Origin of the sequence: Okeania sp. SIO2B3 (genome assembly GCF_010672525.1) — a bacterium.
Classification (GTDB): Bacteria; Cyanobacteriota; Cyanobacteriia; order Cyanobacteriales; family Microcoleaceae; genus Okeania.
Map to the genome: position 1 here is coordinate 19,632 of NZ_JAAHGH010000004.1, position 57,671 is coordinate 77,302.

45 protein-coding genes and 1 pseudogene (1 of these 46 only partly in view) are annotated in these 57,671 nt (G+C 36.0%); 28 read left to right on the top strand and 18 right to left on the bottom strand.

The window, feature by feature from the left end:
- Positions 1-791 precede the first annotated feature (791 nt).
- The 3 genes and pseudogenes from F6K15_RS04410 (at position 792) to F6K15_RS04420 (ending at position 6,820) form a co-directional block, all read left to right on the top strand.
- On the top strand, positions 792-4,997 hold the full coding sequence (locus F6K15_RS04410; RefSeq protein ID WP_293057556.1) for an NACHT domain-containing protein: 4,206 nt from the start codon (positions 792-794) through the stop codon (positions 4,995-4,997).
- A 964-nt stretch (positions 4,998-5,961) separates the two neighbouring features.
- Positions 5,962-6,396, top strand: a pseudogene (locus F6K15_RS04415) (Uma2 family endonuclease); the annotation flags it as partial.
- 283 nt (positions 6,397-6,679) lie between these two features.
- Positions 6,680-6,820: a hypothetical protein gene (locus F6K15_RS04420; protein WP_293057558.1), complete on the top strand. Its 141-nt coding sequence runs from the start codon at positions 6,680-6,682 to the stop codon at positions 6,818-6,820.
- A gap of 192 nt (positions 6,821-7,012) precedes the next feature.
- On the opposite strand, the gene F6K15_RS04425 is transcribed toward F6K15_RS04420, so the two are convergent.
- On the bottom strand, positions 7,013-7,561 hold the full coding sequence (locus tag F6K15_RS04425) for a flavodoxin (protein ID WP_293057560.1): 549 nt from the start codon (positions 7,559-7,561) through the stop codon (positions 7,013-7,015).
- 922 nt (positions 7,562-8,483) lie between these two features.
- A complete protein-coding gene (locus F6K15_RS04430) occupies positions 8,484-9,488 on the bottom strand; it encodes a saccharopine dehydrogenase-like oxidoreductase (RefSeq protein ID WP_293057563.1) in 1,005 nt (334 codons plus the stop codon).
- A gap of 1,010 nt (positions 9,489-10,498) precedes the next feature.
- Between F6K15_RS04430 and F6K15_RS04435 the strand changes: the two genes are divergently transcribed.
- The 7 genes from F6K15_RS04435 to F6K15_RS04465 all read left to right on the top strand — a co-directional run bounded on the left by F6K15_RS04435 (position 10,499) and on the right by F6K15_RS04465 (position 16,643).
- A complete protein-coding gene (locus F6K15_RS04435; protein WP_293058200.1) occupies positions 10,499-10,711 on the top strand; it encodes a DUF2997 domain-containing protein in 213 nt (70 codons plus the stop codon).
- 45 nt (positions 10,712-10,756) lie between these two features.
- Positions 10,757-11,143: a DUF1257 domain-containing protein gene (locus F6K15_RS04440; RefSeq protein WP_293057566.1), complete on the top strand. Its 387-nt coding sequence runs from the start codon at positions 10,757-10,759 to the stop codon at positions 11,141-11,143.
- A gap of 231 nt (positions 11,144-11,374) precedes the next feature.
- Entirely contained in the window at positions 11,375-11,830 is a 456-nt protein-coding gene (locus tag F6K15_RS04445; protein ID WP_293057569.1) for a ferredoxin, read from the top strand.
- Positions 11,831-12,540: 710 nt separating this feature from the next.
- Positions 12,541-13,890: an ABC transporter substrate-binding protein gene (locus tag F6K15_RS04450; protein ID WP_293057571.1), complete on the top strand. Its 1,350-nt coding sequence runs from the start codon at positions 12,541-12,543 to the stop codon at positions 13,888-13,890.
- A 376-nt stretch (positions 13,891-14,266) separates the two neighbouring features.
- Positions 14,267-15,196: a carbohydrate ABC transporter permease gene (locus F6K15_RS04455; RefSeq protein WP_293057573.1), complete on the top strand. Its 930-nt coding sequence runs from the start codon at positions 14,267-14,269 to the stop codon at positions 15,194-15,196.
- Positions 15,197-15,330: 134 nt separating this feature from the next.
- Positions 15,331-15,657: a hypothetical protein gene (locus F6K15_RS04460; protein ID WP_293057576.1), complete on the top strand. Its 327-nt coding sequence runs from the start codon at positions 15,331-15,333 to the stop codon at positions 15,655-15,657.
- Between the two features lie 116 nt (positions 15,658-15,773).
- The gene (locus F6K15_RS04465; RefSeq protein ID WP_293057579.1) at positions 15,774-16,643 is read left to right on the top strand and encodes a carbohydrate ABC transporter permease; all 870 of its coding nucleotides are present in this window, start codon (positions 15,774-15,776) and stop codon (positions 16,641-16,643) included.
- Positions 16,644-17,337: 694 nt separating this feature from the next.
- Here F6K15_RS04465 and F6K15_RS04470 read toward each other — a convergent pair.
- A complete protein-coding gene (locus tag F6K15_RS04470) occupies positions 17,338-19,323 on the bottom strand; it encodes an ABC transporter ATP-binding protein/permease (protein WP_293057582.1) in 1,986 nt (661 codons plus the stop codon).
- 664 nt (positions 19,324-19,987) lie between these two features.
- Entirely contained in the window at positions 19,988-20,815 is an 828-nt protein-coding gene (locus F6K15_RS04475) for a DUF1361 domain-containing protein (protein ID WP_293057584.1), read from the bottom strand.
- A 448-nt stretch (positions 20,816-21,263) separates the two neighbouring features.
- Between F6K15_RS04475 and F6K15_RS04480 the strand changes: the two genes are divergently transcribed.
- Positions 21,264-22,661 (top strand): TldD/PmbA family protein, encoded by a 1,398-nt coding sequence (locus tag F6K15_RS04480; RefSeq protein ID WP_293057586.1) that lies wholly within the window; start codon positions 21,264-21,266, stop codon positions 22,659-22,661.
- Positions 22,662-23,240: 579 nt separating this feature from the next.
- Here F6K15_RS04480 and F6K15_RS04485 read toward each other — a convergent pair.
- Positions 23,241-23,669, bottom strand: a complete 429-nt coding sequence (locus F6K15_RS04485; RefSeq protein ID WP_293057588.1) for a hypothetical protein — start codon at positions 23,667-23,669, stop codon at positions 23,241-23,243.
- A gap of 1,268 nt (positions 23,670-24,937) precedes the next feature.
- Here F6K15_RS04485 and F6K15_RS04490 point away from each other — a divergent pair.
- From F6K15_RS04490 to F6K15_RS04500, 3 genes are all read left to right on the top strand, one after another.
- Positions 24,938-25,438 (top strand): AP2 domain-containing protein, encoded by a 501-nt coding sequence (locus tag F6K15_RS04490; RefSeq protein ID WP_293057590.1) that lies wholly within the window; start codon positions 24,938-24,940, stop codon positions 25,436-25,438.
- A gap of 23 nt (positions 25,439-25,461) precedes the next feature.
- Positions 25,462-26,643, top strand: coding sequence for an aldo/keto reductase (locus F6K15_RS04495; protein ID WP_293058203.1), 1,182 nt, complete (start codon positions 25,462-25,464; stop codon positions 26,641-26,643).
- A gap of 182 nt (positions 26,644-26,825) precedes the next feature.
- The gene (locus F6K15_RS04500; RefSeq protein WP_293057593.1) at positions 26,826-27,473 is read left to right on the top strand and encodes a tellurite resistance TerB family protein; all 648 of its coding nucleotides are present in this window, start codon (positions 26,826-26,828) and stop codon (positions 27,471-27,473) included.
- 566 nt (positions 27,474-28,039) lie between these two features.
- Here the strand turns inward: F6K15_RS04500 and rph are convergent.
- Both rph and F6K15_RS04510 read right to left on the bottom strand, forming a co-directional pair.
- Positions 28,040-28,777: a ribonuclease PH gene (rph, locus tag F6K15_RS04505; RefSeq protein WP_293057596.1), complete on the bottom strand. Its 738-nt coding sequence runs from the start codon at positions 28,775-28,777 to the stop codon at positions 28,040-28,042.
- Positions 28,778-28,927: 150 nt separating this feature from the next.
- Positions 28,928-29,488, bottom strand: coding sequence for an adenylate kinase (locus F6K15_RS04510; RefSeq protein ID WP_293057597.1), 561 nt, complete (start codon positions 29,486-29,488; stop codon positions 28,928-28,930).
- 789 nt (positions 29,489-30,277) lie between these two features.
- Here F6K15_RS04510 and F6K15_RS04515 point away from each other — a divergent pair.
- From F6K15_RS04515 to hpsP, 3 genes are all read left to right on the top strand, one after another.
- A complete protein-coding gene (locus tag F6K15_RS04515) occupies positions 30,278-30,814 on the top strand; it encodes a P-loop NTPase family protein (protein WP_293057598.1) in 537 nt (178 codons plus the stop codon).
- A gap of 741 nt (positions 30,815-31,555) precedes the next feature.
- Entirely contained in the window at positions 31,556-31,831 is a 276-nt protein-coding gene (locus tag F6K15_RS04520) for a hypothetical protein (RefSeq protein ID WP_293057600.1), read from the top strand.
- Between the two features lie 397 nt (positions 31,832-32,228).
- Positions 32,229-33,407 carry a hormogonium polysaccharide biosynthesis glycosyltransferase HpsP gene (gene hpsP, locus F6K15_RS04525; protein WP_293057603.1) on the top strand — a complete coding sequence of 393 codons (1,179 nt, stop codon included), beginning with the start codon at positions 32,229-32,231 and terminating at the stop codon, positions 33,405-33,407.
- A 552-nt stretch (positions 33,408-33,959) separates the two neighbouring features.
- On the opposite strand, the gene F6K15_RS04530 is transcribed toward hpsP, so the two are convergent.
- From F6K15_RS04530 to gatA, 5 genes are all read right to left on the bottom strand, one after another.
- Positions 33,960-34,415: a tellurite resistance TerB family protein gene (locus F6K15_RS04530; protein WP_293057605.1), complete on the bottom strand. Its 456-nt coding sequence runs from the start codon at positions 34,413-34,415 to the stop codon at positions 33,960-33,962.
- A gap of 719 nt (positions 34,416-35,134) precedes the next feature.
- Positions 35,135-35,314, bottom strand: coding sequence for a hypothetical protein (locus F6K15_RS04535; RefSeq protein ID WP_293057608.1), 180 nt, complete (start codon positions 35,312-35,314; stop codon positions 35,135-35,137).
- Positions 35,307-36,497, bottom strand: coding sequence for a retropepsin-like aspartic protease (locus F6K15_RS04540; RefSeq protein ID WP_293057611.1), 1,191 nt, complete (start codon positions 36,495-36,497; stop codon positions 35,307-35,309). Before F6K15_RS04540 ends, F6K15_RS04535 begins: the two co-directional genes overlap by 8 nt.
- Before the next feature lie 139 nt (positions 36,498-36,636).
- Positions 36,637-37,494, bottom strand: coding sequence for an alpha/beta hydrolase (locus F6K15_RS04545; protein ID WP_293057614.1), 858 nt, complete (start codon positions 37,492-37,494; stop codon positions 36,637-36,639).
- A gap of 270 nt (positions 37,495-37,764) precedes the next feature.
- Positions 37,765-39,237: an Asp-tRNA(Asn)/Glu-tRNA(Gln) amidotransferase subunit GatA gene (gene gatA / locus F6K15_RS04550; protein WP_293057616.1), complete on the bottom strand. Its 1,473-nt coding sequence runs from the start codon at positions 39,235-39,237 to the stop codon at positions 37,765-37,767.
- Between the two features lie 288 nt (positions 39,238-39,525).
- On the opposite strand from gatA, the gene F6K15_RS04555 reads away from it, so the two are divergent.
- The 5 genes from F6K15_RS04555 (at position 39,526) to F6K15_RS04575 (ending at position 45,142) form a co-directional block, all read left to right on the top strand.
- On the top strand, positions 39,526-39,984 hold the full coding sequence (locus F6K15_RS04555; protein ID WP_293057619.1) for a helix-turn-helix domain-containing protein: 459 nt from the start codon (positions 39,526-39,528) through the stop codon (positions 39,982-39,984).
- Positions 39,985-40,029: 45 nt separating this feature from the next.
- Positions 40,030-40,998, top strand: coding sequence for a histone deacetylase (locus F6K15_RS04560; RefSeq protein ID WP_293057622.1), 969 nt, complete (start codon positions 40,030-40,032; stop codon positions 40,996-40,998).
- 739 nt (positions 40,999-41,737) lie between these two features.
- Entirely contained in the window at positions 41,738-42,379 is a 642-nt protein-coding gene (locus F6K15_RS04565) for a COP23 domain-containing protein (RefSeq protein ID WP_293057625.1), read from the top strand.
- A gap of 258 nt (positions 42,380-42,637) precedes the next feature.
- Positions 42,638-43,543: a serine protease gene (locus tag F6K15_RS04570; RefSeq protein ID WP_293057628.1), complete on the top strand. Its 906-nt coding sequence runs from the start codon at positions 42,638-42,640 to the stop codon at positions 43,541-43,543.
- Positions 43,544-44,443: 900 nt separating this feature from the next.
- A complete protein-coding gene (locus F6K15_RS04575; protein ID WP_293057631.1) occupies positions 44,444-45,142 on the top strand; it encodes a sugar transferase in 699 nt (232 codons plus the stop codon).
- Between the two features lie 735 nt (positions 45,143-45,877).
- Here the strand turns inward: F6K15_RS04575 and F6K15_RS04580 are convergent.
- The 3 genes from F6K15_RS04580 to ribE all read right to left on the bottom strand — a co-directional run bounded on the left by F6K15_RS04580 (position 45,878) and on the right by ribE (position 48,483).
- Entirely contained in the window at positions 45,878-46,546 is a 669-nt protein-coding gene (locus F6K15_RS04580) for an ester cyclase (protein ID WP_293057634.1), read from the bottom strand.
- A 258-nt stretch (positions 46,547-46,804) separates the two neighbouring features.
- On the bottom strand, positions 46,805-47,383 hold the full coding sequence (locus F6K15_RS04585; RefSeq protein ID WP_293057637.1) for a GNAT family N-acetyltransferase: 579 nt from the start codon (positions 47,381-47,383) through the stop codon (positions 46,805-46,807).
- Between the two features lie 386 nt (positions 47,384-47,769).
- Positions 47,770-48,483 (bottom strand): riboflavin synthase, encoded by a 714-nt coding sequence (gene ribE, locus F6K15_RS04590; protein WP_293057640.1) that lies wholly within the window; start codon positions 48,481-48,483, stop codon positions 47,770-47,772.
- 290 nt (positions 48,484-48,773) lie between these two features.
- On the opposite strand from ribE, the gene F6K15_RS04595 reads away from it, so the two are divergent.
- From F6K15_RS04595 to F6K15_RS04605, 3 genes are all read left to right on the top strand, one after another.
- Complete coding sequence (locus F6K15_RS04595) at positions 48,774-49,280, top strand: bifunctional nuclease family protein (protein WP_293057643.1); 507 nt, start codon at positions 48,774-48,776, stop codon at positions 49,278-49,280.
- Between the two features lie 473 nt (positions 49,281-49,753).
- On the top strand, positions 49,754-50,869 hold the full coding sequence (locus F6K15_RS04600) for an aldo/keto reductase (protein ID WP_293057645.1): 1,116 nt from the start codon (positions 49,754-49,756) through the stop codon (positions 50,867-50,869).
- A 1,359-nt stretch (positions 50,870-52,228) separates the two neighbouring features.
- Positions 52,229-52,780 (top strand): gamma-glutamylcyclotransferase, encoded by a 552-nt coding sequence (locus F6K15_RS04605; protein WP_293057648.1) that lies wholly within the window; start codon positions 52,229-52,231, stop codon positions 52,778-52,780.
- Between the two features lie 403 nt (positions 52,781-53,183).
- Here the strand turns inward: F6K15_RS04605 and F6K15_RS04610 are convergent, their stop codons facing one another.
- From F6K15_RS04610 to F6K15_RS04620, 3 genes are read right to left on the bottom strand one after another with little or no spacing between them, the layout of a single operon-like run.
- Positions 53,184-53,363 (bottom strand): hypothetical protein, encoded by a 180-nt coding sequence (locus F6K15_RS04610; protein ID WP_293057651.1) that lies wholly within the window; start codon positions 53,361-53,363, stop codon positions 53,184-53,186.
- Positions 53,360-54,205, bottom strand: coding sequence for a M56 family metallopeptidase (locus F6K15_RS04615; RefSeq protein WP_293057654.1), 846 nt, complete (start codon positions 54,203-54,205; stop codon positions 53,360-53,362). Before F6K15_RS04615 ends, F6K15_RS04610 begins: the two co-directional genes overlap by 4 nt.
- On the bottom strand, positions 54,205-54,627 hold the full coding sequence (locus F6K15_RS04620) for a BlaI/MecI/CopY family transcriptional regulator (RefSeq protein WP_293057657.1): 423 nt from the start codon (positions 54,625-54,627) through the stop codon (positions 54,205-54,207). Before F6K15_RS04620 ends, F6K15_RS04615 begins: the two co-directional genes overlap by 1 nt.
- 215 nt (positions 54,628-54,842) lie before the next feature.
- Between F6K15_RS04620 and petE the strand changes: the two genes are divergently transcribed.
- The 3 genes from petE to F6K15_RS04635 all read left to right on the top strand — a co-directional run.
- Complete coding sequence (gene petE / locus F6K15_RS04625; protein WP_293057660.1) at positions 54,843-55,244, top strand: plastocyanin; 402 nt, start codon at positions 54,843-54,845, stop codon at positions 55,242-55,244.
- Between the two features lie 688 nt (positions 55,245-55,932).
- Positions 55,933-56,265 carry a cytochrome c6 PetJ gene (gene petJ / locus F6K15_RS04630; protein WP_293057663.1) on the top strand — a complete coding sequence of 111 codons (333 nt, stop codon included), beginning with the start codon at positions 55,933-55,935 and terminating at the stop codon, positions 56,263-56,265.
- 916 nt (positions 56,266-57,181) lie between these two features.
- Positions 57,182-57,671 carry the 5' portion of a tetratricopeptide repeat protein gene (locus tag F6K15_RS04635; RefSeq protein WP_293057666.1) on the top strand. The gene runs 440 nt beyond the window's last position, so the window shows 490 of its 930 coding nt (coding positions 1-490); the start codon lies at positions 57,182-57,184; its stop codon lies beyond the right edge, outside the window.

Consider the following 57,671-nt stretch of genomic DNA (forward strand, 5'->3'; position numbering starts at 1 on the left):
CGACGAATTTGATATTCTTCCTTTGATATTTATAATGTAGCTTTTTCCTACTATTAAATGGTGAGAAAATGTTCTGAACTGTAGGGGGGAATGGCATTTGCTAGCGCAAAGCTCCGCTAACGCCCTTACCCATTGTATGACCCCCGACGAATTTGATATTCTTCCTTTGATATTTATAATGTAGCTTTTTCCTACTATTAAATGGTGAGAAAATGTTCTGAACTGTAGGGGGGAATGGCATTCGCCCTTACCCATTGTATGACTTTTTCCTACTATTAAATGGTTAGAAAATGTGATGAAATGTAGGGGCGAATGGCATTCGCCCTTACCCATTGTATGACCCCCGACGAATTTGATATTCTTCCTTTGATATTTATAATGTAGCTTTTTCCTACTATTAAATGGTGAGAAAATGTTCTGAACTGTAGGGGGGAATGGCATTTGCTAGCGCAAAGCTCCGCTAACGCCCTTACCCATTGTATGACCCTCGACGAATTTGATATTCTTCCTTTGATATTTATAATGTAGCTTTTTCCTGCTCTTCAATGGTTAGAAAATGTTATGAACTGTAGGGGGGAATGGCATTTGCTAGCGCAAAGCTCCGCTAACGCCCTTACCCATTGTATGACCCTCGACAAATTTGATATTCTTCTTCCTTCTTCCTTCTTCCTTCAATTATTTGAAAAAAAGTTAGAAAAAGTTAGGAGTTTGAGAGTAAGGCGACATTTGATTTTTTCCATAATTTATAATGAACAATAGTTGCAAAATTAAGAAACTATTTTCAAAATATTATGAATCCAGAAACAGCTTTTGATTTTGTCAATAATCAATATTTTAATCAGAAAGGAAAAACTTTAAGCGATTTACAAAAGAATATTTTTTGTCTAGCTTGGGAGAATGAAAAATATGGAGAAATTGCGATAAAAACTAATTTTGCTGAGGGATATATTCGACAGGAAGCAGCTAATTTATGGAAAATATTGGGAGATTTATTCGGGCAAAAAATTACCTGCAAAAATTTTCGTGGAGTTGTAGAAACAGAACTCCAAAAACAGAGCGATCGCGACAAATTTCCCCTACTTCAACAGATGAAGGAATGGTTTAAAATTCTGGGTTATCGATTTGCAGAAAACTATAACGTTGTAGATAAAATTCACGGCAAAAGATTTTTTGAGTGGATAGTTAAGGTTAAGACGCGTCGGGGGTATGACCGCATTCTGGTCAGAGGTGTGGAAGGGGAGGCGGCAACTTGCGACCTCAATGCTTTGCGTCAGTCGGTGGCAAAGGAAAAAACTGATGAGGGTTGGTTGGTGGCAGTGCGTCGTATTAGTAAGGCGGCTCGCCATGGGGTTGAAAAGGAGGAAAATCAAAATCTGTTCTGCTACACTTTTGACGAACTTTTAGACCAGGAAGCTGACTTTGAGCGTTATTTTCAATGGCTGGAAAAACAAGTGAAACAGCGGGGTATTGATAAAAAATATGTACCTCTTGCTTGTCGGAAGGAGGAAGTTGACCCCGATACGAAACAAAAAATAGGGGTGAGTGACTACGAGGAAGCGGACGGTTGGATAGATGGTTACATTGATAAATGGCTCGATGACCCCGTGAAAAAGCATCTCTCGGTTTTGGGGGAGTTTGGTACTGGCAAGACTTGGTTTGTTTTTCATTATGCTTGGCAGCAGTTACAAAAATATTTGGATGCTAAAAAACGAGGTGTGGAACGCCCGCGTTTGCCGATAATTATTTTGCTGCGGGACTATGCTAAAGCTGTTAATATGGAATCTCTATTTTCCGAGTTCTTTTTCCGACAACATGAAATTCCTCTACCCGGTTATTCTGCTTTTGAATTACTCAACCGTATGGGTAAATTGTTGGTAATTTTTGATGGTTTTGACGAGATGGCAGCGAGGGTTGACCGACAAAAGATGATTAATAATTTTTGGGAGTTAGCTCAAACAGTTGTACCGGGGGCGAAGGTTATTCTCACTTGTCGCACCGAACATTTTCCTGAAGCACAGGAAGGTCGCGCTCTGTTGAATGCTGAGTTACAAGCTTCCGTTGCTAACCTGACTGGGGAACCGCCACAATTTGAAGTTTTGGATTTGAAAAAATTTAATGATGAGCAAATTCGTCAGGTACTTTCTTTCAATACTGAACCTTCTACGGTAGAAAAGGTGATGAATAATTCCCAACTTTTAGACTTAGCGCGACGCCCGGTGATGAGTGAGTTAATTTTGGCAGCGTTGCCAGAGATAGAGAAAGGGAAAGCGATCGACTTGGCGCGGATATATTTGTATGCGGTTACACATAAAATGCAAGGGGATATTAAGGAAGAGCGGACTTTTACTTCTCTTGCAGATAAGCTTTATTTTCTCTGCGAACTTTCCTGGGAAATGTTATCTAATGACAAGATGAGTCTGAATTATCGGGAATTTCCTGACCGCATTCGGCGTTTATTTGAGTCAAGGGTGCAGGAACAAAGAGATTTGGATCATTGGCATTATGACATGATGGGTCAGACAATATTGATTAGAAATGAGGATGGCGACTATTCTCCTGCTCATCGTTCCATGTTGGAATTTTTTGTTGCTTATAAGTTTGCTGCGGAGTTGGGAGTATTGGTTGATGATTTTGTGGAGGTGGCGCGGATGCAGTCTCATGTTAATTTGGAGGCAATGGGTGAAAATTGTACTTGGTCTGAATATTTCCGTCGGGAGGTGGATGCTAAGGGAGGGGTTATTTCTATTCCTCCTCTGAAGACTTTTTCTCGCGAATGTCTGGAAAATTTACGTTCGACTTTGGGAAAAATGCCATTGACAAAGGCGGTTTTGGATTTGTTATTGCCGATGTTGCGTCTAGGGGAAGGGAAGGAGGAAAAGCAGAATGTTTGTGGTAGGTTGCGGGAAGTTGTGGAGGGGACCAGGGGAAAAACTGAGGCAGAGGTTGGTTATGTTGGGGGGAATGCGGCGACTTTGTTGGTGATGACTGATAAGTTTGGTTTGGAGGGTTGTCATCTCAGTCGGTCTATTATTTGGGGTGCTGACTTTTCTGGTGCTAGTTTGCAGGGTGTTAATTTTGCTGAGGCAAATTTGGCTGATTCTATTTTTATGGAGTCTATGAGTACAGCCAGATCTTTAGCGTTTACTCCCGATAGTAAACTCTTGGCAACAGGGGATGAATCTGGCAAAATTCATTTGTGGCAAGTTGCGGATGGTAAAAAACTTTTGACTTGGGAAGGTCATACCCATATAGTAAGAACCATGAAATTTACTGCGGACGGTCAAACTCTAGTTAGTGCTAGTTCTGATAGAACAGTAAAGTTTTGGCATTTGGCGAGCAGTAAATGTTTGAGAAGTTTACTCATAGATTCTCAACTCCTAGAAGCTACTGCCTTGAATCAAAATATGCAACTCTTAGCTACTTGTGGTATAGATGGCACAATCCAATTATGGAATCTCAACAATGGCAAATATCTAGCCACCTTACAAGGGCACACAAGTTGGATACACAAAATCGTGTTTAGTCCAAGTGGGGAAATTTTAGCAACTGCTAGCAAAGATAGAAATATCAAGCTATGGAGTGTAAATAATGGTGAATGTTTAGCAACTTTATCAGGACACCAAGAAGCAGTCCGCACTGTTGCTTTTAGACCAGATGGTAAAGTCTTAGCAAGTGGTGGTGGTTTTGACTTTACCATTAAACTTTGGGATATTAGAGATATCAAAAATATTTCCCTGACTGCTACTATTCCTGCACATGATAATGACATTAGAGGGCTAGCTTTTTCCGTAGATGGAAAAATGCTTGCCAGTGGAAGTGGCGATTTAACTGTAAAATTGTGGGATGTTAGCTATAGCGATCGCCCACAACTACTGAAGACTTTGCAAGGACATACCTCTTGGTTGTATCAGGTAGCTTTTAGTCCTGATCAAAAGATTTTAGCCAGTAGTGCTAGCGATAAAAAAGTAAATTTGTGGAATATTGATAATAGACATCTCCAAAATACCTTAGGAGGTTGGGGAAATTGGATTCGCTCGATTGCTTTTAGTCCTGATGGTAAAACTTTAGCTAGTGGTAGCGATGACTATGCTGTGAGACTTTGGAATATAAAAGAGGGGAAAGTAGTGGCAACTTTCCAACAACATAAGGAACGTGTGCAATCAGTTGCTTTTAGCCCTGATGGTAAAACTGTAGCTAGTGGAAGTTTCGATTTTACAGTTAGGTTATGGAATGTGATTACCAGCGAATATTTAGCAACTTTGAGCGGACATACAGACCTAGTACATTCTATTGCTTTTACTCCTGACAGTAGCTTATTGATTAGTGGTGGAGAGGCTTGCTTTGTAAGATTGTGGAATGTCGAGACGAAGCAGCACCTGAAAACTTTACCCAGCAACTACAAATCAAAAGTTCTTGCAATTACCCTCAGTCCCGATGGTAAGAAAATAGCTGTCGGTGGAGTTGAGCCTATTGTTGAATCGTGGGATGTCGATACCAATGAAAATTTAACCAGTTTTCGAGGACATAAAGGAGAGATACAGTTAGTTATCTTCAGTCCTGATGGTAAGCTATTAGCAACTAGCAGCCTTGACAGAACAGTCCGCTTGTGGGATTTTAGCACCCAGGAATGCATAGCTATTTTTGAAGGTCAACAAGCATGGACTTATTCAATTGCTTTCAGTCCAGACGGTCAACTATTAGCAAATGGAGGAGAAAACAACACCGTGCGTTTGTGGGATGTCAACACCCACGAACCCTATGCCACCTTTAGCGGACATCAGAGTTGGGTATTGGGAGTAGCATTCCACCCCAACGGCGAAATTCTTGCCAGTAGTAGCGCCGACGAAACAATTAAACTCTGGAATGTCAAAACAGGAGAGTGCATCAAAACCCTGAGAGTACCCAGACTTTATGAAAACGCAAACATTAGGGGAGTCAAAGGATTAAGCGATATCCAAAAAGCAAGCCTCACAGCATTAGGAGCAGTAGAACATTAAGTGTGGGAAGTGTGGTATGTAGGGGCGAATGGCATTCGCCCTCACTATTCATAAATAGTATTAAATGTGAGAAACTCACAGAGCGATCGCTTATGCTAAACTAGCTAAAATACAAGCTTATTGTTGAGTTCCCTTTGTCAACCCAACCTACAAAATATTAAATTTTGACCTTCGACATTTAAGCTAATGTAATAGAACCTAAGTTCAAGCATCAACAGGACTTACGCAAATTCTTAGACAATACGCTATCCTTCATTAATTGATAATTGATAATTACCTCTGGTTAAAACCGTTCTTGATTTAATATAAGGAAATATTATTTCTTCTCTTGGTCTCATGGATATGGCGAGGAGACCGTTCCCTCCGGGACGCTACGCGAACGCCATCCGGAGACCGCTTTTTTCCCCTTAAAAGGAGAGGCTTCAAGGCGCGAATTATTTAATTATTAATTATTAATTATTCGGTAAGAGGGCGAATGGCATTCGCCCCTACTATGACCGTTATGCGTAAGTCCTTATCCATTAATGAAAACAGACAAACAATACAATGCTAACATCAGATTCTCAAACCCAAAGGCGTCTTCCCACCATGGAAGAATTACCATATCAAGACGTTGACATCCTCTCCGGCCTAAAGGCACGGAGATTCCTACTGAGCCGTAGCTCTTCGGCGGGTTGACGCTTCTTAGGCTGCTGCTACTTTGACAGTAGTCTTATGCTTGCCTCCACGTCCGTTTAGAGTTTCCGTTAGCGTAGCTCCTCCGGAGGAGGCGTGCCCCCCGGCAACTGTTAGTACTGTAGCATATATTCAATTTACTTGCAAATAAAAAGTCGCCCGCTTATGGGCGAGGCTTTAAACCCAATTTTTCGGTAAACCAGTGGATAGCGAAGTACAAGACTTAATTGCTCACTTATTAAAATCAATTCTGGCGTACATTTGAGCAAACCGTAACGATTGGTTTTTTGGTATCGATATGGAGTGGTATTATTCTCCAGACGAAAAAGCTATTGCACCAGATGGTTTTTTATGTCTGGGAGTGGAGCGCGTTAAACATGAAAACTTGCGCTTGAGTTATGTCACCTGGGAAGAAAATGGGGTAATTCCTTTATTTGCATTAGAAGTAGTATCGAAAACTCCAGGAGGTGAATATAAAGAGAAAAAAAGAAAATATGCTCAGTACGGAGTGTTGTACTATGTAATTTACGCTCCCCTACGGGTACGAAAACCTAAATTGACTCTTTACTGTCTCAATGCAAAAGGGAAATATGAGTTGCAAAAAGAAAACCCACTGTGGATGCCAGAAATAGGTCTGGGTATTGGTACAGAAGTAGGAACATTTCAAAGAATTACCAGAGAATGGTTGTATTGGTATGACGAACAAGGCAACCGATATTTATAGCAATGAGCGCTGGTATATTTACAAATTACAGGAAAGGCCAAATAGCTAAAAGTCTTGTATGATAGGCAATTTATTCCCCCAGATGAGCTGTTGCCAGATGAGCTGTTGCCTGTTGCCTATTTACTATACAAGACCGATGCTACCGGACATGATATAAGTTGTTTTTGATGATGTGCATTTAACCAGACACGAATATTCACAAAAAAAGTTGGGGAATACTCCCCAACTCCAAAAGGAGATGAACTTAGATGCAAACAAAACAATTTTTCACAGGATGCGATAGATGTTACTATTTCCAGCTAAACAGTTGCCATTACTGAAGTCGAAAAATACCTCAAATTTAGGAATTGATCAGGACTTACGCAAATTGACTGTCAAACCAACATCTGTAGGGGCGAATGGCATTCGCCCTCTCTATATATAGAGTTTCTGCGTAAGCCCTGTTTATTCAAACAACTCGTAATGACTTTAGCGTAAAAGGTTAGCCAGATTTAATATAATACAGGACTTACGTAAACTTGTAGATAATACGCTATCTGTAGAGGACGAATGCCATTCGCCCCTACCAGATATAGTGTTTATGCGTAAGTCCTGATAATACTCAAACTTTCAATATCTAAGCAGGTATCAACACAGCACTTTCCGTGCCTACAAAAATGGGGCGTAATGCTTCTACCCACTGTGTAATTCTCTCTTCAGTTAACTCACTTTGGTTAACCTCATCAATAGGCAAACCCACAAATTTACCATTACGCACTGCTGAAGAATGTTCAAAACTGTAACCCTCAATAGGAAAATCTCCCACTATAGTTGCACCAAGTTTCTCGAATTGGTCACACATAAGTTGCAATGCGCCAGCAAAGTGCTTTCCATGACCAACTTGATCTGCTGCACCAAACAAAGCAATAGTTTTTCCTGTAAAATCAGGCTTTTCGATATCCATGTCAAAAAGTGGTTCGCGCCAGTCATTCTGTACTTCCCCAGCTCCCCAGGTCGAACAACCCAATAACAAATAATCATAATCAAGAAGTTGACTATATTCGTCGTAATCTTCTTCCATACTATAGATATCACAAATTTCTTCGCCGAATTTTTCGCGCACTGCTTCAGCGATTTCTTCAGTTACACCTGATGTGCTACCATAAAAGATGCCAATTTTTGCCATAATCAACACTCCTGATTAGTTTTGATAAAATTCATTAAATCTGGTGAGTCAAACAATTTCACTAGCTCGACCCAGATTTTTGAGAGTTTTCGGTGATTTTTACCAGTTATTTGCAGAATTTTCTTGCTTCAAATTCTTCTTAATAGATTAGTCTCTTTTTTTTACTAAATAAGAAGTAATTGCAATAAAATTAGAAATTATTTCTTTAACTGTAGGGTCGAATGGTATTCGCCCTATTCAGTCAAATAATAAAGGCCAATTAGAGACTACTCTTCAAATAACCTAGGAACAGACAGGAATTTTTGCATCAACCCTATCTACTTCTGAATATATCGGGTAAATTAATTGACATCTGTATAAATTGTAGTTGAGAATTCTTTTGAGTAAGTTTATAATTGATCGAAAATTTATTGATTGATTTGGGCTTAGGTTTACCTTTGCCCATGGGCTTCTTTTTGTCAGAGCCACAATTAATAAAACATCTCATTAAGCCTCACATACACCTTTTTGAAAGCGCTTGTAGGAACGTTCCATGGAACGTCCCTACATTTTTTTGGGGAATTTTTCCTCAGCCCCCTTAACAAAGTCAGAAGTCAGAAGTCAACCCACCCCTAACCCCCAGGGTCTATTTATTGTCACGCGAGCGAAAAATTGATGGGGGGATGGGAACCCACCCCTAGCCCCTCCCAGGAGGGGAATTTGGGGGGATGGGAGATGGAGATATTTGTATATTTGCACAATTAAATGTACTTCATATTAATATTCTCCCCAGGCAATGAATTAGCACTGCCCCTAACCCCTCCGGTGGAGGGGAGGGGAAGTAGGGGATTTAAGCCTCGCTCCAAAAATATTTCGCCTTAAAAGGCGAGGTTGCGCGACCCTTATGATTTTGATAATTTTTTGATTTTTGAATTATCTAAAACTACCGGACAAACTGTGGCATAACTTCCGCAGCAGTAAATAAACCATAAATACCTCTTTGATGTAGAGCAACTCCAGCTTTCAAATAGCCAAACGCCGGGCCACAAACATTAGCCGCCATGCTTGTCTCATCTCCCAATGTAAAAGTATGTGTAGAAGTTTTGCCCTCAAAAGTACGACCTGTAACTTGAACATTAGTACTCAAAGGCTTTTTCGGGTTGCGAGTATCAACAATACCTCCCACACTTACCCGGTCGCGATCGCAAATTCCGGCCAACTCCAACATAATATCGTCAGCGTGTTCCATATTCTCCAATTTCAACAGACCATTGGTCTCTTCTAACAAAGCCTCAACTTCAGCATCAGTCATCGTCTTAGCTTTTTCCACATCATATCCAGGCAAATGGCCAATATCCTCGCGAATTGTCGCACGGTAAGCTTCCCAATTCGCAATTCCCACTCCAAAAGTAATATTCACACTATGAATTTCAGCATAACTCTGAGCTGCAATGGCCGCTGCTGCAGTTAATAAACCAGGAGTTGCCCCACAACCAGTCATATAAGTAATACCCGCAGCTTGTAACTCATCTTTGAGGGCTAATAATTGTTCGACGGCACTGGTACGCTTAATGGCATCCACTAATACACCCCGCCAACCAGCAGCAATAAATTGTTTTGCCACATTTGCCATAAAAGTATTAGGCAAGTTTGGTAAGGCCAGAAAATAACCATCTACAGTATCCGCAACTTTGATTAGTTCTTCAATACTGTGACTACTTAAAACGCCACCAGATTCTAAATGGCCTAAAGAACCCTGAGTATTGTACATGGTCATACATTGGTCGGGATTTAATCCTTGAGTGCTGTAGGCATAACCTTTTTGGTCAGCAGCAGCAACCAAGAGCATTTCTTGTTTGGGAGTGAGTACCCTAGCTGCAGCTTGACCCAGGCCACCGAAACCTAAAACACCTATATGAATTGGATTATTGGAAGTTGTGATTTGCATAGCACTTATAGCACTTAATTTAAGTGGACAGACTTTTATTATCTGCTAAGGTGCATCACTGCGGAAGTCATATCATTTGACGGAAGTTAAAAGTCAAAAGTTTAAACAATTGGTATCAAAAGTTAAAAAAGTCATTGAAGAAGGCAGAAGGCAGAGGGGAAAATTACTTATGGATGGTCTTCGACACGCTACTCTGTGCCTACAAACCCCAAGCGATTTTAAGCACCGCAAGTGACGGTGGGGTATTAAACTCACAACAGAAAAGATACAGACGAGGTAATTTAACCTAAAGTTCCTAGTTCGTTAGCGACTTAATTAATTGTCTAAAAAATCTCTTTGCAATTATTAGAAATTAACGAAAATGAAATAATTTAAAACCTAATCTTCACTAAGAAAACATAAAAATTATTTCAGATCATATAATGAACCTTTATTCTAAATGAAGAGAGAAGAACAAAGAAGGCTTTAGTTATCTAGGAGATAAGATTAATTACTAATCTTATGTTAGTTCTCCTAGGTTCTGCTACACAAACAGCTATTCGATCAGTTCTAACGGTTATGAAAACTGATATATATCAGCTTAACCTAGAAAATCATTTGTATTTTCAAGAGATACTTGACCGACAAATTCCAAAATACTTATTGGACAAGAAATATCAAAGAAGAATATTTTCTTTAACAGTATGAGTGATATTTGTCAAGCACTTTTAGCTTGAAGTTTTATTATATTACTCACCTGCCTATTTTCTTGATCCCTTATTTCCTCGTGCCTGAGTCCATTGTCTTGACGGTTTCCAAAATATACGCCAAACTTAACAAATAACTGATGTAATGCTTCAGATTATAATAACTTTTGTTAAGAAATGATTCTTTATCTATCAATTAGTAAAAATTGATTTAGATTAAAAGCAAGTCATTGAAATAATCAAGAAGCAATTTCAGCAGATATCAGTTTCAAAAAATTGGTATCTGTACATAGTCCTACAACTGTTCATCATTCATCTATGAACATGGAAACTTTAGAGTTCATCATTCATCCGGATGGTCGCGTACAGGAAAAAGTTACTGGCATTGTTGGTGCATCCTGTACAGAAGTAACTGCTGCAATTGAATCTGAGTTAGGTATTGTCTTAACTCAAGAGTCAACTTCTGAATACTTTGCTCAACAGCAGCATCAGTCTGATACTGCTAGGACGCAAGTTTCTTCTTTTAGCAGTTACTAAAATTTTTTTTCTTGTTGAGTTCAGTTTATTTCTCTTAGAATTACTATGTCACACTTTAGTCAAATCAAAACTCAAATTCGTAATCTGAAGTCTTTGCAGTCTGCTCTCACAGATTTAGGTATTGACTGGAAATCTGGTCCAACCCAAGTTCGTGGTTATCGCGGACAAACTAGCACTGCTGAAGTAGTTGTAGAACAAAATAATGGGTATGACTTAGGGTTTACCTGGAATGGTAATCAATATGAACTGGTCGCCGATCTACAATTTTGGCAACAAGCATGGTCTGTAGATCGGTTTCTGAATATGGTGACTCAGCGCTATGCTTTCCATACTGTAGTTAATGAAACTGCTAAACAAGGATTTCAGGTTACTGAACAGCAAAAAAATCAGGATGGATCTGTACGTCTAGTTGTTCAACGTTGGAGTGCTTAAATAGCAGTCAGCAGTTAGCGATCAGCACTCAGCTTTCCAAATTATGGAAAAGTGATTTCAAACTTAAGTTGGGTTTTGCTGTGCAAGCGGAGCATTTCGTAAGAAAAAGCATTAGCAAAACCCAATAACTCTAATACAACTACAACATTAGTAGCGTATTTTGGGTCTATTAACGAAGGCCAACTTACTAAATTTTATATACATTTAAGATAATATTATTACTTTTACAAAATGTTAGATTTTTCTTCATCCTCCCTAGAAGGTGAGACAGAACGCTCCGGTTTTGAACCCGAACTTGGTGGAATATTACGGGATGCTCCCGGACGTTCAGGTTTTGAACCCGAACTTGGTGGAATGTTGCGACAAAAGGGAGTTTACGTTGATGAAATTACCTGTATCGGTTGTAGACACTGCGCTCATGTTGCCCATAATACATTTTATATTGAACCAGATCATGGGCGAGCGCGAGTTTTTGAGCAAGATGGCGACTCTGAAGAATTAATCCAAGAAGCGATCGACACTTGTCCTGTAAATTGTATTCACTGGGTTGATTATACTAAACTAAAAAATTTAGAAGAAGAGCGCAAGTATCAGGTGATTCCTATTGCTGGTGGTCCTGTGGATAGTGGAGCAGCTCGTATTGCTAGTCACAGAAATAAGCAAAATGCGGATAAAAAGAAGATTTGATTCTTGTAATTAGGGTTTGCCCTCAAAAGTCTTATGGGTGAGGGTAGGAGATAACCCACCCGCGGGGCCCGACCGTGGAGGGGAAAGACCGAGACAGGAGAAATGGCTCGGGAGCGAGGAGGTAGGAGTAACAATTGTCAATTTGGGATTTTTCTGCCCAACTATGCGCCTAAAATATTAACACGCATGAGCATCAATAGCTGAAAACCAGGCACTTTTTAAAGGTCTCAAAAAGGCACTTACCTTTATCTGTAAAGACTTTTAGATTTAATCAGCAAATCCTAATTAGTTCGCGTAGTAGTGGACTGATACATCTAAAATGGTGTATTAGCTTTTTTCGTCACCCCATCCCCCCATTACCCCATTTTCTATTGCAAAATTTTAGTTGAAACAGTCCAGTAGACTGACACATCTAAAACTGTGCAATAGATTTTTGTTTCTAGGTGTCTTGATCTACCAATCCCCCCAAATTCCCCTCTTGGGAGGGGGAGGGGCTAGGGGTGGTTCCCCATCTCCCCATCTAATACAGCATTTAAGGTGTATCAGTCCACTAACTACATCTTAATTATTGGGCGATCGCCTCAACCACAGTAAGTTGTTCCTGCTCTACAAGCATATTCCCATTGTGCTTCACTAGGCAAAGAATAAAATTTGCCTGTGTGTTGAGATATTAGATGAAGTCATTGTTCATTCTTGAATCTACCAAAGTAATGAAATATATTAAATTTTTCAACCCTACTCTAGAAAAACTAAAACCAAAAATTCATGGCTGGTTAAAATCACTAAGAATTAGACTGAAAAAACAATTCCAAATAAGCATCTTAATTGTAGCAATTTTTCTGGGTATTTTATATAGCTCAATTTCACCTGCACTGACCCAGGAAAAACCTGTAACTATCCAAGTATTAATGTCAGCTGTCACAGCTACTCAGTTAGAACCAATTCAAACAGACTTTAACAAAACTCACCCCAATATTAACTTAGAAATTGTCAAAGCTCCTAATGATACTAACTTAGTAGAAGACCTTTATACTTCCTCTTTTTTACTAGGAGATTCACCATACGACCTAGCTTATATGGATACAGTTTGGGTGCCAAAATTTGCTGCTGCTAACTGGTTACAAGACCTTTCAGAAAAAATCGATAAACAACAATTAAAAGAAACTTATGTGTCAGGAGATATAGAAGGAGGAACTTACAAAAATAAACTTTATTGGATGCCATTAGTCTCCAATGGAGGTATGCTTTATTATCGCACGGACTTATTAAAAAAAGGTGGATTTGAACCTCCCAATACCTTTGAGGAGCTAATCAAAATATCACAAGAATTACAACAGCAAGGATTAGTTGAATGGGGATATATTTGGCAAGGTAAACAATATGAAGGTTTATCCGCAATGTTTATGGAAATTCTCAAAGGTTATGGAGGTTTTTGGATTAACCCAGAAACAAATGAAGTAGGTTTAGATCGACCAGAAGCTATAGAAGCAGTAGACTTTTTACGCACAACTATTACTGCAGGAATTTCTCCTCCTGGAGTAACTACTTATGGAGAAGAAGAAGCTCGTCGTTTATTCCAAAGTGGTAAGACAGTTTTTCTGCGCAATTGGCCTTATGTATATCCATTAGCATCAAAATCAGAAATAGCTGGAAATTTTGCTATTAAACCAATGGTTCATGCTTCAGGAAAAGAAAGTGGAGCTTGCTCAGGTGGATGGGGGTTCGGAATAGTTAAAAGTACAAAACATCCAGAGGAAGCATGGGAAATTATTCAATACTTCAACAAACTAGAAGTTCAACGTAAGTTTATTTTAGAAACAGGTCTTGTTCCGGCGAGAAAATCACTTTTTAATGACAAAATTCTAGTAGCAGAATTTCCTTACTTACCAAACTTATTTCCAGTAGTTGAAAATTCTGTATTACGTCCTCCCATTGCTCAATATGCTCAAGCTTCAGATATTTTACAACGTTATCTTAGCGCTGCTTTAACTGGTTCCCGTACTCCAGAATTAGCAATGAAAGCTGCTGCTGCAGAAACTCGTGCTTTATTGGGAACTTGAAAAAGGAGATGGGCAGTGTGGGAAGGTGGGGACCCACCCCTAACCCCTCCCAGGAGGGGAATATTGAGAAAGATTTGGCAATGGCGCTCGTGAAGTGAACATTTTTTTATACCGAATTAAGCAGATTTGATATTAAACCCATAACGGCAAAGATAATTATAATTTTGGAGCTATTTTTAGAATTAAAGATACTCCTATTTTGAACCTATATAACTAAAATGATACTTGAAGTTTGCTCTTTGTAGTGGGGAGGTAGGGAGTGGTAAGATGGTAATCAAATATAGCATTATTATTCAGAAATGGTATTAGCTGTGTAATGTAGTGACAAAAAGCTATTAGTTATTCCCAACTTATTGCTCAAAAACAGTAGAAATCAATGACAATAAACACAATTGAAAAAAGAGAAAAATTAACAGGATGGCTCTTGATTTTACCAGCTATTCTAGTATTACTATTTGTATTTGTTTATCCTATTGGCCGAGCTTTTTGGTTAAGTCTATTTACAGAAAATTTAGGTACTGAATTAAAACCTATTTTTTCCGGCTTAACAAACTACAGTCGAATGTTAAGTGATGGTCGTTTTTGGCAAAGTTTATGGAACACTACAATATTTACAACCATCTCTATTTTTCTAGAATTAATATTAGGAATGAGTATCGCTCTTATCTTAGATAAATCATTCCGAGGACGAGGTTTTGTTCGTACTGTTAGTCTCATTCCTTGGTCATTACCAACTGCAGTTATGGGATTAGCTTGGGCATGGATTTTTAATGACCAATTTGGCATAGTTAATGACCTACTTTTGCGTTTAGGATTAATTCAAACTAATATTACTTGGTTAGGCGACCCATTCAGAGCAATGTTAGCATTAATTATTGCTGATGTTTGGAAAACAACGCCGTTTATAGCCATCATTTTATTAGCAGGATTACAATCTATTTCTTCTGATTTATACGAAGCTCATGCTATTGATGGTGCTAATTCTATCCAAAGTTTTCGACAAATTACAATCCCATTATTAATCCCACAAATAGTAATTGCTTTGTTATTCAGATTTGCTCAAGCATTTGGTACTTTTGACCTGGTACAAGTAATGACTGGAGGTGGACCTGCTGGAAAAACAGAAACTGTTTCTATCTATATATATGCCACTATTAGACGTTATTTAGACTTTGGTTATGGAGCTTCTTTAGTAGTAGTAACATTTCTATTATTAATTCTTGCCGTGGCGATCGCTAGTACCGCTATGCGGAAGTTAAAAGTCGTAGGGGCGAATGGCATTCGCCCGTACAAAAGTCAATTGTAGTGGTGCGAGGGTTTCTTGGTGGGTAAGTGAACCACTGATTCATCAGCCCATACCTCGAAATTAATAGTAGTAAAAACCGTCATCTAACCCGGTACAAAAATGCTAAAGTTAGAAAAAATAACCAATTTAAAATTATGCTACCACCACAAGTATTTGACGGCGGAGATTTCCCGGGCTGGCATGAAAACGACAAAACAATTACAGAAGAAGAAAGAATCGCACAGGAAAACAAAGCCACTGTTGAAACAGTTTTCTTTTTAGTTGGACTCGGATTAGCTTTAACTCCAGGGGTCGGTACAAAAGCGATTGAATATAAACTTATGGAGTTTTGTGTTAAGCAAAGTGCAAAGACGATTTGCTCATCACCTGTCTTAGGCTGGATAATTGGTTGGGGCTTTGATAGCTTTTCGCCTACCCCACAGCATTCTGGTAGTTCGGGCACTCTCTCCAGTCCCGATTAGTTTGTTGTTGGCGATCGCCTATAAGACTATTTATTCCTTTCCTGTTCTCTGTTCCCTAGAGCAATAAAACTTTGTACCTCATCAACTTAATAACTGCTGTAAATAAGGAATAAAAAATGTCTATAGCTGAAAAATCATCATCAAAAAATCAATCATCATTAAAAGTTAGCAGAATAATTCTGTGGATAAGTGTAGTTTTAACTGTCATATTTTTCCTAGCTCCTGTTTTATGGCAATTACTAACTTCTTTCAAAACAAATGAGGCAATATCAGCAGTTCCTAATATTTATTTCCCCACTCCCAACCAATTAACTTTTGACCACTATCTTAGTTTGGGTTTGGGTTTTCTCCGCTATGTTTTTAATAGTGCTTTTGTGTCTATTATTTCAACAGTTATTTGTTTAGGAATAGGAGCGCCTGCTGCTTATACTTTGGCACGGTTAAAACTTCCTGGAGAAAATATCATTATTGCCTGTATTTTAATAGTCAGTCTATTTCCCTATGTATTATTATTTTTGGGTTTGTTAGAAATTATTAAGTCTCTTGGTTTAGGTAATAACTACATCTCCCTAATTATTCCTTACACGGGAATAAATTTACCTCTGACAATTCTGGTCTTAAGAAGCTTTTTTCAACAGTTACCAAAAGATTTAGAAGATTCAGCAAAAATAGATGGTTACAGCACAATTTCTATGTTGTGGAATATCATCTTACCTCTAACAATTCCAGCATTAGTAACCACAGGAATTTTAACCTTTATTTTTTCCTGGAATGAGTTTATTTTTGCTCTGACTTTTATTACTCGTTCCGAAATGTATACTATTCCCGTTGCAGTTGCTCAGATAGGGGGGATTTCTGTATTTGAAATTCCCTACGGACCAATTGCTGCTGCAACAGTAATAGGCACATTTCCTTTGTTAATTTTGGTATTGATAGCTCAACGTCGAATTGTTCAAGGTATTACTGCAGGAGCTGTTAAAGGATAAGTATTCAGCTATTAGTAGTAAGCACTTCAGCAATTAGTAGTGAATAATTATTTCTCAGGTTTGGGAAGGGTACTTTGGCAGTAACTTTTTATTCAAACTCAATTTCAAAGGTTGCTTTTACCTTCCCCAAAATTAATTGCTGTTTGCGTAGCATCCCGCAGGAAAGCCCTAATAGCTGACGGTTTTTTTCACAGTATTCCGCAGGAAATACTGATGCCAAAGGATAAGTATTTATGCAAAATTAATTTAACCTTTGAAGAAGGAAGAGAAAATAAAGAAGAAAGTTTGAAATAAGGAAAAAGTAGATATTTCCTAATACCATTTCTCCATTAAGTTGCACTTAATAGGTAAGCATTCAGCGGTCAGCTATCAACTATTAAGTCGTTATCTTGGAAGAAGGAATTAGTATTCAAGAAGTGAAATATGTTTGCGCAGCATTCCGCAGAAAATGAAATAGTCTTTTCAGCTAACCTTGGTCATTGTTTGATTCTTTCTTCCATGCATCTGATAGCTGTTTGCGGAGCATTCCGTAGGAAATGCTAATAGCTATTTGCGCAGCATTCCTTAGGAAATACTTACTTAACAAGAGCTTATCCAATTCCTTTTAGAAAGTTATCTCTATCATTTTGCCCTTTTTTTATTCAATCTTTATTCTTTCTTTCTTCTTCCTTCTTCCTTCTTCCTTTTTCCTTTATTAATTAAATGAACTAGCTTCTGTTTGATAATCTTCTGCTGATAATACTCGCCAATTAGCACCACCTGTTAATTCTAAAACTTGTTGATGATATTTTAACAAACTTAAACGATGTCCTACACTTACAAATGTTGTTTGAGTTGCTTGTAATTTTTGATAAAGTTCCGCTTCATTTTGTAAGTCTAAAGCGCTGGTAGCTTCATCTAAAATTGCATAGTTAGGCTTAATTAATAATAGTCTTGCAAAGGCTAAACGTTGTTGCTCTCCCAAAGATAAAACATTTTCCCATGGTAACTCTACATCAAAACCATCTAATCTATCTGGTAAATCTTCTAAGTTAACCAGTTTCAAAATTTTTCTTAATTCATACTCATCAAAATCTTGATTAATTTGAGGGTATAATAACTGCTCTCGTAAACTTCCTAAAATCATATAAGGGCGCTGAGGTAGAAATAACATTTTTTCTAAATTAGGGCGTACTAAACGACCAGTACCCGATTTCCATAGACCTGCTATTGCTCTTAATAAAGAACTTTTACCTGCTCCACTTTTTCCAACAATTAATAATCCTTGACCTGAATTTACTGCTACTGATAAATTTTTCACCAGAGTCTTTTGACTTTCATTAATTTCTTCGTGGTTTAAAGGAGTATTTAAAGTAATCTTTTCTAACGCTAATTTAGAACTTTCTGTGATGTCAATTTCCCTATTTCCTTCTTCTGATACTTTTGTAGTCTCTTCTAATGTTTCTCTAAATTTATCCAAACGGTTAATACCAGCTGCAAAATTACTTAAGTTGTCGATTTGACTAACTACTAAAGAAAAAGCTCCTAAAACCTGACTAAAAGCAAAACCTGCCTGACTAATATCTCCAAATTTAATGTCACCTGCAAAATAAATAGGAGCCATAATTAAGGAAGGCAAAATAATTACTGCATATCGATAACCTGTAGTAAAGTAATCTACATTTCTTTGCCACCCAATCAACAAATTAAAATTATTAAATACCTGAGAAAATCTTTGTCTAATTTGAGATAATTCTTGCTCTTCTCCTCGGTAAAAAGCAATTGATTCGGCATGGTCGCGGATATGAACTAATCCATAACGAAAGTCTGCTTCTCGTTTGAGTTGGTAGAAATTTAAAGGAATTAATTTTCTGCCAAAAATTACTGCTACTAATGTTCCCGCCACAGCATAAATTATCAGAAAAATTGAGAGTGGTATTGATATTGACCACAGAATTCCTGTGAAGGAAATAACGTCAATTACTGAGTTGAGAATTGTGAGAAGAAAAAATAAACTTTGGTTTGTGAAAGATTTAATATCCTCCGCAATTCTTTGGTCTGGATTATCAATTGTGCCTTTTGAATCTATTTCATAATATGACCTATTTTCTAAGTAATTATCTAGAAATTTATTTGTCATCCACTCTCGCCAGTACAGTCCTAGTTTTTGCCTTGTATATGTGTAAATAACAACTATCGGAGTACCAATAATAAAAACCCCGGCATAAACAAATAAGAACCGCCAAAATGTAGGCTGGTCTTTTTCAGATAATGCAGTTGTAAAAAAGTTACCTACATAGCTAATAATTACATTTAAACCACTAACTGATAGAGATAATAATAATAACAAACTTAATAATGCCCAAGGTTGCCAACGTGGAATAAGTTGTCTTTTGTAGTACCAAAAACCAATGGCAGGAACTACAATCATTAAAGCAATAACAAATATCCAGTGTGAATTAATAATATTTTGAATAGTATCGACTAAACCAGGAGCAATATTATTAAATGACTCACCAAATATAGCTTCACTAACTATGCAAACTAAACTCACAACTAAAAAAACAGCAGCAAATAAAAACATCAAAAGCAGAAATAATAATCCCAAAAATACTTTGTTTCCTCCCGGTTCTAATGGATAAAAATATGGTTGAGCAATCTGCAAAAAACTATTCCAAAGTTTACTGTTAAATTTATTCATTCTTGGTTGTATACGAACTAACTAATATCAATCATAACCTATGATTTTTCATCTGTAAATATACGGAATTATGCATATAAAAAAAACATAGCAATCGATAATTTCAACTATGTCCATCTATAGCTAATTCAAGCTACCGATATTTACTAAATAAGTAATGAAGTTTCCTAAAAGCCTATCGATATTTTTAAGTAGGGCAAGCTCAAAAAAAGGGTGCATCTCAATGCGTGAATAAAGCCAAAAATTTATCGCTTTTAGGCAACGGGCAACAGGCAACAGGGAATAGGAAATAGGGAATATATAGGAAAAAAAGTATTTTTACTTGCTATGAGATGCACCCAAAAAAAAGACGTTGTATTTTTAATCAAAAAAAACCTAAAAACAATAAATATAAACTTCTGAGCTAATTTACAATCTGATACATATAGTGTTTTCAAATGAGATGTAAATCTAGATTGAGCTTTTTTCTAATCAAAAAATCCTGTCTTGAGTATCCATTAATTATTGTGCAAAGCTACTATTTAATGCTGTTTTTTCTTCTTTACTTTTCCCAGAACCGGTGTTCCCTGTTCCCTTTTGAGTAAGACTCTGTTTCCGCATTTCAAATGAAAAGGGTATAGTTCCCAAAATTGACTAATTAATTATTAATTGTTTAAATACCTGACTAAAATTTTGGTGAAGCTCTAGAAATTTTTTCTGACTCTTCTTGATTTATTTGATATTGTTGCAGTAGAACTAAAGTTACTAATTTCATTAGCCAATATAAACCAAAAATAACTATAAAAGTAATAAATATTACTAAAATAGGACCTAGATCAAACATATCATTGTAAACACTTTTTACCAAAGCATCAGGGTTAGTAACTACATCCCAACTATTAAAACGTTTGAACCTTCCCAGATAAATACCAATAGCAGAAAGACAATGAATAATTAACTCTATTCCCAGAATAAAATTACTCCAACCTTGTCGATGTAAATAGTAGCCCAAATTAATTAAAGAAAGAACATAAGCTTCAAACCCAATAAACATAAATAACAAATATTGGGGAACTACTGCTAAAGTCAAAACCCATACAGAATTACTTTGACGAATATCTTGATAGAGATGAATAATATCAGTTAATACATAAGGAGCATTAGGTAAAAAAGCGATAAAAATTAATAAACCAAACCACCACAGTAAAGAAAAATATTGGGGACGACGTAATAAACATATACCTAAAATTATTAATACTAAAGTAATAGCGATCGCCACCTCAATATTCAATTTATTGCCATAGGCCACAACTCTGTTTATATTTGGTAATAAAGTAGCGCCCAATAGTAATAAAACTCCCCATCGTATAAAAATGGAGTGAGGTTTGGAAAACAACCAAAAACTCATGGCCAAAGGAAATAAAGCTAAAAATAGATTCCAAGACATGAATCTGCTATTACCTTCTAGAAATTGCCAAGCTGTGTTTATTGCATTGATTATTTCAGCTTTCATTCATAACTCAAAAATGTATGTACAAGTATTCTACAATCCTAACTAAGATGAAATTAAGATTTTCAGGTATTCTCTAATTAGCTTCCACTGGTGTTCTATACAAATATTTATTATTATAAATAATAACCGAACGAGCGACTATAAGCCAGAAGTAACATTTTCGAGTAAGAAAGTAAATAAGAACTACAAATTTTCATAAAAATTATTTGATTCTAGAACAACTAATATGTAAGCATTTCCTGCGGACTGCTGCGCAAACAGCTACTAGCAGTCAGCTCTAAGTTTTTTAATGAATGAAGCAAGCACTTGCTTAACTTCTACTACATTTTTAAACAAAGAATTGAAGCACAAGAATAACGCAGCTCTAATTGTCCACTAAAAGTAATAAAGCTGACTGCTGAATGCTGACTGCTGAACGCTTACATTAATATCAGCATAAAAATAGATAATGGCTACAAAACTAACAAAAAATAATTCTCTTCTAGAGCAATTACAAAATAAAATTTATAATTACCGTAATCATGTCGATTATCTAGAAATTCGCCTAGAACAAAGTGAATCAACTACTATTTCATTTTATGGTCTACAATTAAATACAATTAACTCTCATTTTTCCCTTGCCGGAAGTATTCGCGCTTGCCACAAAGGAGGTTGGAGTTTCGTTACTTTCAACAATATTTCAGAACTATCAAATAGAATCGAAGAAGCAATTTCTCACGCTTATTTAGTAGGAAAAAAAACTACTCAATTAGCTCCCATTCAAGCTATTCAAGACTATGTAGCAGTCAAATTTGGTCGCGACCCCCGTGGCATATCTTTAGAAGAAAAACGACAATTAATTGAAGGTTATAATCAGTTATTACTAAATTTTGACCCTCGAATTCAGAGCACAAATGTGAGTTATAGCGATCGCTTTGCCATTACTTATTTTGTCAATTCCATCGGCAGTTGCATAGCACAGGAACGCCTAGATGTCAATGGCAAGTTTAGAGCCATGACTTGTGGAGAAGGCAGTTTAGTTAAACAGGGCATCAAGTCTATCAGTTCTCGTACTGATTATAACACTCTCTGCAACATTGACAAACAAGTTATCGGAGCAGCAGAACAGGCCATCCGTCAACTAGAGGCAAAACCCATTAAAGGTGGACAATATACTGTATTGTTAGATCCTTATCTGGCAGGTGTATTTATTCACGAAGCTTTTGGTCATCTTTCTGAAGCAGACTCTATTTCTGAGAACCCCCAGATGGAAGAGTTACTAAAATTAGGTAAACCAATAGGTACAGAAAAGTTGAATGTAATAGATGATGCCACTATTGATGGTTTAAATGGTTCTATAAAATATGATGATGAAGGTGTTCCTGGACAGCGTAAATATTTAGTTAAAAATGGAGTATTAACAACTCATCTGCATAATCGAGAAACTTCTGGAAAAATGAGAGAAGCACCTACAGGAAATGCTAGAGCTATAAATGCAATGTATCCACCTATTGTCAGAATGACTAATACAGCTATTGAAACAGGCGATCGCCCTGTTGAGGAAATGATTAAAGATATCGATCTAGGGGTTTATGCCATCGGCAGTCTAGGTGGCCAAACCAACGGAGAAATGTTTACATTTGCTGCGGCAGAAGGTTATATGATTCGTAATGGAAAAATTGCGGAAGCTGTCAGTAATGTTACTTTAACAGGGAATGTATTTCAAACTCTCAAAGATATTGAAGCGATCGGTAATGATTCTACTTACAATAGTGGTAGTTGTGGTAAAGCAGGTCAAGCACCTTTGCCTGTCAGTATTGGCAGTCCCCACTTGATGATTAAAAATGTAGTAGTTGGAGGACATTAAGTAGCTCGACAGTTTTGATTAGATATCTCCGGAAATTATATGTGGATAGCATTTTAGCGTTGCATAAATGCAGGATGATTTTAATAGTTTTGTGGAATAGGCATTTTGCCCATTGCTTATATTTTCGGCCAGGCCGGATGTCCACCTACTTATATTCACCCCATCCCTCAGCAATGCCTCATTTTTCGTGTTTTTATCTCATAAAGTTTCTTTCCCTTTGCCTTCTGGAGCAGATGAGCTGTTGCCTACTTCTACAAAAAGTCTATTTTTTTTCGCCAGATGTTTATTGAGAGTAGAGTACAGATAGTTCATAAAAGTATAGTCAAATATAACATATCCTTCTTGGAAAAGACTTGTAATTTCTAAGTTCCAGACCTATTCTCTAGAGAGCGATCATGTCAGCGGAACGTAGTTTTATCGCTACTTTATTTCCTAATAGAAAATATAAAATATGTCCAAATTTCTCAAATGCCTACCCTGTAACAGATGTAAATATCGCCCTCTCCGAAAGTGACAAAACAGAGATCAAAGCAAAAAGCGGAAGTTATGTACTTCACTGAATCAAAAAACTTTTGAGCTTTATATAGCTGGAGTAAATTCACCTTGAATGTACTGCAATACAAAATCAATTGTTTCTTGCTTCAGCCATCCTTTTTGCACTGCGACCTCTCCAAAACGTAAATTTGTTTGACTCTGTTCTACCAAGATAGAATATATTTGTTTCTCATTCAATAATTTTGCTAATTTCAGATACTCACCAACTGTTTTTTTGGGATTATCCGTAATTAGTTTAGGAAATAAGTATACAAAGAAATCTACAGTTTCCTGATTAGTTATTCTCCACATTACAGCGATTTCTCCAAATCTTAGGTGGTAGTTACTACGTTGATATTGTAAAATTTCTTCTACTTGGTTTCCCGTAATTAAACCAGCTTGTTGTAATAACTTTCCTATGGGTTTTGAAAGTTCTTTTTTTTGAAAATCTTTATTGACATTCTGCTCTTCCATATAACTTTATGAAATGAATTTTTCAATTGTAATAATTGCTAAATTTGCATATTTTTAACTATTTTATTTTCTCATCAATATGAAAGAAATTATGACATATAGCAATTTCCAAGAGGCATGAGGTACGCGCATTCGTTGGTTTTAGGGAACAGGGAACACCGGCTCTAGGATCTGAAGACAAATTAATTTAAAGATAGGTGTACCTCATTAGGCTGAGAAACGCTATATCAAACAATAATAAAATATAATTATGAGATTATTTATTACTCAACCCACCACACCATATATATTTAACTAAATAATTTTCAGGATATCAAGTATCAAGTTCACGTTTATTCTTCACAAAAGCTCTTAATCTAAGACTTTTCAAAATCCATCATAACTTTCCATTCTTTTTTAAAAAAAGATTTAAAGAAAAAACTTTAGGAAAAAGGGGTTATATAGCAATACTAAATCATTTGTGAAATTATTGGACTTGTTAAAAACTTCCTGCTTCTCTCTTCCCTTCTAGCATCTGCTTTCTGCCTCCTGCCTTAAAGTCGCCCATTTTTTCACGAATCATTTCATATTGCTATAGATGCTTTAATTGACCATAAAGTAATATCCTTAACTATTCTTCACCCTCCTTATCTGTGCTATATTATCTGAAGAATAATTTCTGTAACCAGATGGACAGTAGCTAACTGTAAACTCCTTTTGATTAAACATCAATCTAGAAAAGCTATAGAGACTATCAATAAAAGTTAAGATATTTCTATTTTTGTGAAATATCATTCTATAGACTCCGCTAATTTACTGAATTTATTTCTAGAAAGTGGCAAAAAAATTAAGGTGGGATTATCATTAATTTATAGATGAAGTCTTGATTAGTAGCACAAACTTATAGGCGGGTTAAAAATAGCTATAATTCGGGGGGTGATTAACAAAAAAAATCAAACTATACCTACTAAAAGATAAATACAACAAAAGTTCAGTAGACCAAAAATTGACCATAAGAGTCATAACTTAAACTTATCAATTTCTAGACATAGACAATAAAAAAAATAAATCAACACAAATTGATTTATTAATGACAAATGGGGTGCAGCTCAGACAAAATAATCTAGCCGTAGCTAGAGAGATAAAAAGTCAAATAAAATGTTCTAAAAAAACATACATACTGGGTACTGGCCTCAAATGTTTTGCATTCCACTCTCTTCTCTAGATAAACAAGGGAGAATAATAACTTTATTGAATAATGTGAATAATGTAGAAAGAAGGCCGAAAAAATGTCAAAAGAAATCTTGATTACCAGAGGGCAGGTAGTAATAGTTGATGAACAAGACTATGAGGAATTATCAAAATATAAATGGTACTTGATAGACGGGTTTGCGGCCAGAACAATCAAGAAAGATGGCAAAAGAACCACAGTTTATATGCACAGAGTGATTATGGATGCTCCTATAGGCGTATCCGTGTATCATATTAACCACAACAAACTAGATAATCGACGAGAGAACTTACGTCTAGTCAAAGGAAGTGCGCGAATGCACAGGAGACCTAGCGTCAAACATTCATCTAAATATCGGGGAGTGTACTGGTGTAAAGATAAACGAAAATGGATTGCTGAAATCAAAGTGTACAAAAAACAAATACGTTTAGGCCGTTTTGATGTAGAAAAAGATGCTGCAGTAGCTTATGACGAAGCAGCAAGAAAATATTACGGTTCCTTAGCCAGAACTAATTTTACTATGAATAATATAGAAGTAGTAGAAGATCCCTTGATGTAAGTTCAGAAAGATTATTCATAATGATGCAGTATCGACGCTTTGGGCGAACAGAATTACCAATGCCAATATTTTCCTGCGGTGGAATGAGGTATCAATATAAATGGCAAGATGTTCCAAAAAATCAAATCCCACCAAATAATCAACAAAACTTAGAAAATACAATTCGTCGCTCCCTAGAATGCGGAATTAACCACATAGAAACCGCTCGTGGTTATGGTACATCCGAGATGCAGCTTGGAGAAATTTTACCCAAGCTACCAAGGGAAAAACTTATTGTCCAGACAAAAGTAAGCCCAAGCGCCGATCCTCAAGAATTCCAAAGTAAGTTTCAGCAGTCCCTCGAATTTTTACAACTAGAATATGTTGATTTGCTAGGCATACATGGGATTAACACATTAGAAATACTCCATCAGTCAATTAGGCCAGGAGGTTGTCTAGATGTGGCGAGAAAATTACAAAGGAAAGGCCAAGTAAGATTTGTTGGTTTTTCCACTCACGGGCCCACTGATGTCATAGTTAAAACTATAGAAACAAATGAATTTGACTATGTTAACTTACACTGGTACTACATTAATCAAAATAATTGGCCAGCAATAGAAGCTGCTAATCGCTTTGATATGGGAGTATTTATTATTAGTCCCTCTGATAAAGGAGGTAAACTGTATCAACCACCACAGAAATTAGTCGATTTATGCTATCCACTCAGCCCGATGGTATTTAACGATCTATTTTGTTTGAGTCATCCTCAAGTGCATACATTGAGTTTGGGCGTATCACAACCAACAGATTTTGATGAACATCTCAAAACAATTGAATTGTTAGATCAAGCTGATGAGATATTACCATCAATATTGGCAAAACTAGAGCAAGAAGCGATCGCTCAACTAGGAGAAAATTGGTTCAAAACCTGGGACATTGGTTTGCCCTCTGTAGAAGATACTCCTGGAAATATCAATATCCCTGTGATTTTATGGTTAAGAAATCTAGCGATCGCCTACGATATGGTCGAATACAGTAAAATGCGCTATAACCTATTAGGTAATGGCAGCCACTGGTTTCCTGGTGCAAATGCGGAACAATTAGAAAAATATGACCTGAGTAAATGTCTTGCGAATAGTCCCCATGCCGAAAAAATTCCAGATATTCTTCAAGATGCTCATAAACTATTAGGAGGAAAGCCAGTGGAACGTTTGTCCAAAAGCTAAAAGTTAGTTTATTTATAGCAGTCTATTTAGGCTGTGGGTGAAAATATATTGGAATTAACACCGGAGTAGGAAAAAGTGCTAATAGTTTTAAACTTTATTAGTTATCTATAATTTTAATTTTTTGACAAATCCTGTACTGATTGCTATATATATAATTAAAATTTGATAGTCTCAAAAAATCTATGTCATATGAACATATTTTTAACAGTCAAGTAAAATGTTCAGAAGAATTAACCTCTAATGAAGCCATCTTTGCTATTGGTTTAATGGTCATGGCAGTTGATGGTGATATTGATATGAATGAAGTAGAAACTTTAGAGGGTTTTTTACTAAAAAAAGGATTTAACGCTAAAGAAGTTGATGCAGCTAGAGAAAAAGTTTTAAGAATTATTCGTACAGAAAAAAACGAAGCATTATTTTCTGCCGCGAAACAGGCACTTCAAGATGAAAAAGAAATAGAAAATGCTTTTGATTTAGCAGTAAAAATTGCAATAGCAGATGATAAAGTAACAGAAGAAGAAAATAGTTTTGTATTAGAGTTAGCCAGGACTCTAAAAATTAGTCAAGAAAAGGTCAATAAAATAGTTGCAGATGCAACAAAGTATTATCGTAATTCTGAAAAATTAATTGAAAAAATTGAGGAAATTTTATCAGAATTACCTATAGGATCTAAATACGAAGGCTATATTAATTCAACTACAGGTTTAAGATCGCTAAATATAAAAATTCGCACCCCAGATAATGAGTTAGTCATACTTAATATTGATGAAACTCGAGATGAAGCTCAAGTAGAAATGGAATTGGAAGAAGCTCCACCTTGGATGCTCTAAATATAGCTTTCCAGAAATTACTTTAAAATTTTCTCATCAGTTACGATTAGATTTAGGAATCATGTAAAAATTAAGTTGTACAAATTTTATCTGGGATAAATTGTGAAATATAGCTTCCATCAAAAAAAACTGTAGGTTGGGTTAAGCGGTAGCGCAACCCAACACATACAATTGAATTTGCACCTAAAACCTAAAACCTACCACCTAAGAACTTTATGATCGCGCTACCCGAGCGGACATGATATTATTCCCTATTCATTAATTGCGAACAAGATGCTGGCACTATTTATCATACCGATCTACCGAACTTGAAATAATATCATGTCCGCTGGTATCGTTTGTGTAAACCCAAGGGTGAATATCTACAGGAAATTTAGGTTTTTTCAAGCTTTTAAGCCTTCTTCCTTCTTCTCTCTTCCTCTATTGGTAAGCATTCCCTCTGTTGGTCGGCATTCCCATGGCGAGGAAACCAGCTCTTGACAGAGCCGCTCCGAATGGCGCCGGGTTCCGACCGCTTGCGTCTGTCGCCAACGCGGGTTCGCACCGCTTCTTCCTTACCTCCGCGCTTACAATACCGATACTACCGAACTTGAAATAACTTGACGTTGAGCTACAAATAACTCTTGAATTCCTGCTTCTGCTAAATCTAAAATTTGATTAAGTTGAGTACGACTAAAGCTACCTGCTTCTGCCGTTCCCTGAACTTCAATTAAAGCAGGTCGAGCATTCATCACCACATTAAAATCAATTTCTGCAGCTACATCTTCAGTGTAATTCAAATCCAAAAATTCTTTCCCCTCCAATAACCCCACTGACACAGCAGCAACCTGATGCACAATAGGCGATCGCTCCAACTCTCCTTGCTGCATCAACTTGTTAATAGCATTCGCCACTGCCACAAACCCCCCAGTAATAGAAGTAGTACGAGTACCCGCATCTGCTTGCAAAACATCAGCATCTACTATAATAGTGCGTTCCCCTAATAAATTCATATCCAGAGAAGCTCTCAAACTACGTCCGATCAACCTTTGAATTTCTTGAGTGCGTCCAGAAAGTTTCATAAATTCTCGTTGTTGGCGTTGGGGAGTTGCACCAGGTAACATTCTATATTCTGCAGTTAACCAACCTTGTCCCGTATCTGCCAAAAACTTAGGTACTCCTGGTTGAATAGTGACAGTGCAAAGTACTTTTGTCTCACCACACTTAGTTAAAACAGAACTGGTAGCAAATTTAGTATAATCTAATTCAAAACTGACAGGACGTAATTGCTCTGGTTGTCTGCCATCAGGACGTTGCCAAGACATAGATATCTATAAATTGATTAATTAATAAACTACTGAGAATTACCTAAAAATTCAGGTATAAAGCCTCTCCATTCATAGAGAAAAAAGAAAAAAAATCCTTTGATCCAATCCTCTTATTTATAAGAAGAGGTAATTCTAAATTCGCGCATTCTAAATTATAAATTCTCGAAATTGCTGTAATATTTGTTGTTGGACTTGGGTAACTTGTTGTTCCCCATCAATAGTAAGTAATCTTTGACGATATTCATAATATTCCAAAATAGGAATAGTACGCTCATAGAATAACTCTACCCGACGTCGCACAATTTCTGGGTCATCATCAGCACGCGATCGCTGTAGACATCGATTCATAAGTATCTCTTCAGATACCTGTAAATAAATTGCCCAATTTAGCTTTTGCCCTAAATCATCTAATAAAAAATTTAGTTCTTCCGCCTGAAAAGCAGTTCTCGGATAACCATCAATTAACCAACCCTGGCTAACATCAGACTCTAAAAGTCGTTGACGAACAAACTGGATCATTGTTTGGTCTGGTACTAACTCCCCCTTTTCTACATAAAGCTGCGCCATCTGGCCTAATGTTGTTTGAGTAGCGATCGCTTCTCTGAGTAAATCGCCAATAGAAATTAAAGGAATCTGTAAATGATTACATAACCATTGTGCTTGAGTTCCTTTCCCAGCACCTGGACCACCTAAAATTATTAGCCTCACAGTCCCTCAACCTGATTAGTCATAACACAATATTCGATTATTTTATAAGAGAATTTCTGACTTCAATACCAGTTTTGAAGCCATTCATTTTGGCTCCTGAGTTCTGAGTCCTGACTTCTAAGAAATACCCTAGCTATTTGTAGCAAACATTTATCAATTTTATATTACCAAGAAATTTTGGTCTAAAGCTTCCCCTTTTAAGGCCGGGCTAATTCATTGCCTGGGGAGAATATTAATATGAATAGGACTTACGCAGATACGCTATATATAGTACTCATAACTATTGGATAATAGTTATGAGTACTATACACAGTGTCTTTGCGTAAGTCCTGATGAAGTACATTTAATTGTGCAAATATACAAATATCTCCATCTCCCATCTGGCCATCCCCCCAAATTCCCCTCCTGGGAGGGGCTAGGGGTGGGTTCCCATCCCCCCATCAATTTTTCGCTCGCGTGACAATAAATAGACCCTCCCCTTTTAAGGGGATAAAAAGCGGTCGAGGGATGGCGAGGAGACCTCGCCATATCCATGAGACCAAGAGAAAAGAGAATTCCGTATTTTCTTGCCTCCTGATTGCAGAGGTACTGATAACTGATAACTGATTACTGAAATGACCTATTTCTTTAAATTGGACATATATATAGTGTAAAATTTGTAGTAGAATCACAAAAAGCACTATATATTGTAAAACAAGTATTGTCCTTGGGCAATGTTTTAGTCCAGCTTACAAACTGGAAAAATTCAGTATATTACCAAAAATAGATTTCTCAATTTTAATTTTCATAATGGTTGCACAACTACAAACCCCTTCTCTAAATATTCCTAGCGATTTACCATACACTGTTCCTGGTCTGGTGCAAGTATTCACCAGTGGTCAGCGCAATTTCTTTACTGATGTTATGGCTCAAGCTTTGAGGATAGCTGGCCAAGGAACTCCTGTGTTGATTGTACAGTTTCTCAAAGGAGGAATTCACCAGGGACATGAGCATCCAATGCAACTAGGACAAAATCTGGATTGGGTTCGTTGTGGTCTTCGTGGTTGTATTGATACGCCGGATATAGATGAAAGTCAGAAAAATTCACTACTGGATTTGTGGGACTATACTCAAAGGGTTGTAGATGAAGGAAAGTATGAGTTAGTAGTTCTTGATGAATTAAGCGTAGCAATTAATTTTGGCTTAATTCCAGATATTGAAGTAATAGAGTTTCTCGAAAAACGTCCTGGTCATGTAGATGTAATTTTGACAGGCCCAGATATGCCAGAAGCAATTTTGGATATGGCAGACCAAATTACTAAAATTCGTCGCAGTCACAGGCCATAAGAAAGAAAGTTTTAATTAGGGTCTGCTGAAAAAATTGGTTAGTGGGGGTAGGACACGGGGACGTGGAGACACGGAGACGCGGAGACGGGGGAACAGGTAATGGTTTGGGTCATTCATTTTATGTTAAGAAATTTTCTTGAATTTCAGCAGAAAATTTCAGTAAATTGATGCCCATAAGAGCCAATAACTAGGAGATAAATTAAATATAAAAAGCTCCATTACCGTAAGCTATCCTGACTTTTAGCAATATTGCAGCAAGCTCTAATTATCTAGGAGATAGGGAAAAAGGAAGAGGTTTTGCTTTCCCAATTCTCTCTTTACCAAGATTAAAATATTAGAATTACTGCCTAATCCTTTATTAAACCATTTATCGTACATTTTTCCTACATTTTCTTGAGAGTAGGCAGTAGGGAGTAGGGTTTCTCGGAATAATATATCTTCACGGTTGTGCCTAGAATTGTTAAAAATATTATTGAAGTTTACTTATTAGTTAATCACTGAAATTTTGAGGGATTACAGCATTAATGTTTATGAATTAGTATAAGTTGATGCTTGTAGAGAAATAATTTTTGTTGTTGTAGAAAATTATCTTTGTGAAAAAATCTTGCAGCTATGATTTTCTTCTAAATTCTGTCTCCTGATTCCTGACTTCTTCTTCAGAGAAGATAAATCCATACTTCGCTTAGAATAATATTTCTGTTACTATCGTTACAGTAAATTCAGAATGTTTAGTTATTGAGCATGAAACAGATATTTTTGGCAGTGCTAAATGTCGCTACGGTCTTATCCATACCATCACCTGCAAGGTCAAATCAACTTAACAATCTTTACGAAAGTTGCTACAAAGATGGAAATAGTCAGAGTTGTGGAAGATTAGGTAGCCTGTGCGGACAAGGAAATGCGCGAGCTTGTAACTTAGTTAATACTGCCAGTAGAGCTGGTATTGGTCAGATTAACTATTATTGCCGACAGCTAAATAATAACCGAGCCTGCAATTTTTTACGACAGGTTAATTAAGCTGGCGGTCCTAGCAACTTAGCTCGTTTGTGCAGTCAGGGTAGTGGCGGAGCTTGCAATGCTCTGAGTGTTATTGCTTGCTATGCGGCAGAGAATTCCAGAGCTGGCAGACCTCCAAAGTGTCGCCTCCTCAATTAGCGGGGACTTTCTATTTGTTTGTTTGGCCTGGTTAATTTTCATGCAACGAGCAAAATGTTAGGCGATCGCTAATTTTTGATTTTTTAAGGCTTGAGAAGGGGTTGCACAGCGATGAATGATTTGAGATTTTTGATTGAATTGGATTGTGGATTAATAAATTGCTAGAATCATTAATATTAGGTTTTTTTAGTCAAAGTCTAAACTAATTTTTGGCAATATCATTCGGCTTTGTGCAACCCCAATATAATTAAATTAAATTATGCGAATATTACAGATAGTACCATCTATTTCTCTTGTTTATGGCGGTCCTAGTCAAATGGTATTAGGACTTTCTACTGCTCTTGCTACTCAAAATATAGATGTTACTATTCTTACTACAGATTCTAATGGGGATATAGGTCAACCACCTTTGGATGTTCCCCTTGATAAACCTGTTAGACAAAATGGATATCAAATTCGTTATTTTCGTTGTTCTCCATTCCGTCGTTATAAATTTTCTCTGAAGTTATTACAATGGTTAAATCAACACGCTTCTGAATTTGATTTGGCTCATATTCATGCTCTTTTTTCACCAGTAACTACTATGGCTGCAACTGTGGCTAGAGCTAACAATTTACCTTATATTTTAAGACCTTTAGGTACTTTAGACCCGGCTGATTTACGGAAAAAGAAATTACTCAAAAAAGTTTATGTTTCTGTGTTAGAAAAGCGGAATATTGCTCGTGCAGCAGCACTTCATTTTACCAGTTTAGAAGAGGCAAAAGTTTCTGAAAGATTTGGTTTATTGACACGAGATTTGGTAATTCCTTTGGGTGTTAACCCCCCAGATAATATTCAGGATGAAAAGTTAGTTAATTATCTTCAATCTCAAGCTATAGAAATTAAACATCCCGTAATTTTATTTATGTCTCGAATTGAACCTAAAAAAGGGCTAGATTTATTATTACCAGCTTTAGAAAAGTTATTAGCAGAAGGGATAGATTTTCAATTTATTTTAGCAGGTGCTAATCCTCAAGACCCTAATTATGAAGCAAAAATCAGGTCACAAATAGAAACTTCACCTCTTGCTAAATGTACGAAAATAACGGGGTTTGTTACAGGGGAAATTAAGGCAAGTTTATTACAGGTTGCTGATATATTTGTTTTGCCTTCTTATTATGAGAATTTTGGTATCGCAGTAGCAGAGGCAATGGTGGCAGGTACACCAGTAGTTATTTCCGATGGAGTTCATATTTGTCAAGATGTGGCAGATGCAAAAGCAGGTTGGGTTGGCAGTTGCAAAATAGAGGATATGGCTACTTTAATTAAGTCAGCTTTGCAAAATGAAGCTGAAAGAAAACAACGAGGTTTGAATGCTAAAGAGTTAGCTAAAAAAAATTATAGTTGGGAAGCGATCGCTACACAAACTATTCAGGCTTATCAAAAAATTATTACCTAATTTACCCCATTATTTAATTAACAGTTATCAGTTCACTTTTTCCAACTCCAATAGACGATTTTTTTTGCTAATTAAATGGATTCGATATTAAGTTTTTGGGTAGGATTAGTATAGGTACTATCGGCTAAAGGGGATGACTTCTTTTAGCCCAATTTTGGAAGATATAGAAGTCGAAGAAAAGGGCGTGGACATATCAAAAGCTTAAAATTTAGACTACACAAGATTTTTGCTTCTTGCTTGTTACTTCTGCTATACAGTTTCAATACTGAAACACTTGTTTAGTGCTAATAAATAACTGTTTAAACCCTCGGTAATACACCTGATATAGCAGTCGAAGCAAAGATTAGGACAGGTAAAAGCTTAAAACTCAGACAACGCAAGATTTCTCCTTCTTCCTTTTTCCTTCTTCCTTCTTCCTTCTTCCTTCTGCTATAACTGATAACTGTTCGCTATTAATTGATTTAAGTCTAAATCGTGATCATCAAAAATTTTTATCTATTAACAAACTTTTGATTTTTTACAAATAGTAAATAACCAGATTTTATTTACTTTTCATAATTTTGATTCATAATTTTGATTATTTCTATACTTTCTAGACTTTTTTTTATTCTCCTGATAGTTTTCTGACTGAGCTTGAAAAATTGCTGAAGCGGTCTCTACAGGCACTTCCAATATCTGACACAAACGAGTTAAAAATGTTTGTTCTTTACCAGAAAAAACTCCATCTATTAAGATTAGATCGATAGCTAATGTAAATGCTGTTTCTTTATATTCTGGATGTAGCACATCGTTGGCTATAGCAACTAAATTACTTATACCTTTTTCACTGAGTAAATTGAGCAATCTATCTAGCATATTTGTAATCTGTTTTTCTGAATAACCTTTAAACATTTCCATTTGCGCCAAAAGTACTATAACTCTTTCTGTTTCTTGATCTAAAAGATAACCATCTGAGGCTATTGCAGATACTGCAATAGCTGCTATTGCTTCTTGTTGTGAGAATGCCATTCGATTTGGATTGTAAACTCCAAGAACCTTATTTAATAAACTCATGTTAGGCTTTGCCTCCCAATTTATTGTTTGTTTATTTCTTTACTATTTTATCTTGTATAACAGCTTTTAATAGTTTATTGGTTCTATCACAAGATTTTTTTTTTGTCAACTAGACTATTGTGAAAAATTGATAATTAATTAAAAGTATTAAATTTGTGCAGAAAGTCTGAATAAAAAACCAAGTTAATTGATATATTAAGAACAATCTTTTGAATCAAGTTAGCTTTTTTTATGATGTTCAACACTGCTCTAACTCCTTGTTGCTATCTTGAATTTTGAGGTAGGATTAATATCATGTCCTGATAATTAGTGTGCGAAAATTTTCTCCTATTTATCTATTTTTATTCTGCCTTCTTTCTTCTTATTTAATTCAACTATTGTGACAAATTGATCATTAATTAAGAATATTTAAAGTTGTGCGGAAATTCTGAAGAAAAAAACAAGTTGATTGATATATTAAGAATAATATTTTGGGTGCATCTCATATTTGCAAAAATACTTTTTTTCCTATATATTCCCTATTCCCTAAAAGGGATAATTTTTTGGCTTTATTCAAAATTGAGATGCTCCAAATATTTTGAATCAAGTTAGCTTTTTTTATGATGTTCAACACTGCTCTAACTCCTTGTTGCTATCTTGAATTTTGAGGTAGTATTAATATCATATCCGGATAATTAGTCTGGGAAAACTTTCTCCTCTTTTTCCATCTTCCATCTTCCATCTTCCATCTTCCATCTTCCATCTTCCATCTTCCATCTTCCATCTTTCTTCCTTCTTCCTTTTTCCCTCCTAACTCCTGACTCCCTCATAAGATTGACATTCTTACTTCTTAATTTATTCCTACATTTAATCATTTCCTAATGGAGTTAAAAGCAAGCTTCCCGTTTCTGGAAATCCCAACTTATTAGACTTATCAAATCGCCAATGTTGCTGATAACGACTAAGAAAATTCTGACCAACAATCCCATCAATACCTATTAAATCAAGAATTTGATTATCAATAATAATTCCATCTAATTGAGATACTTCATGCTGTTGTAAACTCACAGTATCTAACTTTGTTTTCCGAGCAATTTCAGTACCACAAAATCCTAAGACATCTATTTTTTCTGCATTAGCAATATCAATTCCTAATTCATTTGCTAAATTCTGAGATAAAACCATCAAATCTGCTCCTGTATCTAATAGAAACAGAAAAGGTCCTTTACCATTAATTTTTACCTCAGCTAACATAACTCCCATTCTACCTATCAAAGGAATAGCATTATTAACAGAAGAAGAAGGAGATAGTAACTCCAACTGAGAAGTTTGAGGATTAATAATTACATCAAAACCTTTGAGAAAATCTAAACCTAAAACACCTGATAAATTACCAGGAATAGCTGTTTTAGATAAACCCATTCCTTGCAAACCATTTACTGTAGCTGCATCAACTTTTATCGTAGGTAAAGCATGGATATTAGCATTAACATTTGAACAATCATCACCCACAACAAAATAAGATAATAAATCATTGGGAATAGGAGTACTTGCTAAACCCAAATTTTGAGCTATTTTGCTTTCTATAATTGTATTAGAAGCACCTGTATCTAATAAAAAATTTTTAGTTTCCCCTGCCACTATTACTGGAAGAGTAAATACCTGACTATTAGTAAGTTTTTGAAGTTTTACAGTAGCTTTTCCTTGACTTAGAATTTCTGGTAAACTAGCTCCACTTATTTCTAATAACGCCTCCATTCTTTGATTAGCATCTGGGCGAAATTTACCATCTGGAGCTAACATTATTACTCTCATTGTGCATTGCATAGAAGCTACTTGTAACGTTTCTAAAGATGCTTCTGTAGGTTTAACTATTTCTCTTACACATTGAGTTAGTTCTTGTAGAACTTCTTGGGATAGTTCACTAGGTTTTAATGATGGTATTTGAGCAAGGGTAGTAGAAGAATTTTGTTCGCTAAAGTTGGGCTGAGGTGCAAAAATAAAACCAATAATTCCTATAGCTGAAATAATTAATTTAATTGAGGTAGTTTTTGGCATAATACTAAATCTGCTTTAGCTAGTACCTTGATTATGAGGATAAGTTTAACAATTAACCATTAACTATTAACTATTAACTATTAATAATTACCTTCTAGCAACTACCAACTAATTCTATGCCACCTGACATAAAATTGGTCTAAAACCTGCTACCTACCACCTTTAATTGATTAATAAACTTATTAACTCGATCTAAATACTCATCACCAGCAATAGCAGCAACATTATTATGATTTGCACCTGGAACCATATATAAATCTTTAATCTTAGCAGGAGTAACTGCAAATAATTTTTCGCTCATAGAGGCAGGAACTGACAAATCTTCCATACCATGAATTAACATAATAGGTATATCTAATTTCCGTAATTTTGTAATAGAGTCAAATTTTTGATGTAGAAGTAATTTGATCGGAAAAAATCTATAAAATCCTCCTTGATAATCCACCATATCGTGAATAGAAGTAAAAGAACTTTGAATAATTAATCCCGCCATTTTCGGATGCCTTGTAGCCAACTCAATAGCAATAGCACCTCCCAAAGAATGACCATAAACCAGTATATTTTGCGGAGTAATTTCTCTTTGATTAACTAAATAATTCCAGACAATTTCTACATCTTGATAAATTTGTGCTTCACTAGGGAAATTCCCGGTACTAAGTCCATAGCCTCGGTAATCTATTAATAATACATCAAAACCTAACTTATGAAACCGATAAACTTGTTCAACATTTGCTCCTATATTGATACCATTACCATGGAAATATAACAGCACGCCTCGATTTAGTGTGTCAGAATTAGCAGGTATCCACCATCCATGTATTTTTTCTAACTTCCCTTTTTCACTTGAGACAGATAACCAAACATCTTCATAAGAGAGATTTACATTTTCTGGTGTTATTTCTATAACTGAACTAGGGAAAAATATAAATAGCTGCTGTAAAAATACCAAAAATATACAGACAGCAATATAAGCGATCGCCAAAACTATCCCAATCATTAATACCCACTCCAAAACTCAAAAAAAATAATGAGGCCACATAACAAAAACCTATAATTATATCATCAGGATTTACGCGGGCTAATCCAGAAACCCGATTTTTTTGTAGATGTCTACTAAAAACAACGATTTATCCTAAAAACTGGGTTTCTTTGCGTAAGTCCTAATCATGTCCACTTAATTACGGCTACCTGGTTAACTCTCAGTGTCTGGAAGGTGAGGAGTGTGGGAAGTGTAGAAGTTCTACTCTACTTCCCAGAAAATCTTCTCTTAAAAACTAGCTTTCCCCATTTGAGGTTGGCGTTTATACCAATCATTTGATTGTTCATAAACATGAGCAACTTCAAATAATAAAGCCTCCTTCAAAACATTACCAATTAATTGCATACCAATAGGTAAACCTTTTTCATCAAAACCACAAGGTAAACTCAAAGCAGGTAAACCAGCCAAATTAACTGGGATAGTCATTAAATCAGACAAATACATACTCAGTGGATCATCAGTCTTTTCACCCGCCTTAAAAGCAGTAGTCGGAGCAGTGGGACAAGCCAAAATATCCACCTGAGCAAAAGCCTTATCAAAATCTTCCTTAATCAAAGTCCGGACTTTTTGAGCCTTAAGATAATAAGCATCATAATATCCAGCCGACAAAGCATAAGTACCAATCATAATTCGGCGCTTAACTTCCGTACCAAAACCCTCAGCACGAGTCTGAGCATACATCTCCAAAAGATTTTCCGACTTAGGAGCGCGAAAACCATATTTCACCCCATCGTAACGAGCTAAATTGGCTGAAGCTTCCGATGGAGCAATAATATAATAAGTAGGCAAACCGTAGCGGAACCGGGGACAAGAAACAACCTGAATTTCCGCTCCCAACTCCTGTAACTGTTCCACTGCCTTAGTAAAAGCTTGATTAACAACTGGGTCTAAACCCTCACCAAAAGTTTCTTGAATTAGACCAATTCTGATTTGCCCCTTTGGTCTTAAATTCGGTCTCAGGTTCCTCGTATAATTTGGGATAGACACATTAAGACTCGTAGAATCTTTAGGGTCATAACCAGCGATCGCCTGCAACAAAATCGCAGCATCCTCAACAGTCCTAGCAAAAGGCCCTATTTGGTCTAAAGAAGAAGCAAAAGCCACCAACCCATAGCGAGAAACCAGGCCATAAGTAGGTTTCATACCCACTACACCACAAAAAGATGCTGGTTGACGAATAGAACCACCAGTATCTGAACCCAATGCCACCACAGACTCTTCAGATGCCACTGCTGCGGCCGATCCCCCAGAAGAACCACCAGGCACTCGTTCCACATCCCATGGGTTAGCCGTAACTTGATAAGCAGAATTTTCCGTCGAACTACCCATGGCAAATTCATCTAGATTTGTCTTACCCAGAATAACTGCACCAGAATCTAAAAGTTTTTGAGTCACAGTTGATTCATAGGGAGGAACAAAATCTTCTAGAATCTTAGAACCACAAGTAGTAGGGATACCTCGGGTACACATATTGTCCTTCACAGCGATCGGAATCCCTGCTAGTTGTCCAATTTTCTCTCCTGCAGCAATTTGGGCATCCACCTGACGGGCCTGTTCTATGGCCTTTTCTGCCGTGACACAGATAAAGCTTTTCAACTTCGGCTCCAACTGGCTGATGCGTTTTAGGGCCTCTTGGGTAATTTCTACAGCAGAGCGTTCTTTACTTATTAGTTGTTGATGCAGCTCGCTAATGGATGCCATGCCTATACCATCATTCCTAAAGTTCAGCTATTAGATTATACGGTTATATCGAATTAACTAAAAATAATTAACCATCAAAAATTCCTAATTTTTCGTCTTATATAGCAGTCGAAGCAAAGCTTAGAACATTCCTAAATGCTCAAACTAGCCTCAGAGATTACTTCTGACTTCTGACTTTTGAGTTCTAAGTTGCGGGTAGTACTATATATCCCAAGGTAGATTTTATCCGGAGATTGGCACATAAAGGTAGAGAAGATTAAAAACTTCCATAATTTCCTCATAGGAGGTATGCCAGCAAAAGCTAATTTGAAACCACATCTTACGGTAGAGGAATTGAAAATTCGCTACCGACAAGCTCCAGATACCATCGAATCTCGTCGGTGGCATCTCCTGCTTCTAATTGCTCAACAATGGTCTATTAAAAAAGCATCTGAAGTTGTGGGACTTAACTACGATTATGCGAAGGAAATTGTTGGGCGCTACAATAGAGAAGGTCCAGAATCTGTGAAAAATCGCAGTAAGGACCGTCAACCACCACCTGCTAAATCTTTGTTGACACCAGCTCAACAGCAGGAACTTTCAGAGGCTTTACAAGGGCCTGCTCCTGATGGTGGAGCATGGTCTGGTCCAAAAGTAGCTCGTTGGATTGCTCAGAAAACTGGTCGCGACCATGTCTGGCCTCAAAGAGGTTGGGATTACTTAAAACGACTAGGCATTGACTGGAAAAAAAAGGATAACAATGATTGATAATTCTGATCAAAATAAAAAAAGCCAATACTATTTTATCTTGTGATGAATATTCAACCCAAAATTATATATAGTCCCAAATATGACATCCGTTTCTTTGGCATTGAAAAACTGCATCCTTTTGATAGTCGTAAATATAGCCGTACATGGGAGAAATTAATTACAGAATTTGGTTCTCAACTTCTCAAAAACATAACCACTCAGCCTCAAAAACCAGCTAGTCAAAGTGAATTATTAACTGTTCATAATGATTACTATTTAAACCTTCTTAAATCTTCTCAATATGTTGCTCAAGCCTTAGAACTTCCTCCCTTAGCTATTGTACCTAATTGGATACAAAATCAATTTGTATTAACTCCCATGCTTTGGGCGACGAAAGGTACAATAATAGCTGGTGAAGAAGCCCTCAAAAATGGTATTGCTATTAACCTTTCAGGAGGTTATCACCACGCCAGTAAGGAAAGAGGCGAAGGCTTCTGTATTTATTCCGACATTGCCATTTCTATTGCTTTATTACAAAAATCAAATAAGATAAAAAAAGGAGAAAAAGTAATTGTTATTGATTTAGATGCTCATCAGGGAAATGGATTAGAAAGAATTTTCCATAATGACCCAGATGTTTTAATTTTTGATATGTATAATCAAGACATATATCCTCAAGATATTTGGGCTAGAGAAAGCATTAACTATGATATTCCCTTACATTTAGGAACTCAAGATGAGCAATATCTAAGTTTATTAAAGGAAAAATTACCATCATTTTTAAACCAAGCAAGTGAAGTTAAAATAGCGTTCTATAATGCTGGAACAGACATTTATGAATCAGACCCTTTAGGAGGTTTAAAAATATCCGAAAACGGTGTTTTAGAACGAGATAAATTTGTGTTTAAAAATCTTACAGAAGCCAATATTCCTTGGGTAATGGTACTAAGCGGAGGATATACTCAGCAAAGTTATAAATTAATAGCAAATAGTATAAGTTATCTTCTCCATCAATGTTTTATTAATAGTTAGATAATTTTAAGTAGATCGGCGTTAAAATTTGTTAAATAGTTACAAAATGTAAATTCACCTCAAATCAAATTTAGGTCAGAGTTTGGAGTTAGTTTACAAAAATTAATATAGTTAAGTTTTTTTGTGCGTACCTACTCACCGAATAATTAATAATTAATAATTAATAATTAATAATTAAATAATTATGGTTTAAAGCCTCCCCTTTTAAGAGGAAAAAAGCGGTTGAGGGATGGCGAGGTCCCCTCGCCATATCCAATCAACCAAGACAGCGGTCGTTTGCCGAGCATGACCTAGGATGGGATGAATGGGTTTCCTCACCATATCCAATCGACCAAGAGAAGAAATAATATTTCCTTATATTCAATTTCGTAGCGGTTAAAACCTTCTTGTAATTATCAATTATCCATTATCAATTATCCATTAATGAAGCTTATCCATTATCCATGTTGAAAAGAAACCAACACTGTTTAAAACTATATAATTGTCCTAATTTAGAAAAGTACGACGCATTTGCATAATTCATTGAGGTACAGTTAAATACTAATTTCTATTCCCTATTCCCTAAAGCCATACAACTTTAGTAGCTCATCAACTCCAAAAATGCTCTAAATACTTTTCCGGAATCATAGTAAAAATCTTGATAAATTGGATGAAGGTTGTCAAGACTCTCAGTAATAAATAATTATCAATTATTTGTCTGGCAGAACCTGAAATAGAAATCTCTGAAGATTTAGTAGTTATGAAAATCAAGATTTCCACAAAAATTATCTTAGCATTTGCCTTATGTTTCGGGATTAATTTAACTATCAATAATCCTGCTAATGCTAGACCAAAACCTAGATTGCTTTGTGAAATCAAAGAAGAATTATGTCAAAGAAAGGAACAGAATGTATGTATAGAAAAAGAAAACTGTTCTGAAAAAACAAAGCCAGTAGTCAAAGAAGTTCCACCCATAATTCGACCTAATAAGTTTTATTGTGACCGGGGTACAAATGGTATCCCAACTACTTTTGTCAAAACACCACAAGGTACTTATCCAGTGATTCGTTGGGTTTCTAATTATTTCTTATCTGCTGGATATAGTCCCCTTACCCGTTGTCGTCAAGTATCAGATAAATTTCAATTTTTCTATGACGATGGCAGACTAGATTACATTACGACTGGTATTGTTAATCGTCAACCCGTAATCTGTGTTTCTAGCAGAAAGGGAGGTCCTTGCCAAGGGGTACTATTTACTCTCAAACCTCAGCAAAGTGCTAGTGAAACAGTTCAAAAGTTATTTGATATTCGAGTTGGTGCTGCTACAGGTCCACTATATGAAAGTGCTTCCCGTTTCTATTTAAACTTTAATGACTATATAGAAGGTTTATTCAACAATTAATAATTAATAATTAATAATTAATAATTAGGGTTTGCTGAAAAAGTCTTTTAGTAGGGGTAGGAGACAGGAGACAACCCACCCCTCGCCCTTCCCCCTCCCAACCCACCCCTAACCCCTCCCAGGAGGGGAGGGGAGAAATGGCTCGGGAGCGAGGAGGTAGGAGTAACAATTGTAAGAATGATTTTTCTGCACTCCTGACTCCTAAGAAATCGCCTAGCTATTTGTAGCAAACATTTATCACGCTTGGTATAATATCCTTTGAATTGGCGATCGCTGATCTTAACGGTTTGTATTGGTAATGGGTTATTTTGTTTGCCAATACAAGCACTTCCTAAAAATTTTGATGACTTCAAAAGTTCTGAAACTCAAATACAAGTTCAAAATTGTACTGACTGTAATGATTTTTGTACTATTGAAGAGCTTAAAGATTTAGCTAAATCAATCACAGTTAAAGTTATTTCTGAAAATGGTTGGGGTTCAGGAATTATTTTAAAACGGCAAGAACAAATCTATACAATTGTTACTAATCAGCACGTTTTAGATACTCGAGATCAATCTTATCTGATTCAAACTCCAGATGGTAATTTCTATGAAGCAAATCAAATAGAAAATGAAAGTTTTCAAGGAAATGATTTAGCTATATTACAATTTCGCAGCACTGATAATATCTACACTGTTGCATCTCTAGGAAATTCTCATGCTCTTGTTCAAGGGGATAAAATTTTTGCTGCTGGGTTTCCTATTTTAGAAAAACCTCAAGATACAGAGTTTTTATTTACCAGGGGAAAAATATCAATATTGTCCGATAAACCATTAGAAAAAGGTTATCAAATTGGCTACACTAATTTGATTAAAAAGGGAATGAGTGGCGGTCCTCTACTGAATATTTACGGACAAGTAATTGGTATTAATGGGATGCACGCTTATCCTTTATGGGGCGATCCTTATGTATATAGTGATGGCGAGCAGCCTAATATTAGTTTGCGTCAACAAATGAGTCATTTAGCATTTGCTATTCCCATTGAAACTGTCGCTAAATTAGCTCCCCAATTCGCATCTGTACCAAATATTAAAGTGACTCAAACTCCTAGTAGTAGGATTTTCAAGTATTTATTTTTTCCTGATTTTATTGATGTGCTGAATTGGAAATTTTGGCGTTGCTGAATAGTGATACCAACGCGCACTGCTATATAGAACCCATTTGGTATCTATTTAAAAAGGAGATGGGGAGATGGGGAGATGGGGATGGGAGTATTTTTCTACCTCCTTGGTGCGCTACCAGGTTTGCTATTGGGCGACGTGGGGTCTCATCCGCTTTTTCCCCATTCTCGTTCCTGAATTTCCACTGGCTCACTCAGACTGAGGAGGGAAGCCAAAAGCACATACCGCGTCCAAAAATACCACTCAGGGGTTCTATAGAACCCCTGATCGTATCTTCATAAATATGAGCGTTTTTTTAGCTAGGAGTCAGGAGACAGGAGACAGAACGTAAGAGGGAAGAGGGAAGAGGGAAAAGGGAAGAGGGAAGATGTGGGGAGAAATAATACAAAAAACACTCCTTCAGATGATTTTTCCTCAAATATTTCCTTATTCCTCTATTTCCTATTCTCTACTCTCTACTCCCTGCTTCCTTTTCACTCAAATTCATTGTCAAGCTCCTAAAGAAGGTACTGCTACATAGCACAGGTAACGGAATATGGAGCAGCAAATATTTATCTAAAATCTTATTTATTGTTTAAAAAAACATCTAAGGATTTCTCATTACAAACGATTGTGTTAAATTATACTATTTTTTGTGATTTGAGTTACATAATGTTTTATTCGCTCTACAAACACCAGAAAACATAAAAGCAAAAGTTATTAATTTTACATGATATTTTTTCTATTTCCGGAAGATTTGATGATGGATTAGCAAAAAAACACATAAACTTTAAAAAACGGCTGATATTTGTAAAGATTCAGTAAAGTGGGGGATTTAACCCTACCACCTTGAATCTAGATATTCTAAGATATATGTATAAAAGTTATCCATAAATTAAAACACAATATCAGAGTGCTAATGTTATGAATACATCTAACTTATCAGTCTCCTCAAATATGAATTCTCTAGTAGTTCTAGAACATAAATACTCAGCTAACTTGTATAAACAAGTAGCTCATCCCTCTGTTAATAGTCTAAGCAAGCGCCTGATTGATATTTTAGGAGCCTTAGTTGGGTTAGCGATCGCAGGAGCATTTGCAATTCCTGTATTTATAGTTATGCAATTTGATAGTCCCGGCCCGCTATTTTTCAGTCAGGTTCGCTGTGGTTTTAAGGGTAAAACTTTTTGGATCAGGAAGTTTCGTTCAATGGTTGTTGATGCAGAAAAACTGAAGCACTTAGTCAAAAATGAAGCAAAAGGTAACATCTTTAAAAATGAGAAAGATCCTAGAATAACTCGTATAGGTCGCTTTCTGCGTCGGACTAGCTTAGATGAGCTACCTCAATTCTGGAATGTTCTCAAAGGAGATATGAGTTTAGTTGGAACTCGCCCTCCCACTGTTGATGAAGTCAAATATTATGAAGCTCATCACTGGCGCAGACTGGATATCAAACCTGGTATGACTGGAGAATGGCAGGTTAATGGTCGTTCTAGTGTGAAAGACTTTGAGGAAATAGTGTGTATGGATATTGACTATCAGGAAAAATGGTCTATTGCATACGATCTCAAGTTAATATGGAAAACAATTTGGGTGGTATTTCATAAATCAGGTGCATGTTAGTTATACTTTTTTCGGGGTTTCTCAGCAGACAGAGACTTTAATGCTGTTGTTAACCTAGAAAACTATGTAAGTCAGTAGGTGGAGTTCCCACCGATTTGAAGCCTGCTCTCGAAGATAAGTTACAGACTGCGGTCAGTGGTCTTCTGTGAGACAGGAAGCTAGCTCCAAAGCTCATGCAATTCCGGCTTGGGTAAGTTTGGGTAAGTTTAGTAGAACGGTTCAATTCTGCATTTCTCAGAAATATATAGGACTTACGCAGTAGAACCTATTTTCGTTATTGCGACGACCCACAAGGAAGCAATATCAAACGCTACTTTTTCGTGCCTCGGTGCGTAAGTCCTGAATAGATTTGAGATGTTGCTTAATGCTACTAAAATAGGAGTTATTTTGAAACTAAGAGAAAAATTCTAATTATTCCGCAGCAAATTAGATTTAATTAGTTATTAATTATATTATATGGAATTGTTAAGCTACTATCTTTGCTGATGCAGAGCTTCCGTTAATTATTCATAGGACTTACGCACCTGCGACGTATTTTCGTCTGAAGCGACCCACAGGTAAGCAATCTCAAACCCTAGGTTTTCGTACCTCATGCGTAAGTCCTGATTCAAATAAGCGTGGGTATCTCTAACAAGATGGGAGCAAGATGCTCCCACTCCCTAATAATTAAATTTTGAAAGACCACTACTATATCTTCTATCTTGAATTATAGCCTAGTCTTTTGAAATAATTCGCTTATTTTTGACTATGAAATGGGCAACCACCAGCCGTTAAATCTTTGATAAATTTACTATTATCAAAATAATGTTCTACAGACAAAATTTTTAAATCTTCAGTTACTCTCGCAATACTAATGCCAATAATTTCGATTGTTTCACCAGTAGGTTGATATTCTTTAAAATTACCTTTAAAAGTCCCCCAATGTCGCCATTTAAAAGTAACATTTGGCGGTCCAGAAAGCACTTCTATTACTTCCCAGAGAAACCCATTGGGAAAAGCTGTAAGAAAAGTTTCAAAGGATGATTCAAAGGTTTCTTTGTCAGGGTCATAATGTTTATTTTTACTAATAAAAAGATTATATGTCCCGTGTTTTCCTGCTTCCTGAGCAGTATATTCTTTTCCTCCATTACTACTCATGCGAAATTTATCGGCAACAACAGATAACCACTGTTCAGGATTAATTTTATTAGATGCTTCCATCTCAAAAGTTCTGACTAGGTTATGAGTGATCGCTTCTAAAGAACCTTCTGGATGATCGTATTTACTCTCTTGTTGAAAAACTCGATCATTGTGAGAATAATCTGGTCGTTTTCCGCCTCGCCATTCCACACCTATATCACTAGAAATTACTTTTTCTCTATCTTGCACCCATAGGGGTAGATTTGTAGAATTAGTATTACTCATATAATTTTTCTTGCTAGGATGAAGTACAATTTTTTTAATTTTAGAGGATATACAACAGGATAAAAAAAGTATAATCTTTTACTTCTTCGCCATAAAAAATGCTATACTTATCCTCAATTATTTGAGTGGATTTACACTTTCATTAATTTACTAGATTATTTATTGTTGCCATAGTTTATTACATAATGATTTAATTTTTTTGATGACAAGTCAATTGGGAATTAAAAACATTAATCAACCTTATTCCTTTTTTCCTCTTCATTTTTCCAGCAAGTAAAAATCATCTTGACTAAAACTATATTTAACACCTTGTTGTTGAGATTTTGAATAAACAAAATTTCGTTCAAATTTTAATCCCACTTTTTCCATCACTCGAATAGATGCTTTATTTTCTAACAATGCACTTGCTGCTACTTGCTGTATTTCCCACTCTAAAAAACCTTTCCGAATTAAGGCTTTTGAACCTTCAGTTGCATATCCTTTTCCCCAAACTTTTCTTTGTAACCGATAACCAAGTTCAATATCATTCTCTTGATACAATGCTGCTCCCATATAACTATCTAAACCAGGTCGAAAATGAAACCAACCAACAAATTTATTACTTAACTTTTCAATAGCTGCCCAAAAACCATAACTCTGATATTGTTGGTAATACCTGAAAACTTTAGGCAAAAATCCATTTTTAATCTCATCGTAGCTTGTAGGTGTTCCTGAGCGATCGCCTAATTTTGTATATCGAGTTACTTCTGGGTCACTATCTAACTCAAATAATAATTCTGTATCAGCTTCGGTAAACTCTCGTAAAACTAATCTTTCTGTCTCTAGAAAAATCTTCATTATTTGACCTCAACTCTCACTAATTAGGGCTTGCTGATTAAATATAAAAGTATTTATAGATAAAGGTTTTAGCTGTTTTAGGTTTAAAAAAAGTGCCAGCTTTTCGGTCAAAAAAGCTCAAAAAAACTAGCATTTTGTGCAAGAGTTGGGCAGAAAAATTAAGGGACAATTCTTACTCTTACCTCCTCTACATTCCCTGTTCATCCTGTCTCCTGTATTCCCCTCCCCTCCTGGGAGGGGTTAGGGGTGGGTTGTCTCCTGTCTCCTACAAAGAGCAAAAAGACTTTTTCAGCAAACCCTAATTATCCTTGATTATTTATAATTTTTCTTCAGTTAAACAAAGTTTTTATCCTTAACTTTACCAGCAGGAAAAATGTTTCCTCACTTTAAATAAAACCGTTTTCACTCAAAAATTCTGGTGTAATATCTTTGAAACTATTAACATGAGAATTTCCTGCCAAAACTGAATGGTTATTAGAGTTATGACATAGAAACTTAGCCACATATTTACCAAGAATATCTACCTCTATATTCACTAAACTACTTGTTTTTAAATGACACAAGTTTGTTTCATTGAAACTGTGGGGAATAACTGCTACTTCAAACCAGTTGCCATCCACATCACAATCAGCCACAGTTAAACTAATACCATTAACTGCAATACTTCCTTTAGACACAATATAGGGAGCTATCTGACGTTGCCACCTGTCGTCCTTTGTTTGTGAAGCTGTAAATCTCATCTCCCAGGCATTAATTGTTTCCACAGAAGTTTGCAAGCATCCAACCCCGTCAATATGACCAGTAACAAAATGGCCTCCTAGTTTACTACCTGCTCGCAATGAAGTCTCAAGATTCACATACCTATCCGATCTTTGGCCTAATGTACTACGTTGTAAAGTCTCAGGTGATACGATCGCTACAAATCCTTGAGCTAAAATGTCTATTACTGTTAGACAAACACCATCTACAGCTACACTATCACCAATGGCCAAATCTTCCAAGATGATTTTACTGCCACTAGATGATCCCAGAGAAACTAAAATTTGGCTTTCTTCTAAAAGCTTAATTTTTCCTAAAGCTTGAATCAATCCTGTAAACACTGTTTTTCCTCTGATTAATTAATTAAATATTAGTTAAATTTTATGAACGCAAACTCTATTAATATTCCGTGAGCAGCAATGATAATCTTGAAATTACACGGTTGTTATATCATAGTGAGCGATTAGTTAAGGTAGACACCATACTCTCAAAGAGAGAAGATAATAAATAAATGTAAAAATGACTCATATAGGTAAATATCAAGTCATACTAAAAATTACTTGATCCTTATCTATACTTACTTACATTCTATATAGCTTGACAAAAATTATTATAAAATGAGGCCGAGCCAATGATTGAAATGAAAGTTGCTGGAATAGCATTGGATGCATCAACACGCAATCCAATTGTATTGTTAAGAGATGGTACGGAGCGACGTGCTTTGCCCATCTATATAGGTCAAGACCAGGCCAAGGCAATTATCAGCGCTCTGGAAAACCATCAGCCACCACGTCCATTGACTCATGACCTCACGGTCAGTATTTTAGAATCACTAAGTGGGGTGTTGGAAAAAGTAGTAATTCACTCATTGCAAGATAACACGTTCTATGCAGTGCTAATTATCAAGCAAGGAGAAACTAAAAAAGAGATTGATGCAAGGCCCAGTGATGCGATCGCTATTGCTCTCCGTACCAATAGTCCCATCTGGGTTATGGAAGAAGTCGTAGCAGATGCCTCAATTCCAGTAGACCGAGATGCAGATGAGGCAGAAAGGCAAGCCTTTAAGGACTTTATATCAAAACTTCGCCCTGAAGATTTAATCAAACGTGGTGGTTCTAGCACTGGTGAATTATCTTAATACCATTTAAAGAAAATTAAAAATACAAAAGTTAAAGAAGATTTATTTAGCTGAAAACTTTTGAAAGTTTATTTGAACCGAAAAATTTGGGTCTGAAGTCTCCTCTTTTAAGAGGATAGGAAAAAGAAGATTTCATATTTTCAATCCTAATGCTTGAGCTAGAGGTACTGAAGTCCGCAGTTCCGACCATAGGAGGCTAATTGAAATAACCTTGGCCAACTGATAAATAGTGGTTAGGACTCATGTATTACCTATGTCAGATTCTATACTGTTTGATTCACTAAAACTTAGAGGGGAACTGGTATATATAGGAACGAGTTAGTTAGGACTTATGTTGATGATGAACCTGATACAGACAAAAGCTTTTACTACTGTTGCCTGTTGCCAGATGAGCTGTTGCCTGTTATATAGGATATGTAGGAAGAAGCGATCGCTAAATAGTAAAACTAAAAACTAAAAACTAAAATATATAGGTGCACTACCGCAGGTTTGGCAAAACGAACTTAAACCTCTCAGTTTTTTCTTTGGGAACTATGCGATACTTGGTATCTCAGGAAAATGCTGTAGAAACGATCAAGCAAGCTGTGAATATGGGAATTAACCATATAGAAACAGCTAGAGGTTATGGTAAAAGTGAAAAATATTTGGGTGCAGCCTTAGTTTCTGAGCTACAGCGTACCCAACTTTATATCACAACAAAAATTACACCCACAAGAGATGTCGGTTTGATAGAGCGCTATATAAATGAATCTCTAGAAAACCTGAATACAGACTATTTAGACTTTTTGGCTATTCATGGCATTAATACTTGGGAACATTTAGAAATTACCCTTCATGGAATTAAAGCACTACATAAAATGATCGATGATGGGCGAGTTAGACACATTGGTTTTTCTACTCATGGCCCTTTAGATGTAATTTTAGCGACTATTAGTACTGACTTTTTTCAATTTATTAATTTACATTACTATTACTTTTTCCAACATAATGCTCCTGCAATAGAGTTAGCCAAACAAAAAGATATGGGGATTTTTATTATTTCTCCAGCAGATAAAGGTGGGCAATTATATACACCATCTTCTACCCTTGAGAAATTATGTCAACCTTTTTCCCCATTAGAATTAAATTATCGATTTTTATTAAGTGACCCGAGAATAACAACCCTCAGTGTGGGTGCTGCTAGGCCACAAGAATTAGAATGGCCTCTGAGTATCAGCGATCGCACAGAACCTCTCACTCCTCAAGAAGTTGAGATATTTCAGCGTTTGGAAAATCAGGCTTTAACAAAGTTAGGCACAGAAAAATGTAGCCAATGTTATGCTTGTTTGCCATGTCCAGAAAATATTCAGATTCCAGAAGTCTTGAGATTAAGAAATTTGAGTGTAGCCTACGATATGACAGAATTCGGTAAGTATCGATATGGGATGTTTGAAAATGCAGGTCATTGGTTTCCAGGTAATAAAGGAAGTCGATGTACTGAATGTGGCGAATGTTTACCCAGGTGTCCAGAAAATTTAGATATACCGAGTTTGTTGAAAGATACCCATCAAAAACTTAAGGGTTCCTCTGGTCGTCGGTTATGGGATTAAAGAAGGCAGAAGGCAGAAGGCAGAAGGCAGAAGGCAGAAGCAAGAAGGAAAAAATCTTGCTTTGTCTGAGTTTTCAGCTTTTGATATGTTTTAACCTTTGCTTCGACTGCTATAAAAAATCCTCAGCTAGGAACCTATCCAACTATTTTTAACAGGATTATTTGTTTAAGGAAAATGTATCTGAAAAGCTGAATTTTCTATTTTTAACCCTCAAAATATAAGGCAGAAGGTAGAAGATTGCTTTGTCTGAGTTTTCAGCTTTTGATATGTTTTAATCTTTGCTTCGACTGCTATAAAAAATCCTCAGCTAGGAACCTATCCAACTATGTTTAACAGGATTATTTGTTTAAGGAAAATGTATCTGAAAAGCTGAATTTTCTATTTTTAACCCTCAAAATATAAGGCAGAAGGTAGAAGATTGCTTTGTCTGAGTTTTCAGCTTTTGATATGTGCTAATCTTTGCTTCGACTGCTATAAAAAATCCTCAGCTAGGAACCTATCCAACTATTTTTAACAGGATTATTTGTTTAAGGAAAATGTATCTGAAAAGCTGAATTTTCTATTTTTAACCCTCAAAATATAAGGCAGAAGGTAGAAGATTGCTTTGTCTGAGTTTTCAGCTTTTGATATGTGCTAATCTTTGCTTCGACTGCTATAAAAAATCCTCAGCTAGGAACCTATCCAACTATTTTTAACAGGATTATTTGTTTAAGGAAAATGTATCTGAAAAGCTGAATTTTCTATTTTTAACCCTCAAAATATAAGGCAGAAGTAGAATATTGCCTTGTCTGAGTTTTCAGCTTTTAATATGTGCGAATCTTTGCTTCAACTGCTATAAAAAATCCTCAGCTAGGAACCTATCCAACTATTTTTAACAGGATTATTTGTTTAAGTAATATGAAATACGAAAAATTGTGCAAATATACGAGTTTCACCATCTCCCTATCTCTTCATCAATCTTTGGTAGGAAACATTAACGTATTTCATATAAAGTGTATCTAAAAAGCTTAATCTTTTGTTTTTAGCTCTCAAAATATTTAGAGTTTTTAGCAAAAACTTTATTACTGGGATAGGTTCAAGTCAACAAAATTATTTGTATATTTACTAATTAATACAAGCTGAACCTTTTGAATAATTATAGGACTTACGCAGTACAATGTACCACACTCCCCATCCCCCCATCTCCCCACACTCCATATCCCCATCTCCCCACACTCCATATCCCAGATAAAAACGCTATATTGTGCAAAATCTAACAGAAAAAAGTATCAAACATTCTGCACAATTTAATGTATATGCTCCAATCAAATTTGTCATTCTAGACATATACTAACTCATAGTTTCAAATCAATAACTAAGATGAACAAGCAGACTTCTACAGAGAAAAAGTTTTATTACTTTGCCTATGGATCTTGTATGTGTCCTGTAGACTTAAAAAGAACCATGGGAGAAAATACTCATTCTTACGTCATAGGTCCGGCTACACTTAAAGGATATAGAATTGGATTTTATCGTTATTTAGAAAAGCGTAATTGTGGAGCATTAGATGTAGTCAAAGACCCGAATTCTAATGTAGAAGGAGTGCTTTATCATTTACCTTTAAGGTTACGCTCTAACCTAGATGAAAGAGAAACTGTAAAATTCGATTTTATTAAACAAATTCACTGCGGTGGTTATCGACCAGAAATAGTTCAGGTATATAGTCAGGGGAAATTATATAGCGAGGTTTGTACCTATACTGTTATAGATAAATTGCCCCAAGAATTAGCTCCTAATGATTGGTATTTGAATGTTGTACTTAGAGGTGCTATAACTTGCGGACTTTCTGAAGAATATTGTTGGAAATTGTTTGAACATATGCATAATTTACAGCATCAGAAAAGACAGCAATATTTCTTGTCAGCAGCTTAGATATCAAAAGTAAAAAGTCAAAAGTTATCTCTGACTTACTTTCAGCATTTAGTATTGTCCTAACCCAATTGTGTAGTGCTATATATCTCTGGGTTAAAAAAGGCAGAAAATGAAAATCTATCAAGAAATTTAGGGGGTTTTTCACTACCCTCTAAATTCTGGCGTTTCATGTCTTGATTGAGATTTTTTTTTTCTTTATTTAATGTGAATCTAATTACTCTAGAGCATTTTTTTTGCTAAAAACGATTAAATCACAATTTACAGCATATTGCACATAGATGAGGTACAAATATAAATGGTAAAGTGTTTGTATTGCGGGCATTTTGCCCGCGACTGGTGTACCTCACTAATATGAAATATGCTGTATATCATGTCCCGATAATAGCGCGAGAAACAAAAATTCTTATCCTCTTCCTTCTTCCTTCTTCCTTCCTTCTTCCTTCTTCCTTCCTTCTTCCTCCTTCCTTCTTCCTTCTTCCTTCTTCCTTCTTCCTTCTTCCTTCTTCCTTCTTCCTTCTTCCTTCTTCCTTCTTCCTTCTTCCTTCTTCCTTCTTCCTTCTTCCTTCCTTCTTCCTTCTTTCACTGATGAAATAACATAGTCATTAAAGGGAAACAATTTAACAATATCCAACTACAAAACCAGTAATTATTTTGCTGTATAGAAAAATCTGGTTCCCCTAATAACGCATCAATTCTTTCCGTCAGACGGTTAGGCGGAGTTGTACAACTAAATGCAGCAGAAAAATTAGCTGTCTGAGTTAAGCGATCGCTCACCATTAACAACAAAGTCTCCGCCAATAATAATCCATCAACTTGTTTTTTTGCCCACTGATCGGCACGCACTTCTCGAAGAGTCAAAAGTTCATGCCACAACATTTCAGTATTTGGTAAAAAAGGCGCAATTTTTCCTAACCAACCGAACCAAAAAAACCAAAAATTATCTCGATAATAATAATGCGCTTGTTCATGATTTAAAACTGCATAAAGTTGCTCGGAATTTAATCTTTCTACAAGTCCTTTACTAACTACTAACTGAGAATTCCAAAAGCCTATTTGGGCACTAAATAAAATAGGATTATCCAGTAAACGTAATGATTTACCCTTAATCATTATCTGAGGATAATTATTCACCTTTTGTACAGACCGCCAACCTTGATAACCTAAAATCAAACCTAAAATAGCTGTCCATCCACAAAAGCTCCAGGCCAATAAATAACTAAACCATCCAGTAGATAGTCCCAGCATCTCTCCTTGATGACCCATACAAATAACTGCAATGGCCGTCGTAATTAATATGATGGGAGGTGAAATAAATAACAGCAGCGATCGCTCCCAACGTTGGCCCCAATTACGGGGAGTCAAAAAGTCAGCTTTTCTGAGGCCATAAGATAACCCAACAGCTCCCAAAATGATGATCAGGTGCATTATCCTTTTTCCTCCCTAACTTTGCGTATAGCTTTTAGCTTTTCGGCGATCGCTTCTATTTGCTCGATACTAGCAGAATCTAGACTATCGGCAAAAGAGGCCACCAAATCTGGGTTTCCCACTTCCAGAAATTTATTTAATTGTTGATGCGCTCTCAACATTTCAGCTTCTCGACGAGAAATTAAAGGTCGCCATACAAAAGCACGCTCACTTTCATCACAAATTAACCAACCCTTTTGAGTTAGGCGACGTAGCACTGTAGTTACTGAAGTATAAGCTAGTTCCCGGTCAGGGTCAGCCAGAATATATTCATGTACCTGTTTGACTGTGACACAATCTAATTTCCAAACAATATTCAAAATCTCTGTTTCCAGAGGGCCTAAAGACATTTGTTGTGGACGGTGATCTGGTAAAGTACTCATTATTTTTTATTTTTAGATTTTGACAACACCGTAGTTTAAATTTCTCCCTTTATTCTGCTAAATTATTTAAGTATGACAATCTGTCGTTTTACAACGAAAAATCTCCATAAATTAGATTTTTATCTAAACAGAATCAGGATTTCAGGTTTTTTTGGAGATATCTATTGTAAAATTATCTCTGGATACATAATAATTTTAAAAGAACAGGAGTAAAAATGCGTTTTATTTCTTCACTTTCCAAATCTGTAGCACTACTAGCTTCCGTAGTAATGCTAGTTATTAGTAGTCTAGTATTTTCTCATCCAGCAGAAGCAGCAAACCATACAGTAACAATGGGTGCTGGTGGACTACAATTTAGTCCTAAGAAAGTAGCTGTTAAGCCTGGTGATACAGTTACATTTAAAAATGGTATGCTCCCACCTCATAATGTAATGTTCAATCCAGCTAAATCACCAGATTCAGAACTGTCCAAATCACTTTCCCACAAAGAAATGGCATCTAAAGCTGGAGAGAGCTTTGATGTAAATATCCCAGCAGATGCTAAGGTCGGTGATTATGAATTCTTCTGTGTTCCTCACCGTGGAGCAGGAATGGTTGGCCATATGGTTGTAGAATAATAGCAGAACTTAAGTGTGAGAAACTACTTTAAAATTGCTTTACTGTAGTTTATTAATGTAATTACAAGGATACTTGTTCTTGTGCAAATTACTAAATAGTTTAGCTCTCATAATACTAATCAAAAATTAGAGTTATCAGTTATAACTCTTAAATATTTCTCCCTCTAAAAATTTATCTATCACAAGTGTTAATAGCTTCCAAAATTAATTATTGTGATTTAGAGATTTTAGGGGGAGAATAATTATTTTTATTATTATTAATATAGCAGTCGAAGGAAAGGTCATTTCAGTTATCAGTTATTAGTTATCAGTACCTCTCTCTGCCTGTTTGTGCAGCATGACCTAGGAAAGTCAGAGGCTTGAAATATTAAACTTTATTTTTTTTCATCCCCTTGAAAGAGGAGGCTTCAGACCTTATTTTTTGATTAATACAGTTCAAAAGTTTAAAACTCAAACAACGTTAAAAATTTTCCTTCTTCCCTCTTTTTTCTTCCTTAGTCCCTCTACTATAAAACACTCTAAAACATCAGTACAAATTAAAAATGTAGTATGAAAAACTTTTTAATAATGGTTAATTTTATTTTTATGTTTGACAGGCTGTCGTTTGACTTAATATAAAGGTGCAATTTACAATCAACAACGCAGATTTAATAATTTTCTGTATATGTATTGAGAGAGGAGAACAAAATTGAAAAAATTACTATCAATTGTGGTATTGGCCATAGCTTTTTTTGTTGTTGCTGTACAACCCCCCGCTTTAGCCGCAGACTCAGTTCATGGAAAGCAGATATTCCAAGGTAATTGTAACGCTTGCCATTTGGGAGGTAAGAATACCGTTAACCCACAAAAGACTCTAAGTAAGGAAGATTTAGAAAAATATGGTATGTTCAGTGCAGATAAAATTATCTACCAGGTAACAAATGGTAAGAATGCTATGCCAAATTTCAAAAGGCTTGGAGAAGATTCCATTGCAGATGTTGCAGCTTATGTTCTAGAGCAAGCTGAAGGTGGCTGGAAATAATTTAGATAAAAAATTAGCTTCATCTTGAAATAAGTCGGACTTGACTTGTTCGGTGACTATCAACCGCCGTAAACACAAAGTAGTTATTGCTTAGTCAAAAATTACTTCTGTTTATCTGTAGGGGCGAATGGTATTCGCCCTAAATCTGCGTAAGTCCTGACTTTCTTCAAAAAGTATCAAAAGTCTACACAGGTGCAAGCGCTTTCTGTGTATTTAAGTCATTAAAATATTAGCGAGAATAATTTTATTTTCTACTTCACATTGAAAATTTTCTCGTCCTAATAAATTTTTCTTTAACAGTTAGTTGGGGTGAAAATTTAGAGCGAAAGAAATTGCTGAGTTTGCTCTAGATGTTCACCCCAATTTAATATGTAAGCATTTCCTGCGGAATGCTGCGAAACAGCTATCAGAAGTCAGCTATTCCTACGGAATGCTACGCAAACAGCAATTAGTAATGAATAATTACTTCTCAGGTTCTGTCCTGATACTTTGGCAGTAACTTTTTATTCTTTTTCAATTTCAAAGGTTGCTTTTACCTTCCCTAAAATTAATAGCTGAAGTCCGCAGTTCCGACCTAGGAGGCTAGCTAATAGCTGACGGCTAAATGCTTACATTAATATTGAAATAAATATAATAAATTCTAGATAGAACTCGAATAATCAGTTGTAATAAAAACTATTGGAGGCTGATTAGCATTTAATGTAAAAGCCATAGCTTATCAATGGATAATGGATAATTGATAATTGATAATTGCTTAATTTGGTCTAAGACTTCTTCATAAATGAAGAAAATCAAAAGAAAATATTTTTCTTAAGTTCAATCCTCTTCTTTCAAGGAGAGGTAATTATCCATTATTCATTGTTCATTATCAATTGTTGAATATAGCCAATAACTATTATCAATCTTCACAGATATTATGAACAACTTTTATCGATTTCTATTAAGCATTGGCATAGTTTTTGCAGCAATCTTTTTTTCATTCTCCCCACCAATGAAAACTGCAAATGCTAGCTCAGAGAGCGGAATTTATCAAAAATTTTTCACCGAAGGTATAGCTAATACTCAAGATAAAAACTATGAACAAGCAGTTAATAATTTCACCAAAGCAATAGAACTTAATTCTAACTTTGCTAGTGCTTATAGTAATAGATGTTTAGTCTATCTTCAGCAGGAAAAGTACGAGCAAGCGATCGCTGACTGTACCCAAGCTATTAAACTCAACCCAGAAAATCTAGAAGCAAATCTTAATCTAGGTTTAGCCTACTACAACATTAGTAATTACCAACAAGCTATTGCAGAATATACCAAAGTCCTTAATCAAAATCATAACGATTTTCGTGCTTTATATAATCGAGGTTTAGCTAATTTTGAACTGAAAAATTATCAGAAAGCTGTAGTTGACTATA

Coding starts and splice junctions, on each gene's coding strand:
- F6K15_RS04410 (WP_293057556.1), top strand. CDS start 792: ATGAATCCAGAAACAGCTTTTGATTTTGTCAATAATCAATATTTTAAT.
- F6K15_RS04420 (WP_293057558.1), top strand. CDS start 6,680: ATGTTACTATTTCCAGCTAAACAGTTGCCATTACTGAAGTCGAAAAAT.
- F6K15_RS04425 (WP_293057560.1), bottom strand. CDS start 7,561: ATGGCAAAAATTGGCATCTTTTATGGTAGCACATCAGGTGTAACTGAA.
- F6K15_RS04430 (WP_293057563.1), bottom strand. CDS start 9,488: ATGCAAATCACAACTTCCAATAATCCAATTCATATAGGTGTTTTAGGT.
- F6K15_RS04435 (WP_293058200.1), top strand. CDS start 10,499: ATGGAAACTTTAGAGTTCATCATTCATCCGGATGGTCGCGTACAGGAA.
- F6K15_RS04440 (WP_293057566.1), top strand. CDS start 10,757: ATGTCACACTTTAGTCAAATCAAAACTCAAATTCGTAATCTGAAGTCT.
- F6K15_RS04445 (WP_293057569.1), top strand. CDS start 11,375: ATGTTAGATTTTTCTTCATCCTCCCTAGAAGGTGAGACAGAACGCTCC.
- F6K15_RS04450 (WP_293057571.1), top strand. CDS start 12,541: ATGAAATATATTAAATTTTTCAACCCTACTCTAGAAAAACTAAAACCA.
- F6K15_RS04455 (WP_293057573.1), top strand. CDS start 14,267: ATGACAATAAACACAATTGAAAAAAGAGAAAAATTAACAGGATGGCTC.
- F6K15_RS04460 (WP_293057576.1), top strand. CDS start 15,331: ATGCTACCACCACAAGTATTTGACGGCGGAGATTTCCCGGGCTGGCAT.
- F6K15_RS04465 (WP_293057579.1), top strand. CDS start 15,774: ATGTCTATAGCTGAAAAATCATCATCAAAAAATCAATCATCATTAAAA.
- F6K15_RS04470 (WP_293057582.1), bottom strand. CDS start 19,323: ATGAATAAATTTAACAGTAAACTTTGGAATAGTTTTTTGCAGATTGCT.
- F6K15_RS04475 (WP_293057584.1), bottom strand. CDS start 20,815: ATGAAAGCTGAAATAATCAATGCAATAAACACAGCTTGGCAATTTCTA.
- F6K15_RS04480 (WP_293057586.1), top strand. CDS start 21,264: ATGGCTACAAAACTAACAAAAAATAATTCTCTTCTAGAGCAATTACAA.
- F6K15_RS04485 (WP_293057588.1), bottom strand. CDS start 23,669: ATGGAAGAGCAGAATGTCAATAAAGATTTTCAAAAAAAAGAACTTTCA.
- F6K15_RS04490 (WP_293057590.1), top strand. CDS start 24,938: ATGTCAAAAGAAATCTTGATTACCAGAGGGCAGGTAGTAATAGTTGAT.
- F6K15_RS04495 (WP_293058203.1), top strand. CDS start 25,462: ATGCAGTATCGACGCTTTGGGCGAACAGAATTACCAATGCCAATATTT.
- F6K15_RS04500 (WP_293057593.1), top strand. CDS start 26,826: ATGTCATATGAACATATTTTTAACAGTCAAGTAAAATGTTCAGAAGAA.
- rph (WP_293057596.1), bottom strand. CDS start 28,777: ATGTCTTGGCAACGTCCTGATGGCAGACAACCAGAGCAATTACGTCCT.
- F6K15_RS04515 (WP_293057598.1), top strand. CDS start 30,278: ATGGTTGCACAACTACAAACCCCTTCTCTAAATATTCCTAGCGATTTA.
- F6K15_RS04520 (WP_293057600.1), top strand. CDS start 31,556: ATGAAACAGATATTTTTGGCAGTGCTAAATGTCGCTACGGTCTTATCC.
- hpsP (WP_293057603.1), top strand. CDS start 32,229: ATGCGAATATTACAGATAGTACCATCTATTTCTCTTGTTTATGGCGGT.
- F6K15_RS04530 (WP_293057605.1), bottom strand. CDS start 34,415: ATGGCATTCTCACAACAAGAAGCAATAGCAGCTATTGCAGTATCTGCA.
- F6K15_RS04535 (WP_293057608.1), bottom strand. CDS start 35,314: ATGATTAAATGTAGGAATAAATTAAGAAGTAAGAATGTCAATCTTATG.
- F6K15_RS04540 (WP_293057611.1), bottom strand. CDS start 36,497: ATGCCAAAAACTACCTCAATTAAATTAATTATTTCAGCTATAGGAATT.
- F6K15_RS04545 (WP_293057614.1), bottom strand. CDS start 37,494: ATGATTGGGATAGTTTTGGCGATCGCTTATATTGCTGTCTGTATATTT.
- gatA (WP_293057616.1), bottom strand. CDS start 39,237: ATGGCATCCATTAGCGAGCTGCATCAACAACTAATAAGTAAAGAACGC.
- F6K15_RS04555 (WP_293057619.1), top strand. CDS start 39,526: ATGCCAGCAAAAGCTAATTTGAAACCACATCTTACGGTAGAGGAATTG.
- F6K15_RS04560 (WP_293057622.1), top strand. CDS start 40,030: ATGAATATTCAACCCAAAATTATATATAGTCCCAAATATGACATCCGT.
- F6K15_RS04565 (WP_293057625.1), top strand. CDS start 41,738: ATGAAAATCAAGATTTCCACAAAAATTATCTTAGCATTTGCCTTATGT.
- F6K15_RS04575 (WP_293057631.1), top strand. CDS start 44,444: ATGAATACATCTAACTTATCAGTCTCCTCAAATATGAATTCTCTAGTA.
- F6K15_RS04580 (WP_293057634.1), bottom strand. CDS start 46,546: ATGAGTAATACTAATTCTACAAATCTACCCCTATGGGTGCAAGATAGA.
- F6K15_RS04585 (WP_293057637.1), bottom strand. CDS start 47,383: ATGAAGATTTTTCTAGAGACAGAAAGATTAGTTTTACGAGAGTTTACC.
- F6K15_RS04595 (WP_293057643.1), top strand. CDS start 48,774: ATGATTGAAATGAAAGTTGCTGGAATAGCATTGGATGCATCAACACGC.
- F6K15_RS04605 (WP_293057648.1), top strand. CDS start 52,229: ATGAACAAGCAGACTTCTACAGAGAAAAAGTTTTATTACTTTGCCTAT.
- F6K15_RS04615 (WP_293057654.1), bottom strand. CDS start 54,205: ATGCACCTGATCATCATTTTGGGAGCTGTTGGGTTATCTTATGGCCTC.
- F6K15_RS04620 (WP_293057657.1), bottom strand. CDS start 54,627: ATGAGTACTTTACCAGATCACCGTCCACAACAAATGTCTTTAGGCCCT.
- petE (WP_293057660.1), top strand. CDS start 54,843: ATGCGTTTTATTTCTTCACTTTCCAAATCTGTAGCACTACTAGCTTCC.